The following is a 55,767-nucleotide window of genomic DNA, read 5'->3' as shown; positions in this document are numbered from 1 at the left end:
CATCGTGGCACTCGTCTCGCCGGGCTTAGGGCGATCGGTCAGTTGGAAACGGTCGATCGACGCGACGGTATCTCCATCGACACGGACCAGAAACGCCGCGCTTAGGCGGTCACGGTAGAGCCGATGCAGGGAGTTCGCATTATCCTTGAACAACTGCCCGATCCCGAAGATCACCAGCCCCGCGCCGATATAAGCCGCCGCCCACCAGCCGGGTGGGTGGATCGACGCGCAGTTCCACACCGGGCAGACCGGCGGCAGCGCCCACGCCGCCAGCAGCACCACCGCCAGCCACAGCAGCAGCGGCAGGATCGCGGCTCCCAGCCACAGCACCGCGATGCCGGTGAAACGCGCGAGTAGCGCGCTCACCCCCGGTCGGCCCGCCAGCTTCTCGACCAGCGCGACCATGCGCGGGGCGAGAAAGGCGAACAGTGTGGCGAATGGGGCCAGCGCCGTGGTGAAGACCGCAAGATCCCAGCCGGCGGAGCGGCTGTGCGCCGCAAGCTCCGCGACCCATGCGCTGAACGCCACGACAGCGATGGCGCCGCCCCCCATTAAGGCGACGCTGAATACGCCCAGCAGCCTGCCGCCGATCTCGTTCGGCGAGCCGCGCAGCGAGCGCTGGATGCCCCATAGGATCAACGCCAGAACCAGCAGCGCGGCGAGCCATACCAGAAGATTCGAGCCGGCTAAGCGCGCATACAGGACCACCAATGCGGCAGCGCCCAGCAGCGGCGGCAGCGTGAGGAACAGGTTGACCGCCAGGCCGCGCAGATAGATCGCGATCGACGCGACAACCGCGCCGGGCGACGAAAACAGATAATTGGAATGGTCGCGAAGATGGCGCACTGCCGGCGGCTCGGCGGTCTCGAAGGTGCTGCGGAAAGGAAAGGGCAGCGGCTCCGCTCCCGTTTGCCCGGCCGTCATCGCGGCGGCGAGGCTGCAGCCGAGATAGCCGCCGCCGGAAACCGTAGAAAGATAATCGAAGCGATCGAAGACCGACAGGCTGACCTCGTCGGCCCCGCGCGGCGCGTTGGCGAGCAGGAGCGGGTCTTCACGCGGCTTGCCGAGCGGCGAGAGCGTGAGCTGGCGCAGCGAATCGAGGGCCTGCACCACACCAAGGCACACCGCCGCCGAACGTATGCCCCCGCCGGAGAGCGCGAGGCCAAGAAGATCGACATTGTCGTCGCTGGCGGCCGGGAGATCGGCCGGATCGCGCAAGCGCCGCCGCCGCATGATTTCCTTCAGTTCGACCTGCACCACGCGCGCATAGGTGAAGGTGAAGGTCGGATGCTCGGGATCGTCCGGCAGCGCCGGGGGCGGCTCGCCCCGCCACAGACCCGACACCTCATGCCAGAAACGCCGCACCCATCCCGCCATCGCCGCCTCCCGATCCGCGACGATGGTAGTATATGGACACGATCCTGCAATCTGAGATTGCTAAATCCCGCCGACCCGGCAGCCGGCAGGATGTGGCCTAGCACAAAAGGAACGGGCGCGCGCCCGTCACTCCTCCATCGCCTCAAGCTCGGCGATCATGCGCTCGATCAGGTTGAGGCCGGTCTGCCAGAACACCGGGTCGCGGGCATCGAGGCCGAACGGCTTCAGCAACTCCGAGTGGTGCTTGGTGCCGCCGGCCGCCAGCATGGCGAGGTAGCGCTCGGCGAAGCCGTCCGAGGCGTTCTCGTAGACGGCATAGAGCGAGTTCACGAGGCAGTCGCCGAAGGCATAGGCATAGACATAGAACGGCGAATGGATGAAGTGGCCGATATAGACCCAGTAGGCCTCATATCCCGGCCCGAGATGGATGCTGTCGCCCAGACTCTGCGACTGCACGTCCATCCAGATTTCGCAAATCTTCTCCGCGGTCAGCTCGCCATTCTTGCGCTCGGTGTGGATGCGGCGCTCGAAAGTGTAGAAGGCGATCTGGCGCACCACGGTGTTGATCATGTCCTCGACCTTCGAGGCCAGCATCGCCTTTCTCGCGCGCGCATCCGGCGCGGCGGCGAGCAGGCGCTGGAAGGTCAGCATCTCGCCGAACACCGAGGCGGTCTCGGCGAGCGTCAGCGGCGTCGGCGCCATCAGCGCGCCGTTCGGCGCCGCCAACACCTGATGCACACCGTGGCCCAGCTCATGGGCGAGCGTCATCACATCGCGCGGCTTGCCCATGTAGTTGAGCAGCACATAGGGGTGGGCCGAGGGCACGGTGGGGTGCGCGAAGGCGCCGGTCGCCTTGCCCGGCCGCACGCCGGCATCGATCCAGCTCTTGTCGAAGAAGTTGCGGGCGATGTCGGCCATACGCGGGGAAAAGCTGGAATAGGCGCCGAGCACGGTATCGCGCGCCTCGTCCCAGCCGATGGTGCGGGTCTCGACCTTGGGCAGCGGGGCATTGCGGTCCCAATATTCCAGCTTGTCCTTGCCGAACCACTTGGCCTTGAGCTTGTAATAGCGATGGGCGAGGCGCGGATAGGCGGCGTGCACCGAGGACACCAGCGCATCGACCACCTCGCGCTCGACGCGATTGGCGAGATGGCGGCTATCCGCAATGTCCTGGAAGCCGCGCCAGCGGTCGGAAATATCCTTGTCCTTGGCCAGCGTGTTGGTGATCAGCGTGAACAGACGCAGATTATCGCCGAACACCTTGGCGAGCGCGTCGGCGCCGGCCTTGCGCTTTTCCGCGTCCGCCTCCGCCAGATAGTTGAGGGTCTGCTCCATCGGCAGGCTCTGCCCCTCGACCTCGAAACGCAGGCCGGCAATGGTCTCGTCGAACAGCCGGTTCCACGCGCTGCGGCTGGTCACGCCCTTCTCGAGGAAAAGCTGCTCGATGCGGTCGTCGAGCTGATAGGGCTTTTCCGCCCGCACATCCTCGATCCAGGGGCGATACTTGCCGAAGGCCGGGTCGGCGAGCGCGGCTTCCATCTTGGCGTCGTCGAGCCGGTTGAGTTCGAGCGTGAAGAACAGCAGCCGGGTCGAGGCCTCGGTGAGCTTTTCCTGCACGTCGCCATAGAACTTGGCGCGAACCGGGTCGGTGGTATCGCCCGAATAGACGAGGCCGGCATAGGAATAGAGCCGGCCCAGCAGGTCCTCGATCTTCTCGTAGCGCGACACCACCACCGCCATCTGGCCGCCGGCGTCCGGGCCGTCGAGCATCTCGGCGAAGCGGCCCTTATAGGCCTCCTCGAAGGCCGCGCATTCGGCGGCGGCATTCTGCAGATCCGCCGTAAGCTCCGGCGAGTCGAGGCCCGGATACAGGTCCGACAGGTCCCATTGCGGCAGGGAGCCGAGGCCCGAGGCGGGCGCGGCGGCGTGGGCCGCGGGCGAACGGGGCACGAGGCGGAACGGGTCGAGGCTGCGGGACATGGTCACTCCGGCGGGAAAGGATCTTCAGCGACTGATATCGTGTCGAGGGCTACGGTATCAATGCGCCCGGACCGAGTTCGTTCATCGCGCCCGCCGCCGGCTCCTTGCCGTCGCCGGCCGGGCGAGACATTCTGGGCGGTATCTCAGGGGGCGCGGGGGCGTGTATGTTCGGGGTGCTGCGTATCGGAATTACGGCTCTCGCCTTGGCTATGCTGGGGCTGGGAGTGGCGCAGGCCGCGCCCAAGCGCATCATCATCGTACGCCATGGCGAGAAGGGTGGCCCGCTGCATCTGTGCAGCATAGGCAAGGAGCGCGCGCAGGCGCTTGCGGCGCAATATCTCAGCCCGACCGCCGCGATGAGCCTGATCCGGAACGATCCGCCCGCCGCTTTTCTCGCGATGACGCTGCACACGGTGGAAACCGCGCGGCCGATCGTGAAGGCGTGGGACATGAAGCTGGTCGCGCCGGCGATCGGCTATGTGCCGATCCGCAACACCCGCTATTTCAACGCCAAGCTCAATAAGGTGAACCAACGCGTCGCCCGCGACCTGCTGGAGAATCCGCGCTGGCACGGCAAGACGGTGGTGATGGTGTGGGAGCATTTCCACATCGCCAGCGAGGCGCTGGAGAAAGAGTTCGCCGGCGAGCCGGCAACGCTGCGGCAATTGCTGCGCCTCGACGAAATCAAGGGCGCGAAGGTGCCGAAGACCTGGCCGGATTCGAATTTCAATTTCTTCTGGATACTCGATTACGACAGCCCGACGGCGCAGGTGCCCACGCGGTTCTCGACCGTGCGGCAGTTCTTCGCCCCGCCCTTCGCCAACCTGCCCTCGAACGACTGGGGCGCGCCGGAGCCGCTGCCAGCCGGTTCCGGCTGCAACTGATCCGGCGCGCCCCGATCGGCGTGCGCGTCAGTCGACCGCGCGCTTCAGCGTGGGGATGGGCGCGTTCTTGCCCCGATAGAACGGGTGGAAGAACGGCTCATACATCGGCGTGCCGGCATTCTGGCGGATCTGCTGGCGACGCACGCGGTCACGCTCCCAGACGTCGCGCTTCTCGACACTGCCGAGACGCTGCTGCTGCTCGCCCGGCACCGAGGCGGCATCAGCGGAAATCGAGGGAAGAGCAACCGAAAGCAACACACCCACGACAAGCGCAGGGACACCTGTTTTGGTCGAGATCATTTCTGCCTCCCGTGAACATTCATCTGGCAGAACAACGACGCACGCGTGATTTGGTTTCCTGAGCCGCAATTTTCATAACGCCCGATTTCCAAAACGTCTCAATTTTCGAACAGACCCCGGCCGGCGACGCGAGCCGCAACCGCGAACGGAATCATGAAACCATTTGGAACCTTGCGGAATTCGTAGGCCGGGCGCGCGTCTGGATCGACGCGACATCAACCGGCTCGCGCGCAAGAGCGCCAACGCCGGGGGAGCCCCAGCGGCGGTTGATCATCACTATCGGTAAGGGTGGAATGGTGGGCGCGACAGGGATTGAACCTGTGACCCCCTCGATGTCAACGAGGTGCTCTCCCGCTGAGCTACGCGCCCATTCCGCAGATAAGTCGTCGAGCGGGGCTTCCCTATATCGAACCGTCCGCCGCTGCGCAAGCACCTCCGAACAGGCGATGCACGGCCTGTGGAAAGGCCGGAGAAAAAGTCACGCAGCCAGCATCTTGCCGACCTCGTTGACGAGATCGCGCAGGTGGAACGGCTTGGAAAGCACCTTGGCGTCCTTGGGCGCCTGGTTGTCGGCATTCAGCGCGACCGCTGCAAAGCCGGTGATGAACATCACCTTGATATCGGGATCGAGCGCGGTCGCCTTGCGGGCCAGCTCGATGCCGTCCATTTCCGGCATCACGATATCGGTCAGCAGCAGCTCGAACGGCTCCTCGCGCAGCCGGTCATAGGCGGAGCGGCCATTGTCGAAGGAAACGACGTCATAGCCCGCATTCTGGAGCGCCTTGACGAGGAAACGACGCATGTCGTTGTCATCTTCGGCCAGCAGGATCTTCAGCATCCCATGCACCCTGATCTCAAACTCCGGGATGAAAACCGCTACTCCGGAGACAGTCCCCGATTAGCGGTTCCACCCCTTGCTTGGCTATCGCCTAACCCATTTGCTGTTAGCACATGGTGAATGCCGGGGCGGTTTGGCGCAGGATGCACGAACATGTGGCTTTCGCGCCGCGCTTATGCGTTCCGTGCCCGCCGGGCTCATGATAGAGATGTGACAACAGGCGGGTAAGCGCGCAAGCGGGTTCAGCGGTAGGAATGATGGCCGTCATAGCGGAGACGATCGAGCCGGCGTTCGAGGTGGTCGAGCCGGCTGAATTGAAGGCGCCGTTCCTGTTCAATTCGCCCCATAGCGGGATCGTCTATCCGCGCGCCTTCGTGGAGCAGGCCCGCCTGGAACTGCCGGCGCTGCGCCGATCGGAGGACAGTCTCGTCGACGAATTGTTCGGCGACGTCACAGGGCTCGGCATGGCGTTCATGCGCGCGCATTTCCCGCGCTGCTATCTCGACGTGAACCGCGAGCCTTACGAGCTTGACCCGCGTATGTTCGAGGGCCGCCTCCCGGCTTATGCGAATACGCGCTCCATGCGGGTGTCGGGCGGCCTCGGTACCGTCGCGCGCATCGTCGGCGACGCGCAGGAAATCTATGGCCGGCGTATCCCGGTCGACGAGGCCATCACCCGGATCGAAACCTATTACAAGCCCTATCACCGGACCCTGCGGCGCCTGATGGTGCAGATGCAGCGCTCTTTCGGCATCGGAGTACTGGTGGATTGCCATTCCATGCCGTCCAGCGGCCAGCGCGACCCGCGCTCGCGTATCGACATGGTGATCGGCGACCGCTACGGCACGAGCTGCGCGCCGGTGATCCCGGACGTGCTGGAGGTCGAGCTGCGTCGGCGCGGCTATTCGGTCACCCGCAACAAGCCCTATGCCGGCGGCTTCATCACCGAGCATTACGGCAATCCGGCCTCCGGAATCCATGCCATCCAGATCGAGATCAACCGCGCGCTTTATATGAACGAGCAGACCTATCTGGCCTCGGACCACTTCGCGACATTGCGTGTCGACCTGCTGGACGTGGCCGCCGCGCTGGCCAAAATCCCGCATCTGGAGCTGGCGCCCGCACGGGCGGCCGCCGAATAATATTTATTTATCAATACGTTAGTTGGTTTCTTACAAAAATTTGATCGATTGATGCAATTCGTCGCATAACAGCCTTGCATTTTAGGAATGAGAGATATACCAATTCTGCACGCTCGGTTCCGGGCGCTCCTCCCCCACCTTCAGCCGGGGCTAAAGCCGCGATGCAAGCGGAGGGGAGCTGCGACCTGGAAATCGAGCCGCCCTCTTGGGTGCCAGCACATGTGACGGACGCCGTCAGCAAAAAGCGGTTGCAACCGCGGCGACAGGCGAGCCGGCTAAAACAGGCGGCACAAAAGAAAGAGGCCGCCCACCGTAAGGGGAGCGGCCCAAGTCTAGGGAGGAAACGCCCAAGGAGGGCTGTACGGAGCGACGCCAATCGCTGCCGTACCGTTACAAGATGTGAGTGCATTGCGGAATAATCAAGGCACCCACCGGCATTTTCTGGCATACCAGATACAACAGATACGGGACTGTGGCTTTAATGTCGCTTAACGCTACTCTGATACCCGCGCAATAACCGCACTGGGTGCGTAGCGCGACCATCGGGCTCGGCGCTACGCCTTCCCTCTCAGCACATACCGACTCCCAGCTCCCGTCGCGCGGGACCAGGCGGGGTCGAACCTCCAGCGGATGCCCAAAAGAAAAAAGGCCGCACCATAAAAATGGGCGGCCCAAGTCTAGGGAGGAAACGCCCAAGGAGGGCAGCGGCAACGCGACGCCAATCACGTTGCCGCACCGCAATAATATGCCCGTGCATCGCACAAGCCGCAAGAGCCAAAACGAAAGAAACGAAACTTACCCACGCCTCGCAACGCGCGAATATGCGCAAACGCGCCTCTGACGCGCCTTGGACCAACCCCGACCGACCCGGGCGATGAGGGACGGATCGCAAGACCGACCGCAGCGAACGCTCAACGGCGAACACGCCCGCGACCAACAGGGTGCTGGGGAAAATCCGTTGAGAATGAAGGGGTTATAAAAAGAAAGAGGCCGCTCACGTTGCCGGAGCGGCCCAAGTCTAGGGAGGAAACGCCCAAGAAGGGCGGCGGTAGAGCGACGCCAATCGCCTTACCGCGCTGCAATAATATGGCAGCTTCGCTTCCAGATAGCAAGCTGAAGTGCTGCCTAATGTGTGACCTTGCCGGAATAGCAGCCATGCGCCTGATGCGGGGCAGCAGAATCCGAGAGGCGCACCTCAGACGCGGCTTTCGGGTGCCGGCGCCGCTGACGCCAGCGCCCCACGCCATCGTCCCGGTTCCGCGATTGCCGTTCCCGACGGCTATGTCTATTGAGGGCGTAGAATGCACCTGAGGGCAGGAGCCAGCGGGCGGCCAACGGAGCGGGACATGAGCGCGGTCGATTTCGAAGGTTTCGTGCAGGAACTCGCGACTGTCTCCGGCCAGGCGATCCTGCCGTTTTTCCGCACGGCGCTGGGGGTGGAGGACAAGAGCCGGGGCATCGCCTTCGACCCGGTCACCGCCGCCGACCGCGCCGCCGAGCAGGCGATGCGTGCCCTGATCCAGCGCGCCTTTCCCACCCACGGCATTCGCGGCGAGGAATTCGCCGACGAACGGCTCGATTCCGAATATGTCTGGGTGCTCGATCCGATCGACGGCACCAAATCCTTCATCGCCGGCCTGCCCGCCTGGGGCACGCTGATCGGGTTGTGCCGCAATGGCGAGCCGGCCTATGGCATGATGCACCAGCCCTTCATCGGCGAGCGCTTCTATGGCGACGGCGCCACCGCCCGTTATCGCGGCCCGGCCGGCGAGCGGCGGCTCGGCGTGCGCGACTGCACCGGCCTCGATGCGGCGCTGATGCTCACCACCAGCCCGCGCCTGATGAACCTTGAGGACCGCGCGCTTTATGGTGTGGTCGAGGAGAAGGTCCAGCTCGCCCGCTATGGCGGCGATTGCTACGCCTATTGCATGCTCGCCGCCGGTCATGTCGATCTGGTGATCGAGACCAATCTCAAGGACCACGACATCGTGCCGCTGATCCCGATCATCGAGGGCGCGGGCGGCATCGTTACCGACTGGGAAGGCGGCCCGGCCCGGCATGGCGGACGCGTGGTGGCTTCAGGAGACCGGCGCGTCCACGAGCAGGCGCTGGAGACGCTCGCGCGCGGCGCCTGAGCCGCGCCGGCCTACCGTACCGCGCTGCCGGGAATGAAGGCGTCGAACGCCGCCAGCAGCGGCTCGCGAAACAGGTCCCGCTCCTGAAGGATCTCGTGCCGTGCGCCGGGAATCACCAGATGCGCGCCGGCGATCAGCCGGGAGCCGAGATGCTCGATCGCGGGCGTCGAGACGATCGCGTCCGCCCCGCCCGCCACCATCAGCAGCGGCTGGCGGATCACCTGCGCGGTGGCCGGGTCGGTGAGCCGGTCCATCAGGTCGAAGGCCGCCTTGATCCAGCCGATGGTCGGCGGGCCGACATCGAGCTGGGGGTGCTCCATGGTGATGGTGAGGTTGCGCGCGAAGCGCTTGGGATCGGAGGTCAGGCGATTGCCGTCGAAATGGATCTCGCTGGTGCGGATTCGCTTGCCGCGCGGCACGTAGAAATCCGAAAGCCCGATCCCGCTCAGCGCACGGGCGGTGCGGCGGGCGGCGACATCGTGCTTGAGCAGCGAGAGGTCCAGCATCGGCGCCACAAGGAACATGCGGTCGAACCAGCGATGGCCCTCGCGCGCCGCGTCGAGCAGGATCGCCGCGCCCATGGAATGGGCGAGCCCGAAATAGGGCGGCGGGCAGTCCGGCATCACCACTTCCCGCACGAAACTCTGCAGGTCGAGCTGGTAGTCGGCGAAGTCACGCACATGCCCCTTCATGGGGTTCTTCAGCAGGCGCTGCGAACCGCCCTGCCCCCGCCAGTCCAGCACCGCGACGGCAAAGCCGCGCCGGCGCAGGTCCTCGACCGTCTCGAAATATTTCTCGATTTTCTCGGTGCGGCCGGGAAACACGCAGACCGTGCCCCGGCACGCGCCGGCCGGCCGCCAGCGCGCGAAACGCAGGAGCACCCCGTCCGGCGCGTGGAACCCGCCGCACACCGCGCCCTCGGGCACCGGATTGTCTTTCGTACTGAACAGCAGCATGGCGAGCGCGAGCAATCCGGCGGATCGGGAGGACGGACGAGAAGGACGGCAGGTCCGCGTGAGTACAACGGAGCCGGACCGCACCACAAGAGAGCACGCGGCGACGCAAGGTCTCGCCGGGCGGCGAGTTCGGGCAGCGGGCGGGCTTTAATAGCGCTTGTCGCCGAAGCCGATCACCTTCATGCCGCTGATCGCTCCCGAAGCGCTGTCGACCACGACCTGAACCCGCTCGCCACGCGGGCCGTTGGCTTCCAGCAGGATGGTGGCGCCGCGCTGGCGCAGCACCTTGATATTGGAAAAGCCGCGCGCGCGCAGCATTTGCGCCGCCGCATCGCCGTCCATTCGGTCACCGCCGCGCCGGGCGGGTGGCTGCTCATAGGGGGCGTAGGGACCGGGCGCGGGTGCGCCGGCCGGCCCGCTCCACACCCCGCCCGCCGGGCCAATCGACTGGGCGTAAACCGGCGCGCCGCCGGAAACCAGCAGCGGCGGAAGCATCAACGCCAACGCCAAGGCACGCAGCAACACCGTCCGTTCCCTTTCCCGGGCGACCTAGAACCGGCTACCCCCGTGATCGCGCAAGTGTGGGGGACTGGCGCTGAATGCGCTTTGAGTCCGCCGTTCATCTCCCGTTCATGTTTGCGGCGCCCGTCACCCCCTTGCGGCGGCAAGGAGCCTTCCTATCTCAATCCTGTACCGGCCAGATGGCGGTACGCAAATCAGGGCGCGGCTCATGTGAGAGCGCCCGCCAGTCGCATGTCGCTTCACAGGAGGATATGTTATGCGCACCTTCGATCTTTCGCCGCTTTATCGTTCCACCGTCGGTTTCGACCGCATGTTCTCGCTGCTCGACCAGGCCGGCGGCGTGGACACCGGCACCACTTATCCGCCCTACAACATCGAGCGGACCGGTGAGAACGCCTACCGAATCACCGTGGCCGTGGCCGGCTTCACTGATCAGGACCTCGACATCGAGGTGAAGGAGAACACGCTCTCCATCCGCGGTGAACGCAAGGTCGATGCGTCGGCCAAGCCCGCCGATGTGCTCTATCAGGGCATCGCCGCGCGCGCCTTCGAGCGCCGCTTCCAGCTCGCCGACCACGTCGAGGTACGCGGTGCCCGCCTTGAGAATGGCCTGCTCCATGTCGAGCTGCACCGTGAAATCCCCGAGGTGCTGAAGCCCCGGTCGATTCCGATCGCGGTGGGTTCGTCCAGCGGCAAGGTCATTGAGGCCAAGGCCGCCTGAGCATATGGGGCACACCCCCACGCCTCGCCGGGAATGGCATGAGGCCAGATAGAAGGCGCCCCTTCCGGGGCGCCTTTTTTCGTGTCGGGCAGCTCGCGTCCCGAGGATCAATCCGTCGCCGGAATGGTCGGGGTAGCTGTGCCGGCGGTCGAGGGAACCGACGCCGTGCCCGCCGAGGTCGCGTCATTGCCGCTTCCCGCTGTGCTTTCCCCGGCAGGAGGCGCGGGTACCGCCGGGTCTGGCTTGGCGGCCGCATTGGTGGGGGCGGTCCCGGGCGGCACCGCCACGCCGGGAATCACGCGCACCGCGCCCGTCACGGGTGCAGCCACGGCGGGCTGCGCGGCTTTGGACGTTGCGGCATCCGGGGTCGCCTTCTGTCCGGAGACGCCGCTCGGAGCCGGGGAAGCTGCGGCCGGGAGCGCGGCAGCTTGGGGCGTGGCAGTTTGGGGCGTGGCAGCTTGAGGCTCGGACGAGGGAACCGGGCCCGACTCGGGTGGGACGGCCGCCTGCTCCTCGCCGGGCGGCGGCGGCTTTACCGGCGGCAGCACGGGCGGGGGCAAGGGATTTTGCCGCCCGACCTTTGGCGCCGGAGCGAGCGGGCGCATGGCGACGATGCGGCCGCTGAAGCGCTCGATCCGTACCCGCTGGCGAATGCCGGCGGGGTCGGTGGCCTCCACCACGTAATAATTGCCGTCCACACGAGCGCGTCCCACCGCTGTCATGCCCATGGATTGCAGCATGGGCCGCACATCCTCGCGCGGCATGGACGGCGCGCCCCGATAAACGGGCGGGGGTGGATAATAGGCGCCGGGAGGCGGGCCGTAATAGCGCTCCACATAGCGCGGCGGTCCGTCATAATAGGGGCCGTCATAATATTGCGCCTGCGCCGGCTCCGCCCCGGCCCATCCCAGCACCACCGCGAGGGGCGCGAGCAGCCGTATCGTGCCGCGCGCCTGAGCCGGCGATCCCGGCCTCTGCGATCTGGACATATGGACGCCTCCCCTAGGGAACCCTTTTCCACTCGCTACTCCACCGTGGGAATACGGCGCGGGCGAGACCGCCGGGGACCTCGCGACACGCCGTTGCCGAGGCGGATGGCGGGAGGTCATCGGGCAATGGCGTTGCGCCGATGTGTCGGGCGGAATACATTTCCTTTCGCGCAAGACCCCTTCCCTCGCAACAAGCGCGAAAAACAGCGACGCCATGCCCTGCATGCGGCGCTTGTACGCAGACGCCAATTCTGGCATCTTCGCGGTTGATAGGGAAGCCTTGCTGTCCTATATCACATATGCCGGCGCCGGCATTGGCATGGTCGATGCTAGCGTCTGCGGTAAGGGCGTGCATGTTCTGCGGAAGGGAGCTTCCGCGGAGCCGACAAGGCTCCGGCATGCGCGGACGAAGCGACTTTAAGGGAGAGACGGGGATGAGTGAGGAATTTGGCGGCCACGCCGCGCGTGAACTCGACGGGAGTGCGACCTTCGCTGCCGCGACGGACCGCGCCGCCGGCAAAGCCCCCACCGTCATCGACCCGGGCCTGCCGGGTGCCGTCGGCCTGTACGACCCGCGCAACGAGAAGGATTCGTGCGGTGTCGGCTTCGTCGCGGACATCAAGGGCCGCAAGTCGCACAAGATCGTGCAGGACGGCCTGCAGATCCTGCTGAATCTCGAACATCGTGGCGCGGTGGGCGCGGACCCGCGCGCCGGCGACGGCGCTGGTATGCTGGTGCAGATCCCGCACCGCTTCTTCGCCAAGGAAGCCGCCAAGCTCGGCTTCGCCCTGCCGGAGCCCGGCCACTACGCGGTCGGCCATTTCTTCATGCCGCGCAGCGAGGAGGGCCAGCAGCTCATCCGCGAGACCGTCGAGCGCGTGGTCGCCGAGGAGGGCCAGGTGATCCTCGGCTGGCGCGACGTGCCGACCGACAACTCGCATCTCGGCCACACCGTGCTGCCGACTGAGCCGCATCATGCCCAGATTTTCATCGGGCGCGGCGAAGCCACGCCGGACGAGGACGCTTTCGAGCGCCGGCTGTTCATCCTGCGCAAGGTCATCTCCAACATCATCTACGGCGCCAAGGACCCGCGCACCGCCGGTTATTACCCGGTGTCGCTGTCCTGCCGCACCCTCGTCTACAAGGGCATGTTCAACGCCGATCAGCTCGGCACCTATTATGCCGACTTCCACGATGAGGATTTCGAGAGCGCGATCGCGCTGGTTCACCAGCGCTTCTCGACCAACACCTTCCCGGCCTGGTCGCTCGCCCATCCCTACCGGATGGTCGCGCATAACGGCGAAATCAACACGCTGCGTGGCAATGTGAACTGGATGGCGGCCCGCCAGGCTTCCGTCGACAGCGAGCTGTTCGGCAACGACATCTCCAAGCTCTGGCCGATCTCCTATGAGGGCCAGTCCGACACGGCGTGCTTCGACAACGCGCTCGAATTCCTGATCCAGGGCGGCTACGAGCTGCCTCATGCCGCAATGATGCTGGTGCCCGAAGCCTGGGCCGGCAACCCGCTGATGGACGAGGAGCGCCGCGCCTTCTACGAATACCACGCCGCGATGATGGAGCCGTGGGACGGCCCCGCCGCCATCGTCGCCACCGATGGCCGCCAGATCGTCGCCATGCTGGACCGCAACGGCCTGCGGCCGGCGCGTTATCTCGTCACCACCGACGATCGCATCGTGCTCGCCTCGGAAATGGGCGTGCTCACCTTCCCCGAAGAGCAGATCGTCACCAAGTGGCGCCTGCAGCCGGGCCGCATGCTGGTGGTCGACATGGTTGAGGGCCGCCTCGTCCCGGACGAGGAGGTGAAGACCACGCTTGCCCGCGCGCATCCCTATAAGGAATGGCTGAAGCGCACCCAGCTCGTGCTGGAGGAGCTGCGCTCCGTGGAGGCGCGGGAGGTGCGCACCGACGTGTCGCTGCTCGATCGTCAGCAGGCCTTCGGCTACACCCAGGAAGACGTCAAGCTGCTGATGGCGCCGATGGCGACCACCGGGCAGGAGGCGGTCGGCTCCATGGGCACCGACACGCCGATCTCGCCGCTGTCGAAGAAGTCGAAGTCGCTGTTCACCTATTTCAAGCAGAACTTCGCGCAGGTCACCAACCCGCCGATCGACCCGATCCGCGAGGAACTGGTGATGAGCCTCGTCTCGTTCATCGGGCCGCGGCCGAACATCTTCGACCTCGAAGGCAATGCCCGCCGCAAGCGTCTTGAGGTGCGCCAGCCGATCCTGACCAATGCCGACCTGGAGAAGATCCGCTCCATCGGCTTCATGGAAGAGCGCTTCGACACCCGCACGCTCGACATGACCTATCCGTCCGACAAGGGCGCGGCGGGCATGGAGGATGCCGTCGAGCGGCTGTGCGAGCGCGCCGAGGCGGCGGTGCATGGCGGCTACAACATCATCATCCTGTCCGATCGTCTGGTCGGGCCGGACCGCATCGCCATTCCCTCGCTGCTCGCGACCGCGGCCGTGCACCATCACCTGATCCGCAAGGGCCTGCGCACCGCCGCCGGTCTCGTCGTGGAAACCGGTGAGGCGCGCGAGGTGCATCATTTCGCGTGTCTGGCCGGCTATGGCGCCGAGGCGATCAACCCCTATCTCGCCTTCGACACCATGATCGACATGCGCGTCGACATCCCGGAGGAGGTCGACGAGTACGAGATCGTCAAGCGCTTCATCAAGTCGATCGACAAGGGCCTGCTCAAGGTCATGTCCAAGATGGGCATCTCGACCTACCAGTCCTATTGCGGTGCGCAGATCTTCGACGCGGTCGGCCTGTCGACCGAGGTGGTAGAGAAGTACTTCTCCGGCACTGCCTCGACCATTGGCGGCATCGGCCTCGCCGAAGTCGCCGAGGAAACGGTGATGCGCCATCGCGACGCGTTCGGCGACGCGCCGGTGTACCGCACCGCGCTGGATGTCGGCGGCGAGTACGCCTACCGGCTGCGCGGCGAGGAGCATGCCTGGGATCCGGAAACGGTCGCAGTGCTGCAGCATGCCGTGCGCGGCAACGCGCAGGACAAGTACCGGCATTTCGCCAAGCTGGTGAACGAGACCGGCTCGAAGACGCTCAATATCCGCTCGCTGTTCCGTATCAAGGGCGCGGAAGAGGAAGGCCGTGCGGCGATCCCGCTCGATCAGGTCGAGCCGGCGGCGAACATCGTGAAGCGTTTCGTCACGGGCGCCATGTCGTTCGGCTCGATCTCGCGCGAGGCGCACACCACGCTCGCCATCGCGATGAACCGGATCGGCGGCAAGTCGAACACCGGCGAAGGCGGCGAGGAGGCCTCGCGTTTCAAGCCGCTGCCGAATGGCGACAGCATGCGCTCGGCGATCAAGCAGGTCGCCTCGGGCCGTTTCGGCGTGACGGCGGACTATCTCGTCAATGCCGACATGATCCAGCTGAAGATGGCGCAGGGTGCCAAGCCCGGCGAAGGCGGCCAGTTGCCCGGCCACAAGGTGGATGCCGTCATCGCCAAGGTGCGCCATTCCACGCCGGGCGTCGGCCTCATCTCGCCGCCGCCGCATCATGACATCTACTCGATCGAGGATCTGGCGCAGCTGATCTACGACGTGAAGAACGTCAACCCGGAAGCCGATGTCTCGGTGAAGCTGGTCTCGGAAGTCGGCGTCGGCACCGTTGCCGCCGGCGTCGCCAAGGCACGCGCCGACCACATCACCATTTCCGGCTTTGAGGGCGGCACCGGCGCATCCCCGCTCACCGCGCTCAAGCATGCCGGCTCCCCCTGGGAGATCGGCCTCGCGGAAGCGCACCAGACGCTGGTGCTGAACAATCTGCGCGGGCGCATCGCCCTTCAGGTCGACGGCGGCCTGCGCACCGGACGTGACGTGGTGATCGGCGCGCTGCTGGGGGCGGACGACTTCGCCTTCTCCACCGCACCGCTGATCGCGGCCGGCTGCATCATGATGCGCAAGTGCCACCTCAACACCTGCCCGGTGGGCGTGGCGACGCAGGATCCCGTGCTGCGCAAGCGCTTCAAGGGCACGCCGGAGCATGTGATCAACTACTTCTTCTTCGTCGCGGAGGAAGTGCGCGAGATCATGGCCTCGATGGGCATCGCCAACTTCATCGACCTGATCGGACAGTCGCAGTGGCTCGACAAGCGCGAAGCCCTGGAGCACTGGAAGGCCAAGGGGCTCGACTTCTCGCGCATCTTCGCCAAGCCGGAGCTGGGGCCGGACGTGGCGGTGCGTCATGTCGAGCGCCAGAACCACCCGATCCACAAGGTGCTGGACCGCAAGCTGATCGCCGAGGCGCAGGACGCGCTGATCGCCGGCGAAAAGGTGGTGATCCACACCCCGATCAAGAGCATCGATCGCTCCGCGGGCGCCATGCTCTCGGGCGAGGTCGCCAAGCGTTATGGCGAGACCGGCCTGCCGGACGACACGATCGACATCCACCTCACCGGCACCGCCGGTCAGGCCTTCGGCGCGTTCCTGGCCGCCGGCATTTCGATGACCCTGGTGGGCGAGGCCAATGACTATGTGGGCAAGGGGCTCTCGGGCGGGCGCATTGTCGTCCGGCCGCCGGACAACGCGCTCATCGTGCCGGAGAATTCGATCATCGTCGGCAACACCGTGCTTTACGGCGCCACCGCCGGCGAGTGCTACTTCCACGGCGTCGCCGGCGAGCGCTTCGCGGTGCGTAACTCGGGCGCCATCGCGGTGGTCGAGGGCACCGGTGATCATGGCTGCGAGTACATGACCGGCGGTGTGGTGGTCGTCATCGGCCAGACCGGGCGCAACTTCGCGGCCGGCATGTCCGGCGGCGTCGCCTATGTGCTGGACGAAGACCGCTCGTTCAAGAACCGGTGCAACCTTTCCATGGTCGATCTCGAGCCGGTGGAAGAGGAAGAGGACCTGCTGGAGCGCCTTCATCACCATGGCGGCGACCTGGAGTTCAAGGGCCGCATCGACATCATGGCCGATATGGGCCATGGCGACGAGGAGCGCCTGCACCAGCTCATCGCCAAGCACCTGCACTATACCGGCTCGAAGCGCGCCCAGATGATCCTCGACAACTGGGCCGATTATCGCAGCAAGTTCGTGAAGGTGATGCCCGTCGAATATCAGCGGGCGCTGCGCGAGATGGAAAAGGCCCGCGGGCTCCAGGCCGCCGAATAGGCGGGCCGAGCGTGCCTCGCACCCCGCCTTCCGCCGTTATTACGGTCGGAAAGCGGGGCCGGGGCGCCTGGGTCACTCCCGACCACCGGGCGATCCCGCTAGCGGCCTCGCGCCGTCCGGGATGACGACCGACACCGCCGGATCGGCGCGGCCCTGTGCCGCGCCGTCATTTCCCAACTGGCATGATTGATGTATCTGACACCGGAGGTGGAACGCCTCCAAGGTGGCGGTGCTCCGCGAAAGAGGGCGCAATGGGTAAGGTTACGGGTTTTCTCGAAATCGATCGGCGTGAGGCCAAGTATCAGCCGGCATCCGATCGGATTCGTCACTTCCGCGAATTCACCCTGCCGCTGCCGGATTCGGAGGTCGCCAACCAGGCCTCGCGCTGCATGGATTGCGGCATTCCGTTCTGCCACGGCCCCAATGGCTGCCCGATCCACAACCAGATCCCGGACTGGAACGACCTCGTCTATAACGGGAACTGGGAGGAGGCGACGCGCAACCTCCACTCCACCAATAATTTCCCCGAGTTCACCGGCCGCGTCTGCCCCGCGCCCTGCGAGGAAGCCTGCACGCTGAATCTCGAGGACATGCCGGTCACCATCAAGACCGTCGAGCAGTCCATCGCCGACAAGGCGTGGAAGATGGGCTGGATCAAGCCCGAGCCCGCCGCCCACAAGACCGGCAAGAAGGTGGCCGTCGTCGGCTCCGGCCCTGCCGGCATGGCGGCCGCCCAGCAACTCGCCCGTGCCGGCCATGACGTGCATGTCTATGAGCGCGAGCCTAAGGCCGGCGGCCTGCTGCGCTACGGCATTCCCGACTTCAAGATGGAAAAGCACTATATCGACCGTCGCGTCGTCCAGATGGAAGGCGAAGGCGTTACCTTCCATTACGGCGTGAACGTGGGCGTCACCAAGCCGGTCGACGAATTGCTGGCCGCCTATGACGCCGTGCTGATGTGTGGCGGCTCGGAGTCTCCGCGCGACCCCAAGCTCCCGGGCCAGGAACTGGACGGCGTGCATTACGCCATGCCCTATCTGGTGCAGCAGAACCGACGGCTCGGCCGCGAGGATGTCGGCCATGAGCAGCCCATTCTCGCCAGTGGCAAGCATGTCGTGGTGATCGGCGGCGGCGACACGGCGTCCGACTGCGTGGGCACGGCCTTCCGCCAGGGTGCGTTGTCCGTGCACCAGCTCGATATCCGCCCGGTGCCCCCGATCAAGGAGGACAAGCTGGCGGTGTGGCCCTATTGGCCGACCAAGTTCCGCACCTCCTCCTCGCAGGCCGAAGGCGCCGAGCGCGAATTCGCCGCCGCCACGCTCGGCATCGAGGGCAAGAAGGGCCGCGTGATCGGCGTGAACTGCGCCCGTGTGGACGCCAAGCGCCAGCCAATCGCCGGCACCGAGTTCATGCTGAAGGCCGATCTGGTGTTCATCGCGCTCGGCTTCGTGCACCCGGTGCATCAGGGCATGCTGGAGCAGTCCGGCATCGTGCTCGACAAGCGCGGCAATGTGCAGGCGCCCGATACCGATTACGCCACCTCGGTGCCGAATCTGTTCGCCGCCGGCGACATGCGGCGGGGCCAGTCGCTGGTGGTGTGGGCGATCCGCGAGGGCCGGCAGGCCGCGCAGTCGATCGACACCTATCTGATGGGCGCGTCGGTCCTGCCGCGCTGACGTCGATACGCTGAGCCGTTTGACCGACACTAAAAAACCCCGGATCGGCGGCCTGCCGATCCGGGGTTTTTTAGTGTCGGGGTCCCAAACGCGCGCACAGTGCCGGCGAAAGGGCCTAGCGGCGGTAAAGCGAGCGGCCTCAGGGCGTCCGCGTTCCGACGCCTGTGGTTGGCATCGGCGCCATGAAGAACGGCTCAGCGGGCTCAGGACGAGCGTCAGCTGAGGCGGGAGCACCGCCGGCGGCAGGGGTGTTACCGGAAGCCGTACCGGCGGCCGGAGCCGATGCCGGCACCGCCGCAGGCGCGGCCCCCTCGGTGAGGCTTGCGGGTTCGGGCATCAGCGCGGTCGGCTGGCCGGCCGGCCAGCGAAAATCGTCGACGCGACCGAGCACGGCCGGCAGCGGCTCGCCGCTGGTCAGCACTTTCGCCGGATCAGGCGCCGCGCCGTCCGGCGCTGTCGGCTCGGCCGGCTCGGGCGTGACAACCACCGGCACGGGTCCGCCCGCGAGAGAGCGCGCACCTGCCGCCGCTCCGCCCGAGAGCACGACGATCGACGGACGCTCCGGCACGGTCATGCCCGGCAGCGCCACCTCTCGGCTCAGCAGGTCATCGAGCTGCTTGTCGACGAAGAAGGCCAGCTTCTTGCCGCCCGCGCGGGTGAAGCCTATGCCGTCGGGCGAGCGCAGCCGGCGGCGCTGGCCGTCCACATCGGGGCCGGACATCAGGAACTTGCCATTCTCGTCGACGAACCCGTCCCACACCTCGACGAACACGAAGCCTGCCCGCTCCACGCGCTCTTTGAGCAGCATATTGAATTGCGCATGGCGCTCGGCGGCGGCCGTGTCGTCCACCGGCGGCAGGCCGACAATCACCGCCGGCCGGCCGCGCAGCTTCACCCCGAGCAGGAAATCATCAATGCGCCGGCCATAGATCTCGCGCCAGCGTTCATCGAACAATTCGGCGCGTCCAGAGGGGTCGTCGATCGGCGCAAGGTCGTTGGCGCCGGCCAGCAGCACCACGACGCTCGCGTCCTGGCTCTGCGCCAGTTCGCTGCCGCCGCGCACCCAGTCGAATTTACTGCCAGGCGCCAACCCCGATCCGGGTTCGCTGCGACCGACCACGGCGACCTTCTTTCGGTCGCTGGCGAAAATATCGGCGAGCCCCTGGGCGAGCGCGGCGGAGTTCTCGTCGCCAATCACCAGCACGATGCTCTCGATCGGCTCCTCGGCCGCCTCGCGCGCGGCGGCGGCGGTCTCGTAGACCGCTCCCCGCACCTCGGCCGGCGCGGCGATGACCGGCGGGCGGGCGACCTGGGTGGGCTCGCTCGGCACGCGCGAGGGCGAGTCGGCGCGACGCGGGGGTGGGTCCGGGTTGAACAGGTCGAGCAGCGGCTGGAACGGGGTCCAGACCCTCTTGGGCTCGGGCTGTCGCGGCCGCGCCTGCTGGCGAACGGCTTGCTGGCGCTGCGGGCGGGCCTGCTGCGGTTGTGGGCGCGCCTGCTGGCGCTGGATCCGCGAAGGCTGCGCGTTGCGCGCGCCCGACTGGCCGATATCGACCGGGGGCCGGAACCAATCGTTCTGCGCGGAGGCCGGAGCGGCGAAGGGGAGGCCCATGGTCAGCACGAGGCCGAGCACGGCCACACGCCGTACCAGTCCCCTTTCCAGCCCGATGCCGGACCGTGCGCCACCGCTTCGTGCCACGTCTCAATGCCTTTGTGCTGCGAGAGCCGACGTAGCGGTGAACCAATATCGCGGCTGATTCAAGACCCCCGGCGGGAAAGCCGGGAGCGCATCAGTTGCGCAGGCTGTCCAGCACCTCGCCGGTGGCCATTCCATCGGGCAGCATGCCAACACTCACCTGATATTCGCGCACCGCGACCCGCGTCTTCTGGCCCAGCGCGCCGTCGGCCGGGCCGGGATCATAGCCGCGCGCGGAAAGCCGCTGCTGCAGTTCCGAGCGCTCGGCCCGCGACAGGGCGCGCATGTCCTCGGGCCAGGGCTGGACGAACGGACCTCCGCCGCGGATCCGGTCGGCAAGATGGCCGATGGCGAGCGCATAGGCATCGGCCGGATTATAGGAGAGGATCGCCTTGAAGTTCCCGGTCATCAGGAAGGCCGGTCCTTTGGCGCCAGCGGGCAGCAGCAGATAGGCGGTCTCGTCGCCGCGCGGCATCTGCCGCCCCTCCGGCCGGCGCACGCCCAGCGCCGCCCATTGCGCCATGGTCTTCTGCGCGTGCTTGTCGGCGAGCAGGTAGTTGAAGCCGCGCGGCAGCACCACCTCATAGCCCCAGCTGCGCCCAGCGACCCAGCCGCCGCGCTTCAGCTTGTTGGCGGTGGAGCCCATGGCGTCGGCCACGCTGTCCACCACGTTGCGATGGCCGTCGCCGTCGAAGTCCACCGCGTCGCGCTGGAAGGCGGTCGGCATGAACTGGGTGAGGCCGAAGGCGCCGGCCCAGGAGCCCTTGAGGTGGCTCTCTGGAATATCGCCCCGGTCGAGAATGCGCAGCGCGGCCACGAACTCGTCGCGGAAATAGGCCTGTCGCCGGCCGACGCAGGCCAGCGTGCCGGTCGCCTGCAGCACCTGATAGGAGCCGCGCGCGCTGCCGTAATTGGTCTCGATGCCCCAGATCGCGGCGACGACATATTTGTCGACGCCATAGGTGCGCTCCACCGCCTCGAACACGGCGGCGTTCTGCGCCATGGCCTGACGACCCTTCTGGATGCGGGTCTCGGAGACCAGCATGTTCACGTAGTCGCCGGCGGTGCGGGAGAATTCGGGCTGTGTCTGCAGCTTCTCCATGATGGTCATGTCGGGCGTCAGGCCGGCGGTGTAGCGCCGGAATCCGGCAGCCGAGACGCCGGCAGCGCGTGCTTTCGGCTCCAGCCCGGCGATGCAGCGGCTGAAATTTGCCTCGGCGCGGGCGAGAGCGGTGGGATGCATGTCGGGGTGGCTTGAGCCGGTGGCGGCACGCGGAGCGGGCGCCGGGGCGGCCGCGCGGGCCGGCACTGCCGGACGCGGCGCGGCGGCGGGTGTCGCCAGTGCGCCGGTGATGTCGTCGGATGACGCGCATCCGCCAAGGCACAGCCCGGCCAGCGCGACGATCGCGAAGCCGCCGGAGAAGCGGCGGCGAGAGCCCGTCCGATTACTCATGACACAAACCCTAACTCGGACATTTGACCGGATTAGGGGCACGACATGGTTGCGAGGAGCTTAACGCTGGGTCAGATTCCGCGAAATCGGTACCGGAACCGGGAGACCGCCAACAGGTTTGTCATCTTCGTGAGGGAGACGTTAAGCTGCATGCGTTAGCAGTCTTCCGTTCCGCAGCTCGTTTAAATCCAAGGTGGCGACGTTTTCCAATGGCGAGTCATATCCGCAAAGCTATTCTTCCGGTGGCCGGCCTCGGCACACGTTTTCTTCCCGCGACCAAAGCCGTTCCCAAGGAAATGCTGACGGTGGTCGACCGCCCCGTCGTGCAGCACGTTGTCGATGAGGCGCGCGCCGCCGGCATCGAGCACATCGTCTTCGTCACCGGCCGCAACAAGGGCGTGATCGAGGATCATTTCGACCGCCAGTACGAACTGGAGGCGACGCTCTCCGAGCGCGGCAAGTACCAGCTCCTCGATACGCTGCGTGCCGAGACCATGGGTCCGGGCAAGACCAGCTTCACCCGCCAGCAGCTTCCGCTCGGCCTCGGCCATGCGGTGTGGTGCGCCCGCGACATCATCGGCAACGAGCCCTTCGCGCTGCTGCTGCCGGACATGCTGCACAAGCCGCGCGGGGGCAAGGGCTGCCTCGCCCAGATGGTCGAGGCTTATGGCAAGACCGGCGGCGGCAACCACCTCGCGGTCTATGAAGTGCCGATGGACCAGACCGACCAGTACGGCATTGTCGGGCTCGGCGACTCCGTGGCCGACGGCGTCCACAAGATCGGCAAGATGGTCGAGAAGCCGAAGAAGGAGGTTGCTCCGTCCAACCTCGCCATTTCCGGGCGCTACATCCTGCAGCCGGAAATCTTCGACCTGCTGGAAAGCCAGGAACGCGGCGCCGGCAACGAAATCCAGCTCACCGATTCCATGCTGAAGCTGGCGCAGAAGCAGGATTTCTACAGCGTGACCTTTGACGGATCGATCTATGACTGCGGCTCGAAGCTCGGCTTCCTGATGGCCAATGTCGCCTACGCCCTCTCGCGCCCCGATATCGCCGATACCTTCCGCCCGGAGCTCGACGCGCTGCTGGCGAAGGGGTGAGGCCGCCAGCCCCACGATGACCGCGGATAAAGCAAAGGGCGCCGTTTGCACGGCGCCCTTTTTGTTGGTCGGCGGACAGGCCACGATCAGGCAGCCTGCCCGGCCTCCTCGGTCGTGCCGGGGCGCGTGTCGAACAGGAGCTCGCCCGCCCCGCGCTCGACGCGGACGACATCGCCATCCTTCACCGTGCCGGCGAGGATGCGGCCGGCCAGCGGGTCCTGCAGCAGCTTCTGCATCACCCGCTTCAGCGGACGCGCGCCATAGGCCGGGTCGTAGCCCTTCTCGGCGAGGAAATCGCGCGCCTCGGGGGTCAGCTCCAGAACGATCTTGCGATCCTCCAGCAGCTTCATCAGCCGCTTGGCCTGGATGTCGACGATGGCGCCCATCTGCGACTTCTGCAGGCGGTGGAACAGCACGATCTCGTCGATGCGATTGAGGAACTCGGGACGGAAATGCGCACGCACCACCGTCATGACCTCCTCGCGCACCGCATCGGTATCCTGCCCTTCCGGCTGGTTCACCAGATACTCCGAACCGAGGTTCGAGGTCATGATGATCAGCGTGTTGCGGAAGTCGACCGTGCGGCCCTGCCCGTCGGTCAGGCGCCCGTCGTCGAGCACCTGCAACAGGACGTTGAACACGTCCGGGTGCGCCTTCTCCACCTCGTCGAACAGCACGACCTGATAGGGCCGGCGCCGCACGGCTTCGGTGAGCGAGCCGCCTTCCTCATAGCCGACATAGCCGGGAGGCGCGCCGATCAGCCGGGCCACGGAGTGCTTCTCCATGTATTCCGACATGTCGAGGCGCACGAGAGCCGTGTCGTCGTCGAACAGGAACGAGGCCAGCGCCTTGGTCAGCTCGGTCTTGCCGACACCGGTCGGGCCGAGGAACATGAAGGAGCCGATCGGCCGGTTGGGGTCCTGCAACCCGGCGCGGGCGCGCCGGACCGCGGTCGAGACGGCTTCCACCGCCTCCTTCTGGCCGATGACGCGGGTGGAGAGAACGTCCTCCATCCGCAGCAGCTTCTCCTTCTCACCTTCCAGCATCTTGTCGACCGGCACGCCGGTCCAGCGCGAGACGACGCCGGCGATGTGGTCGGGCGTCACCGCCTCCTCCATCATCGAGCCCGTCTTCACCTCGGCAGCCAGATCCTGCGTCTCCAGCTCCGCGAGCTTCTTCTCCAGCGCCGGAATGGTGCCGTAGGCCAGCTCGCCCGCCTTCTGGTACTCGCCGGAACGCTGGGCGATGGCGAGGTCGGCGCGCGCTTTCTCCAGGTCGCTCTTGACCTTCTGGGCGTCGCCGAGCTTCTCCTTCTCCGCCTTCCACCGCGAGGTCAGAGCGTTGGATTCCTCCTCCAGCTCCGCCAGCTCCTTTTCCAGCTTCTTCAGCCGGTCCTTGGAGCCGGTGTCGCTCTCCTTCTTGAGCGCTTCCTGCTCGATGCGCAGGCGCACGATCTCGCGGTCGATGGAATCCAGCTCTTCAGGCTTGGAATCCACCTGCATGCGCAGCCGCGAGGCGGCTTCGTCCACCAGGTCGATCGCCTTGTCGGGAAGGAAACGGTCGGTGATGTAGCGGTTGGAGAGCGTGGCCGCCGCCACCAGCGCGCTGTCGGTGATGCGCACGCCGTGATGCAGTTCGTACTTCTCCTTGATGCCGCGCAGGATGGACACCGTGTCCTCCACCGTCGGCTCCGAGACAAAGACCGGCTGGAAGCGGCGGGCGAGCGCGGCGTCCTTCTCGACATGCTTGCGGTACTCGTCGAGCGTGGTGGCGCCGACGCAGTGCAACTCGCCGCGCGCCAACGCGGGCTTGAGCAGGTTGGACGCGTCCATCGCGCCGTCGGTCTTGCCGGCCCCGACGAGGGTGTGCATCTCGTCGATGAACAGGATGATGCCGCCCTCCGCCGCCTCGACCTCGGAGAGCACGCTCTTGAGCCGCTCCTCGAACTCGCCGCGATATTTGGCACCGGCGATCAGCGAACCCATGTCGAGCGCCAGAAGGCTCTTGTCCTTCAGGCTCTCGGGCACGTCGCCGTCGACGATACGCAGGGCGAGGCCCTCGACGATCGCGGTCTTGCCGACGCCCGGCTCGCCGATCAGCACCGGGTTGTTCTTGGTTCGGCGCGCCAGCACCTGGATGGTGCGGCGAATCTCCTCGTCCCGGCCGATCACCGGATCAAGCTTGCCGTCGCGGGCCGCCTGCGTCAGGTCACGCGAATATTTCTTGAGCGCGTCATAGGCGTTTTCGGCGGTCGCACTGTCGGCGGTGCGGCCCTTGCGCAGAGCCTCGATGGCGGCGTTGATCTTCTGCGGGCTCGCGCCCGACTTGTTGAGGATCTTCCCGGCGTCGCTGTCCTTCTCCAGCGCGAGCGCCAGCAACAGCCGCTCGACAGTGACGTAACCGTCGCCGGCCTTCTTCGCCGCCTGCTCGGCCGCGTCGAACACGCGGGCAGTGCCGGGCGCGAGGTAGACCTGGCCCGCGCCGGAACCAGCTACCTTGGGCAGCTTCTTGAGCGCGGCTTCGGTCTCCGCGAGCACGAGGCGTGCATCGCCGCCGGCGCGCTGGATCAGCCCGGCGCACAGCCCCTCAGGGTCGTCGAGCAGCACTTTGAGCAGGTGCTCGGGCGTGAACTGCTGATGCCCTTCGCGCAGCGCCAGCGACTGTGCCGACTGCACAAAACCGCGCGCGCGCTCGGTGTAGATCTCGAAATTCATGTCGTACCCTCCAGACCCTCCCATCCGCCCTCTCCTGAGGCACGAACGGTCATGCGGGATGACGGCGCCCGTATCCCGGCCGCCGCGGCGGACCCCGATACGGCGATCCGCTGGTTCTCATGTAGTGTGACCGATCGGCAACGGAAGGGCTTTGCGGCGGATCAAGCCGCGATTTTTCCGGTGGCGAGGTCGCCGGCAGCATCGCCCTCCCGCGCGCCAGCGGGCCCGCCGCCCGGCGCGCCTCCGATGAGATAGGTAGCGGCCGCCACCAGCGCCGCGCCGCCGAGCACCAGAAACGCAGCGGCATAGCCGGCATATTGGGCGACGAAGCCCGCCAGCGTCGTGGACAGCGCCGCCCCGATGCCCTGGGCGGTCATCACCAGCCCCAGCCCGACATTGAAACGTCCTGTGCCCTGGAGGATGCGCGCGACGATTCCCGGCGTGGCGACGCCCAAGAGGCCGGCACCGACGCCGTCGAGGATCTGCACGGGATAGAGCCCGAAGCCGAGGTCCCACTCCGTCGCTGCCGCCGCGATCAGGCCGCGCAGCGGCAGCGCCGCAAGCGCGATGATGAGCACCAGCCGGTAGCCCTGGGTCTGGGCAAGGCGCGCGGCCAGCAGCGCCATCGGGATCATGGTCGCCTGCGCCACCACCACGGTGAGCGCGGTCAGGGCGGAGGGGTCCCCGGCTCCGCGCGCGACCATGCCCTGTCCGAACAGCGGAAGCATCGCGCCATTGCCGAGATGGAACAGAGCGAGGGTGAGAGCCAGCACCAGCAGCCGCCGATCCGCCAGCAGCCGCCGCCAGCCTTCCGCGTGGCCACCGTCGCCCTGCCTCCCCGGCGCCATGCCGCGCGCCGCCTCGTGATCGATATCGCCCGCCCGGATCGCCAGAACCGAGAGCACCGAGCCCACCGCCATCGCCGCCATCAGCGCGAACACCGCGGGAAGGCCGAGCCACCAGCCCAGCACGCCCGCGAGCACCGCCGCGAGAATATTGCCGGCGTGATTGAACGCCTCGTTGCGGCCGAGCTGCCGGTCGAAGCCCGCCGGCCCCACCAATCCCAGCGTGATGCCGGCCACGGCGGGGCCGAGCGCGGCAGCGGCGATGCCGTTCACGCCCTGCGCCAGCGCGACCACGCCGAAGCTCGGCGCCAGCAGGATCGCTATCGAGGCGGCGATCACGACCGCCGATCCGATCACCACGATCGCCCGTTTGGCGCGGCTCGAATCCACCAGCGCTCCCATCGGCACGGTGGCGACCATGCCCGCGAGACCGCCGAGCGTCATCACCAGCCCGATCTCGCCGGGGCTCCAGTGCTTCTGCTGAAGGAAGACGCCGAGAAAGGGTCCAAGCCCGTCACGCACATCCGACAGAAACAGGTTGAGCGAGGCGAGCGCGACGAGGGAGGAAACGGCAGCCATGGACGGCACCCCGGTTGAGACTGCCCAACAAGCTCCAAGAACGATCGCAGTTCCCGATTACCTTCAGGAAACTGCCGGATTTTTGCGTCGGGGTCCGCTACGCGGGCCGCCCGGCCAGCATCATGTAATTCACCGAGACGTCGGGCGCGCGACGCCACTCGTCAGCGAGCGGGTTGAACACCACGCCCTCGCGTTCCAGCACGCTAAGGCCGGAGGCCTCAAGAGCCGAGGCCAGTTCGTCCGGGGTGACGAAGCGGTTCCAGTCATGGGTGCCGCGCGGCAGCCAGCCCAGCACATATTCCGCGCCGACGATGGCGAGGGCGAAGGAACGCTTGGTGCGATTCAGCGTCGCCGCCGCCATCAGCCCGCCCGGCTTCACCATCTCGCCGGCGCGCGCGAGGAACAGGCCGATATCGGCGACATGCTCGACCACTTCCATCGCCAGCACCACGTCGAAGCGCTCGCCGGCATCGGCCAGCGCCTCGGCGGTGGTGGCGCGATAGTCGACCTCCACCCCGCTCTCGCGGGCATGGAGGCTGGCAATCGCGATGTTGCGCTCCGCCGGATCGATGGCGACGACGCTCGCCCCCATCCGCGCCAGCGGCTCGGCGATCAGCCCGCCGCCGCAGCCGATATCGAGCAGGCGCAGCCCGGCGAGCGGGCGCAGGCTCCGCGGATCGCGGCCGAAATGCGCCACCAGCTTCTCGCGCAGCCAGGCAAGGCGGACCGGGTTGAACTTGTGCAGCACCCGCATCTTGCCGCGCGGATTCCACCATTCGGCGGCCAGTGCGGCGAAACGCTCGACCTCGCGGGGATCGACGGTGGAGGTGGCGGCGTCGGTCATCGGGCGTTCCTTCCGGCGTTCCCGTGAAGAATTCCAAGCTTGCGCGAAGCGCAACGGCTCCCGTTGCGGTGTCGGCGCGACGCCGATATGTATACGCGCCTTTTCGATCGGGGGATCCCTGTTGCCCCGGTCCCGACAAAAGAACAAGTGATACGGTTTTCAATCCCATGGCACGTCTGGTGATGAAGTTCGGCGGCACGTCCGTCGCGAACGTGGAGCGCATTCGCAACGTGGCGCGGCACGTCAAACGCGAGGTCGAAGCCGGCCATCAGGTCGCGGTGGTAGTGTCGGCGATGTCCGGCAAGACCAACGAACTGGTCGCCTGGTGCCGCGAGACCGCCGTGCTGCACGATGCGCGCGAATATGACGCGATCGTTGCCTCGGGCGAGCAGGTGACGTCCGGCCTCCTGGCCATCGCGCTGCAGGACATGGGGATCTCCGCCCGCTCCTGGCAGGGCTGGCAACTGCCGATCTCGACCGACGACGCCCATGGGGCCGCGCGCATCCTCGACGTGAATGGCGAGGAGATCATCAAGCGCTTCGAGGATGGCGAAGTGGCCGTGATCGCCGGCTTCCAGGGCATGCACCTGCCGAGCGGGCGCCTCACCACGCTGGGGCGCGGCGGTTCGGACACCAGCGCGGTGGCGGTCGCCGCCGGCATCAAGGCCGACCGCTGCGACATCTACACCGATGTGGATGGCGTCTACACAACCGATCCGCGCATCGTGCCCAAGGCCAAGCGCATGGATAAGATCGCGTTCGAGGAAATGCTGGAAATGGCATCGCTCGGCGCCAAGGTGCTCCAGGTGCGTTCGGTGGAGCTTGCGATGGTGCACAAGGTGCGCACCTTCGTGCGCTCCAGCTTCACCGACCCGGACGCCCCGGAACTCAAGACTGCCGGCGACCCGCCGGGAACCCTGATTTGCGACGAGGAGGAAATCGTGGAGAGTGAAGTCGTCACCGGCATCGCCTTCGCGCGAGACGAGGCACAGGTCAGCATTCGTCGCGTGCCGGACAAGCCGGGCATCGCCGCCCGCGTGTTCGTGCCGCTGGCGGAAGCCAACATCAATGTCGACATGATCGTGCAGAACATTTCGGCAGAAGGCTTCACCGACATCACCTTCACCGTGCCCACCACCGATTTCGAGCGCGCGAAGGTCGCGCTTGCCGATGTGCACGACGACATCGGCTATGAGAGCATCGAAGGCGCCACTGACGTGGTGAAAATCTCGGTCATCGGCATCGGCATGCGCTCGCATGCCGGCGTTGCGGCCCGGGCGTTCCAGGCGCTTTCCGAGCGCGGCATCAATATCCGCGCCATCTCGACCTCCGAGATCAAGATCTCGGTGCTGATCGATGCGGCTTACACCGAACTTGCCGTGCGAACGCTGCATTCGGTATACGGGCTGGACGCCGCCTGAGGTGGAATCGGCGGCGCGGCCTTCGGGCCGCGCTTGCCAGTGATTGACGGAACCGGGATGCGCCCCGGAATTTGAGGACGGCCGATGCGAGGCGCGCTCGGCGGTCCCCGCGTGCTGCTGAGACGGCTCCGCGAAGTCATGGCGGAACCGGTCAGCGCGCAGGACCGCCTCGACAAGATCGTGGTGCTGATCGCGGCCAACATGGTGGCCGAGGTGTGCTCGGTCTATGTCCTGCGTGTCGACGGCACGCTGGAACTTTATGCCACCGAGGGCCTGAACCGCACCGCGGTCCATCTCACGGTGATGCGCATCGACGAGGGCCTCGTCGGCACTGTCGCCCGCGAGGCCGAGCCGATCAGCCTGTCCAACGCGCAGGCGCACCCCGCCTTCTCCTATCGGCCGGAGACGGGCGAGGAAATCTACCACTCGTTCCTCGGCGTGCCGATCCTGCGCGCGGGCAACACGCTCGGCGTGCTGGTGGTGCAGAACCGCGCCCATCGCTCCTATACCGAAGAGGAAATCGAGGCGCTCCAGACCACGGCGATGGTGCTGGCGGAAATCATTGCCTCCGGCGAACTGACTGCGCTCGCCCCGCCCGGCGCCGAGCCCGCCGCCCGCCGCCCGCTTCACCTCAAGGGCCTCGCCTTGTCCGACGGCATCGGCCTCGGCCATGTCGTGCTGCACGAACCGCGCATCGAGGTAACCAAGGTCATCGCCGACGACGTACCGGGCGAGTTGAAGCGGCTGGATGGCGCGGTAGAGACGCTGCGCACTTCGATCGACATCATGCTGGAGGACGAGGGAGTCGCCCGCGTCGGCGAGCATCGCGACATTCTCGAAACCTACCGCATGTTCGCCCATGACCGCGGCTGGATCACCCGCATGCGCGAGGCGATCATGACAGGGTTGACGGCGGAAGGCGCGGTGGAACGCGTCCAGTCCGACACCCGCGCCCGCATGCTGCGCATGACCGATCCTTACCTGCGCGAGCGGATGCACGATCTCGACGATCTGGCCAACCGCCTGCTGCGCCAGCTCACCGGCCGCGCCGGCGGCCCCGAGCAGGTGAAGCTGCCGGACAACGCGATCATCATCGCCCGCAACATGAGCCCGGCCGCGCTGCTGGACTATGACCGCACGCGCATACGCGGCCTGGTGCTGGAGGAAGGCGCGGCGACCAGTCACCTCACCATCGTCGCCCGCGCGCTCAACATCGCGGCGGTCGGCCATGTCGAGAACATTGTCGGGCTCGTCGATCCCGGCGATTCGATCATCGTCGACGGCGTGTCGGGCGAGGCGCATGTGCGCCCGCCCGCCGATGTCGAGGAAGCCTATGTCGAAAAGGTGCGATTCCGCGCCAAGCGGCTGGAACAGTATGCGGCGCTGCGCGACCGCCCGACCGTCACCCGCGACGGTGTGACCATCGACCTCAATCTGAATGCCGGCCTTCTGGTCGACCTGCCGCATATCGCGGAGACGGGCGCCTCGGGCATCGGTCTGTTCCGCACCGAATTGCAGTTCATGATCGCCTCGGCCTTCCCGCGCACCAATGAGCAACTCAAGCTCTATCGCGCGGTGCTGGACGCGGCCGGCGAGCGGCCGGTGGTCTTTCGCACCCTCGATATCGGCGGCGACAAGGTGCTGCCCTATATGCGCGCCATCGAGGAGGAGAACCCGGCGCTTGGCTGGCGTGCCATCCGCCTCGGGCTGGACCGGCCGGGCCTGCTGCGCAGCCAGATACGGGCCCTGCTCAAGGCCGCGATCGGCCGCGAATTGCGACTGATCTTCCCGATGGTTTCCGCGGTGGAGGAATTCGACCGCGCCCGCCACATCGTCGAGCGTGAGCTCACCCATCTGCGCCGCCACGGCCACGGCCTGCCCGAGCGCGTGCTGGTCGGCGTGATGCTGGAAGTGCCGGCACTGCTGTTCCAGCTCGACGAATTGTTCGAGCGCGTCGACTTCGCCTCTGTCGGGTCCAACGACCTGGTGCAGTTCCTGTTCGCGGCCGATCGCGGCAATGCCCGCGTGGCCGACCGCTTCGATGCGCTGTCCCCGTCCGCGCTGCGGGCGCTCAAATTGATCGCCGACAAGGCGGAGGCCCGCGGCAAGGCGGTGACGCTTTGCGGCGAACTTGCCTCGCGCCCGCTGGAGGCGCTGGCGCTGGCCGCCATCGGCTATCGCAAGCTGTCGCTGTCGCCGGCCTCGTTCGGCCCGGTGAAGGCGATGTTCCTCGACCTCGACCTCTCCGCCGCCACCGCGCTGGTGGAGACGCTGTTGTCCGGCTCGACCGAACTCGCCACCATCCGTCCGCAGCTCAAGATGTTCGCGGAAAAGAACGGCCTGCCGCTGTGACCTCCCCGCTGCCTGACGCCCGGCTCGATCAACTGCTCGCCCGCCATGCCGAAATCGAGCATGCGCTTTCCGCGAGTCCTGATGCCGACACCTATGTGCGGCTGTCGCGCGAGTTCTCCGACCTTTCCCCGCTTATCGCCAGCGTGAAGGCCTTGCGCAGCGCCGAGCGCGAGCTGGTGGATGCGCGGGCGCTGGCCGATGAGGCCGGAGGCGACCGCGATATGGCTGCCATGGCCGAGGAAGAGGCGGCGGAGCTTGAGGAGAAAGTCGAGACGCTGACCCGCGAAGTCCGGCTCGCCTTGCTGCCCAAGGACGCGATGGACGAGCGCGGCGTCATTCTCGAAGTACGCGCCGGCACCGGCGGCGACGAGGCGGCGCTGTTCGCCGGCGACCTGTTCCGCATGTATGAGCGCTTCGCCGGGCTGAATGGCTGGACGGTCGAGGTATTGTCGCTCAGCGAGGGCGCGGCGGGCGGCTACAAGGAAATCGTCGCGGCGCTGCACGGGCGCGGCGCCTATGCCCGGCTGAAATTCGAATCGGGCGCGCACCGCGTTCAGCGCGTGCCGGACACCGAAGCATCCGGGCGTATCCATACCTCCGCCGCCACCGTCGCGGTGCTGCCCGAGGTCGAGGAGGTCGACATCGCCATCGACGAGGGCGATCTGCGCATCGATGTGTTCCGGGCGTCCGGCGCCGGCGGCCAGCACGTCAACAAGACCGAGAGCGCGGTGCGCATCACCCATATCCCCACCGGCACCGTGGTCGCGGTGCAGGATGAGCGCTCGCAGCACAAGAACAAGGCGCGCGCCATGGCGATGCTGCGCGCGCGCATCTATGAGGCCGAGCGCGAGAAGCGCGATTCGGCCCGCGCCAGCGAGCGCAAGGTGCAGGTCGGCTCCGGCGACCGTTCAGAGCGTATCCGCACCTATAATTTTCCGCAGGGGCGTGTGACCGATCACCGCATCGGCCTCACCCTGCACAAGCTGCCGGAAATCCTCGCCGGCGACGGGCTGGGGGAACTGGTCGACGCGCTCACCACCGAATATCAGGCCGCGCTGCTGGCGGAGGCCGAGACCGGCGGCTGGGGTCCGGGCGGATGACCTCGCCCGGCACGGCATCGGCGACCACCCGCGCCGCGCTGCTTGCCGCCGTGACGCGCAATTTCGAGCGGAGTGGCCTCGATGAGCCCGCCCGCGAGGCGCGGCTGCTGCTGAAGGCCGCGCTCGGCCTTACCGATCTCGACCTGATCGCGCGCGCCGACCATCCGGTGGCGCCGGAAGACGCGAGCCGCCTGACCGGGCTCGCCGCGCGGCGGGCCTCCGGCGAGCCGCTGGCACGGCTCACCGGCCGGCGCGAATTCTGGAGCCTCGATTTCGCGCTCTCGCCCGACACGCTGGTGCCGCGCCCGGACACCGAGACGATGGTGGAAGCCGCGCTCAAAGCCTTCCCCCATGCCGACGCGCCGCTGCGCGTGCTGGATCTCGGCACCGGCAGCGGGGCGATCCTGGCCGCCATCCTGTCCGAGCGGCCGAACGCCTTCGGCCTCGGCATCGACCTCGCGGAGGGAGCGGCGCGGCAGGCGCGGGACAATCTGGCGCGGTTCGGCCTCACCTCCCGCGCCTGCGTGATGGTCGGCGAATGGTCGCAGGCGCTCGACTTTCCCTCCCCGACCCGCCGTTTCGATCTCGTGGTCTCCAATCCGCCCTATATTGCCCGTAGCGATATTGCCGGCCTCGATGTCGAGGTGCGCGCACATGATCCGATGCTGGCGCTGGACGGCGGCGAGGACGGCCTTGACGCCTATCGCGCCATCGCCCTCGCCCTTCCCGACCTGCTGGCGCCGGGGGGTGTCGCGGTTCTCGAACTTGGCATCGGTCAGGAGGCTGATGTCGCCCGGCTGCTGGCCGCGCAGGGTCTGCCCGTCGATGGCCCGGCCCGGCGAGACCTTGCCGGCGTGGCACGCGCAATAGTGACGCATCCTGTTTCTTCCTGAGCGCAACTTACAAAAAAGGGCTTGGAACACCGTTTGGAACCGACTAGTGTCCATTGCAGGAATCGACCTGCTTCATCATCTGACACATGAACGCTTGATCTCGGGAGCTTGGGCTGAGCTTTCCTGGTCGCCATGGACAGAAGCGCTCCGGAAGGCGCGACGATGGATCGGCAGGAACGAGAGCTTCACAGGTTTGTCGTGTGCGGCGTTGAAGTTGCACGATGAAACATGGGGTTGGCTGGCGCATGGCGATGTGCGCGGGCCGGATCAGCGACCAGCTTGGACACCGCCGGAATTGGCACCGTCCGACAGGCTGGCCGGATAGCATCATTGCGATGCGCTCCCATGGTAGTGGTCCGATGGTCGGCAGCGATCGGCGGAACGTGCCGGGCCTTTTTCAGGGCTCCGAGCGGCGTTGCGTGCTGTGAACTGAGGACAAGATTTCCCCTGACGCGCCATTCATGACGGCTGACGGCTGAAGTGAGCGGAACGGCAATCATAGAGGCGACTGGCTCGCCCTTCACCGGATCGACCGGAGCCCGTGCGATTTCAGCGGGTTCGGGCCGAGCGCGTATCGGCACTAGAGAAAACTCGATGCGAAATAACAACCAGCAGAAGCGTATGCGTAGCCGGAATAACAACAATAATAATAACCGGCGCAGTCAGAACCCGCTCACCCGGGTTTATGAATCGAACGGCCCGGATGTGAAGGTGCGCGGCACCGCGCAGACTATCGCCGAGAAATACATGCAGCTTGCGCGTGATGCGCAGGCGTCGAGCGATCCGGTTGCCGCGGAGAACTATCTCCAGCACGCCGAGCATTATTACCGCATCATCGCCGCCGCGCAGGCGCAGTTCGGCGTTCAAGGCCAGCCGTTCCAGCGGCCGGACGAGGACGAAGAGGAGTTCGATTTCGAGGAGACCGGCTCCGAAGGTCAGGCTCCGCAGCCGCAGATGCAGCGCGAGAGCAATGGCCCGCGCGAGAATAGCGGTCAGCGGGACGGCGGCCAGCGCGATTTCTACCGCGAGGGCAACGGCCAGCAGCGCCGCGACAACCGCGACCGGAATTTCGACCGCAACGATCGCCACCAGGAACGCGGCCAGCGCGATGACCGCGGCAACCGTGATGACCGCGGCCCGCGAGAAGATCGTGGCCCCCGCGAGGATCGGTTCCCCCGCGAGGATCGTGCGGCGCGTGATGATCGCGGCCCCCGCGAGGATCGCGGTCCGCGTGACGACCGTGGCCCGCGCGAGGATCGCGCGCCCCGTGATGGCGACCAGCCGCGCGAAGGGCGCTGGCAGCGCAATGAGGGGCGCTCCCCCTATCGCGAGCCGCGCGAGAACCGCGAATTTCGCGAAAACCGCGACACTGACTATCGCGATCCCGCGCAGCAGCCCCAGCCCTCGCTCGGTCCGCATGTCGAGGCCGAGATCGGCCTTCCCGCCTTCATCACCCAGAGCAGCGCCCTGCCCGTGGCCGCCCAGGCTCCGGCGCCGGTGAGCGAGCCCCCGGCCCAGGCCCAGGCCCAGGCGCCCGCCGAAGCCGCGCCGCGAGCCGAGAAGCCCGCGCCGCGCCGTCCCCGCGTCGCCAAGGCGGCCGCGCCGGAGGCTGCCGCGCCGGAGCCCGTCGCAGCAGAACCCGCCTCCGTACCGGAAGCCGCTGCCGAGGATGGGGAAGCCCGCGCCGCGCCGCGCACCCGGCGTCGCCGCTATCGCCGCGCCGACGAGGAAGGCGCGCCGACCGAGCCGGTGGAAGTCGGAGAGTGATCCCTGCGCGCTTCGCGCAACGCTGAATCGAAAACAGCCCGGTCATTGACCGGGCTGTTTGCATTTTGGAACGACGGACACGGCAGACCGCGCGTCACAGCACGATGCGGACCTCGTCCCCTTCGCCGATCAGGCCGCCACGCTCCACCTCTGCGAAGATGCCGCAATCGGTGTGGCCGAAGCTGCGCATCAGCGTGGCGGGGATTTCCAGGTCGCGCTTGGCGGTCACCGGGTCCACATTGGTGGCGGCGCAGCGGAAGATGCGCTGGGTCACCCGCAGTCGCACCTCGGTGCCGATTTCAATGGTGTGGCCGACCAGATCGAACTCCTCCCACGGCTCCATGCCGTCGAGATAGAGATTGGCCCGGAACCGCAGCGGGTCGACCTCCTGGCCGATGATCTCGCCGAGCGCCCGGCAACTCGCCAGATTGATCAGCGAGATATACCCCTCGGTGGTGTCCACGAAGCGGAAGCCCGATGGCGCCTCCAGAACGCGCGGCGCGCCGCGCAACTCGTAGCGGGCGTAACGCTGGAAGAAACCCTCGATCGCCTCGCGGCCGGCTTCCGTGGTCAATTTGCCACGCACGACCTCTTCGGCATCCTGCTCGATGATCAATTCGCCGGTGGCATCGTCATAGCGGGCATCAAGCGCCGCGAGGCGCTCATTGCGCATCAGCATCAGGAACTTGATCTTGGGCTGGAAGGCCGGTGCTTCGGGCACGAAGCCAGAGGGCCCGTTCTCGATGGCGAACAGCCGGTCGCCGGGGAAATACTGCCCGGTCTCCAGTTCCACCAGTTCCAGCCGTTCCGGCGTCAGCCCCTTCACCGGGTAGCGGTACATCGAGGCGACGCTGGCAAATGTGATTGGCCCGGACAGCTCAGCCGGAACCACAGCGTCCTCCACCACGTCCACATCCGAGGGCGGAGGCGCGAGCACGGCCTCGTCCCCACCGGGCGCTTCCGGGGCGGAAGCAGCGGTGGACGGGTCAATGGCGGGCGGGTCGTTATCGTCAATCGATTCGGTCATCGTGGAGTATCCTACAGGCTTCGGGCAGCGCCGTCAGCTTGGCGAGAGCAGCCGGCCGGCGCGCCACCACCCGGCCATGCTTGTGTTTTAGGCATGTCGCATTTTCCGCTTTTCCTGACGCGGCGAATCCGTATCAATTCGTTCTGTTTCCATCGAGGAAACACGGGAGGCTGGCCATGCCGCGGCTCTTCACCGCCCTCGAAATTCCCACAGGCGTTGCGAGCGCACTGTCCATGCTGCGTGGCGGCCTGCCGGGCGCTCGCTGGATCGACCCGGAATTCTATCACGTCACGCTGCGCTTCATCGGCGATGTCGACCACGCGGTCGCCCGTGACGCCGCCGCCGCGCTCGACGAGATCGACCGCTTCGGCTTCGACCTCACGCTCGACGGGGTGGACCAGTTCGGCAACCACAAGCCCCGCGCCATCTTCGCCGCCGTGAAGGCTTCCAGCGCGCTCAACGACCTGCAGGCCGAACATGAGCGGGCGATGAAGCGCATCGGCCTGCCTCCCGAGGGGCGCAATTTCAAGCCGCATGTGACGCTGGCCCGGCTGCGCGACGCCGCCCCGCGGCAGGTGGCGGACTATCTCGCCCTGCGCGGCTATTTCCGCAGCCCCAGCTTCGAGGTCTCGCGCTTCGTGCTGTTCTCCTCGCGCGATTCGGTCGGCGGCGGGCCCTACCGGGTCGAGGCGGCCTATCCGCTCCTGTAAACCATTGCGCCGGCCGCCTGCAGCGACCATCTCATGTGAGTAACAGGAGAACCGCGAGGTGGCCGTGACCAGCGACCCGTCTTTCAGCCCCGACATCGATGACGATCCGGCGGATTTTGCACGGAGCGGTGAAGATGAACGCCGGGTACGCACCGGCTTCTGGGCCAAAATGAAGGCCGGCGCCGCGCGTATCCCCTTCGCCGAGGATGCCGCCTCCGCCTATTATTGCGCGCTCGACCGCGGCACTCCGATGCGCGTGCGCATGATGCTGTTCGGCGCGCTCGCCTATTTCCTGTTGCCGGCCGATACCGTGCCCGATTTCATGCCGGTACTCGGCTTCACCGACGATGCCGCCGTACTCGCCACCGCGCTGAACCTGCTGGCGGCCCATATCAGCCCCGCCCACCGGGCCGCCGCACATGCGGCGCTGGACCGCATCCGCGCGGGCAACCGGGCCTGAGCGTGAGAGCGGCGCGCCCCTTGTGGACATCTCGCCGTCGCGTTCAGCTTTCGTTTACCACAGTCCCAAATTCGTATGCCTCTACGGGCATTTGATCGGCAAAGCGACCGCATTGGAGTTCCAAGGGTTCACAGCCGCCGACCGGGCGGATATCCCTGTACGGCTTACAGGGAGAATCGTTCGTATCCGCATGGCGGCAGACACTGAAACACGGGAGAGATCGACGATGGCACGACGCGTTCTGCGTGCGGCATTCGCCGGCCTGGCACTGGCTTTCATCGGCGCGACGGGCGCGAGCGCCCAGGCGGCGCCCCAGGCAGTCGGGCAGTTCGGCGACTGGGGGGTCTACAAGGACGGCACGGGAAATTCCCGCATCTGCTATGCGCTGTCCCAGCCGAAGACCCGCGCACCGGCCGGGCTGACACGCGATCCCGCCTTCTTCTTCATCAGCACCCGCAACGCGGAAAACGTGAAGAACGAGGTCAGCGTCGTGATGGGCTTCCCGCTGAAGGAAGGCTCGGATGCCACCCTCACCATCGGCCCGACCTCGTTCGACCTCTACACGCGCGGCTCCGGCGCCTGGGTGCGCAATGTCGCCGAGGAGGCTCGCCTGGTCGACGCGCTGCGCAAGGGCCGCGACGTGGTGGTCAAGAGCACGTCGGCCCGGGGTAACGTAACCACCGACACCTATTCGCTGAGCGGCATTTCGGCGGCCATCGACCGCGCCGCGCAGGAATGCCGCTGAGCCGCTTAAGCTCGCTCCCGCGCGCCGGGGAAGGCCAACACCCGAGGAACGCTCATGTCCGTCGAGTTACGTCTCATTCCCTGCCTCGCAGATAATTACGCGGTCCTGCTGCGCGATACCGTGACCGAGGCCACCGCCGTCGTCGACGCGCCGGAGGTGGCCCCGATCCTTGCCGCGCTGGAGCGCGAGAACTGGACTCTCACCCATATCCTGGTCACGCATCACCACACCGACCATATTGATGGCGTGGTGGCGCTCAAGGAGCGCTATGGGGCGACCGTGATCGGCCCGCGCGCCGAGCGCGACACGATTCCCGGGCTGGATTTCGCCGTGGTGGACGGCGATCCGGTGGCGGTCGGCAGCCTGGTCGGCCGGGTGCTCGAAACCCCCGGCCACACCAAGGGGCACATCGTGTTCCTGTTCGAGGGGGAGCGGCTGCTGTTCTCGGGCGACACGCTCTTCGTCATGGGCTGCGGGCGCCCGTTCGAATGCGACCCGCCGGTGCTGTGGGAATCGCTCACGCGCCTGCGCGCCCTGCCCGACGACATCTCGGTCTATTGCGGACACGAATACACACTGGCCAATGCCCGCTTTGCGCTCAGCGTCGAACCCGACAACGCGGAACTGCAGGTTCGCGCCAAAGAGGTCGAGGCATTGCGCGCGGCGGGCAAGCCGACGCTGCCCACCACGATCGGCGCGGAGAAGGCGACCAATCCGTTCCTGCATGCTGACGACCCGGAGCTTGCCGCCTCCCTTGGCCTGCCCGGCGCCGAGCCCGGAGCGGTATTCACCGAGTTGCGTGCGCTGAAGAACCGCTTCAAGGGCTGAGCCATGGAGCCGTCTCCCTCCGCCGCCGACATCATCGCCCGGCTGGGGCTGAAGCCGCACCCGGAAGGCGGCTATTTCCGCGAGACCTTCCGCGACGAGCACCGGTTGGAAGATGGGCGCTCCGCCTCCACCGCGATCTATTTCCTGCTGCCGGCCGGTGAGCGCTCGCACTGGCATCGGGTCGACGCCGTGGAGATCTGGCACTGGCATGCCGGCGCGCCGCTGGAACTATCCATTGCCGTCAACGATGCCGGCCCCGTGCACCGCTTCGTGCTGGGCCCGGATGTGATCGCGGGCGAAGAGCCTCAGGGTGTCGTGCCGCGCGGAGCCTGGCAGGCGGCGCAGAGCCTCGGCGACTGGACGCTGGTCGGCTGCACCGTGGCGCCGGGGTTCGAATTTGCCGGCTTCGAGCTGGCCGCGCAGGACTGGACGCCGGGCTAGCTCCCGAAACGGTCAGCGCCGCGCCAGCAGCGTCGCCACCACCGCCCCACCGACGATCAGCGCGCACGCGATGCCAAGCGACCAGGTGGCCTGCGCAAAGCCCGCCGCGACCAGCAACAGGGTCGACAGCACCGGCGCGGCATAGGAGGCGACGCCGAGCAGGCGGATGTCGCCACGCTTCATGCCGATGTCCCAGGTGTAGAAGGCGATGCCCACCGGCCCGATGCCAAGCGCCACCACCGCCATCCACTCCCGCGCCCCCGACGGCCAGACCGACGGCTCGAACAGCACATGGCACAGCGCGGAAAGCGCGGCGGTGGCGAGGCAGAAGCCGGCCACCACATCGGTCGGCACCGCCTGGAAGCGTCGCGAGGCGACCGAGTAGACCGCCCACACCACCGCGCACACCGCAGCCGCCGCATAGCCGGGCACATAGGCCGGGGAGAAGCCGAAGCCGCCGGCCTTGGCGCCCAGCAGCACGACGGTTCCCGCCAGTCCCATCAGCGCGCCGGCGATATGGGCGGGCCGCAGGCGCTCTCCCGGCAGGAAGGCCGAGAGCAGCACGATCAGCAACGGCCACAGATAGGCGATCAGCCCGGCCTCCGCGGGCGGGGCCAGCTTCAGTGCCGAGAAGTAGAAGAAGTGGTAGCCGAACAGCCCGCCGACGCCGTGCAGCCACACCGGCCAGGGCTGGCGCAGCACGGACAGCCCGACACCGCGCGCCACGGCGGCGACCAGCCCGACCATGCCGCCGATGAAGAAAGTCAACGCGGTGAGCAGGAACGGCGGCACCGCCCCGGTGGCAGAGGTCGCGAGCGCGAGGCTCGCCCAGAGCAGGATGGCGGTGAAGCCGATCAGCGTGGCGGAGAGACGGGACATGGCGAGGCTACCGGAAGGCGGGAAGCCCCGCTTAACCCAATTCGCCGCCCCGCGCATCCGGGGATTGCCCCGGCGCGCCCGCCGGGCGCCGGGGTGTGCCAGGCGGGCCGGCATGGCGGGCGCCGGGACCCGTGCCCGCCGCCCGCAACGCGTCAGGCCATGTACTGCCCGCCATTGGCGGTGAGCGTCGAGCCGGTGATGAAGGCTGCTTCGTCCGCCACGAGAAACACCACGCAGCGCGCGATTTCCTCGGGTTCGCCGAGGCGGCCGACGGGGATCAGCGGCAGCACATGCTTGTCGAGCACGTCCTGCGGCATGGCGCGCACCATCTCGGTGCCGATATAGCCGGGGCAGATCGCGTTGACGGTGATGCCCTTGCGGGCGTTTTCCTGCGCCAGCGCCTTGGTGAAGCCGATCTCGCCGGCCTTGGCGGCGGAATAATTGGTCTGGCCCATCTGGCCCTTCTGGCCGTTGATGGAGGAGATGGTGACGATGCGGCCGAAATTGCGGTCGCGCATGCCCTCGATCACCTGCCGGCACATATTGAACACCGAGTTGAGGTTGGTGTTGATCACCGCATACCACTGCTCGGGCGACATCTTGTGCAGCATGCCGTCGCGGGTGATGCCGGCATTGTTCACCAGCACGTCGACAGGACCGAGCTTGGCGGCCACTTCGGCGACGCCGGCCTTGCAGGCGTTGAAATCGGACACGTCCCATTTGAAGGTCGCGATGCCGGTTTCCCTCGTGAAGGCGGCAGCGGCTTCGTCATTGCCGGCATAATTCGCGGCGACGGTGTATCCGGCATCCTTCAGCGCCCGGCACACCGCCGCGCCAATGCCGCGAGTGCCGCCCGTTACCAACGCTACACGACTCATCTGACTTCCCCTCTTGGTTTCCATCCCGGAACCGACGACGGCTTGTACGTCGTTTTTGTCGATCAGCAATGCGACGGGAACGCATACCCACTGCCCCCTTTCGTAAGGGCAGCTACCTGAAAGATCCAGTATGCGTCCGGCCGACATGTGGCGGGCGGCGTCTGGCGTTGCCGCCGACCGCGAGGTGGGCGCGGCGCGCGAGTGGCGCGCCGCGAAAGCGGATCCAGCCTGTGCGGGGCCGGATCAGTCGCGCTCGATACACATGGCGATGCCCATGCCGCCGCCGATGCACAGCGTGGCGAGGCCCTTCTTGGCGTCGCGCTTCTGCATTTCATACAGCAGCGTGGTGAGCACGCGCGCGCCCGAGGCCCCGATCGGGTGGCCGATGGCGATGGCGCCGCCATTGACGTTCACCTTCGAGGTATCCCAGCCCAGCCCCTTGTTCACCGCGCAGGCCTGCGCGGCGAAGGCCTCATTGGCCTCGATCAGGTCGAGATCGGCGGGCGACCAGCCGGCCTTCTCAAGCGCGAGCTTGGAGGCGGGGATCGGTCCGGTGCCCATGACCGAGGGGTCGACGCCGGCCTGCGCCCAGGAGACGATGCGGCCGAGCGGCTTCTTGCCCAGGCTCTCGGCCTTGGCGGCGCTCATCAGCACCACGGCGGCGGCACCGTCATTGATGCCCGACGCGTTGCCGGCGGTCACCGAGCCGTCCTTGGCAAAAGCCGGGCGCAGCTTGGCCATGCCCTCGACGGTCGCCCCATGGCGGGGATATTCGTCGTCGGCCACCACGATGTCGCCCTTGCGGGTCGAGATGGTGACCGGAACAATCTCGTCCTTGAAGCGGCCGGCCTTTTGCGCGGCCTCCGCCTTGTTCTGCGACGCGGCGGCGAAGACGTCCTGCTCCTCGCGGGTGATCTGGTATTCCTTGGCCACGTTCTCGGCCGTGTTGCCCATGTGATAGCCGTTGAAGGCGTCCCAGAGGCCGTCCTTGATCATGGAATCGACCATCTCAAGGTTGCCCATTTTGGTGCCGTTGCGCAGATGCGCGACATGCGGCGCCTGGCTCATCGATTCCTGGCCGCCCGCAACCACGATCTCGCTGTCGCCATTGACGATAGCCTGATAGCCGAGCGCGACCGCGCGCAGCCCGGAGCCGCACAGCATGTTCACGCCCCAGGCCGGGCTGGCAACCGGAATGCCGGCGGCGATCGAGGCCTGGCGCGCCGGGTTCTGCCCCGCGCCGGCGGTGAGGATCTGCCCCATGATCGTCTCGCTCACATCCCCGGGCGCGACGCCGGCGCGTTCGAGTGCCGCGGCGATGGCGACCTTGCCCAGTTCGTGGGCCGGCAGGGAAGAAAGAGCCCCGTTGAAGGCTCCCACTGCCGTGCGCGCCGCTCCGACGATGACGATTCCGTCTTTCATGTTTGACGTCCTCCGCTAGCTACTGTCCCGGGCGACGACCGGAGCCGGGCATCTGTTCCGTTCAGGCATCAGATGTAAGGCAATGGTGTTAGGTGCAAGTGACCTGTGTCAACAACACCGCGAATTTGACGATGTCACGAGGCCGTCAGGCCGAATGAGGTACCATATTGCTTCATATCCACTTCACAATCCTGTAGCCGTCGCCCTGGAAACGTCCTAGAGTTTTTCATGGGGAAACAATCAAGGTAGCCGGAACACATGGCAAAATCCACGGAACCCGTCACCATCAAGAAGTACGCCAACCGGCGTCTCTACAACACGGGCACGAGCACGTACGTTACGCTCGAGGACCTTGCGTTGATGGTGAAGAATGGCGAGGACTTCGTCGTCTATGACGCGAAGACGTCCGACGACATTACGCATTCCGTGCTTACCCAGATCATCTTCGAGCAGGAAGGCAAGGGCCAGAACCTTCTGCCGATCAATTTTCTACGCCAGATCATCCGATTTTACGGCGACAGCATGCAGATGCTGGTTCCGCGCTATCTCGACATGTCGATCGAGAATTTCAGCAAGGAACAGGGCAATATGCGAGAGCAGCTCACCAAGACCTTCGGCGCCGGTGGCTTTGGCGGCTTCGGTGTGATGGAAGAGCAGGTGCGCCGGAACATGGAAATCTTCGACCGCACCTTCAAGATGTTCCTGCCCAACGGGCGGGGCGAGGAAGTTTCTGCCGAAACGCCGGCCAAGACGGATGATTTTGACGAGTTGAAGCGGCAGGTGGCCGAGATGCAGAAGCGGCTCGACAAGCTCGGCGACGGCAGCAAGACGGACTGACGTCGCCCGGAGCCAGCGGTAGCCGGCGGGGGAACGATGCGCCACAACGGCGCGCCGACGGCGCCTCAGGCGGCGGGATGCGGCGGGGCGCAGCCGGCGAGCCCGATGAGCTGCCCCTGCAGATAGGTGCAGCCCCATTCCGTGAGCAGCTCCCCGGTCGCCTCGTCGAGCACCCACTCGGCCACGGTCTCGATGCCGAGATTGCGCGCCAGGTCGAGCAGCGCCCGCACAAAATGGCGGTCGTCGGTCGACTGCATGAGCGAGCAGATGAAGCTGCCATCGATCTTCAACATGTCGACGCCGAGCCGGCGCAGGTTGCGGAACGACGTATAGCCGACGCCGAAATCGTCCATCGCGACCTTGCAGCCGAGATCGTGCAGCCAGTTCACCGTCCGCCGCACCGATTCCAGGTCGGGGATGGTTGCCGATTCGGTCAACTCCACGATCAACCGCTCGCCGAAACCCTGGCGCGCCCGCTCCTCCAGCAGGGCAAGCCAGGCGCCATCGTGGATCGAGCCCGGCGAGACGTTCACGGACAACCGCAGCGTCGGATCGGCCTCCAGAGCGGAGAAGGCCAGCTCCAGACTGCGCAGATCGATCAGCCGGGTCAGGCCGAAGCGTTCGGCGGTGGGAATGATCGCCGAGCCGTCGAAGACATGGCCGCTATGGCTCTCGATCCGCACCAGGCATTCATGGAACGCCACCTGCCGCGTCGCGCCGAAGGCGATCGGCTGGAACGCCAGCTTCACCCGCCCCTCGCTGAGCGCGGACACGATGTCGTCGGCAAAGCGCAGATTGGCGCGGCGCTCGGCCTCGCGATCGAAGCTCGGCGAATAGCCGAGAAACGTACCGCGGGCGGAGGCGCGCACGTTCTGCAGCGTGTCCTGTGCCCGCGCGAAAATCTCGCCGACATTGCGGCCCTGCCGCGGCGCGACCAGCCCGCCGGCGGAGATCGCCACCGCCACCGCCCCCGCCGCCGTGCGCGCGGCCGTGCCGTTTACAGCGGTGAGAAAACGGTGAGCGGCGCCCGGCAGGCTCTCTCCCGGCGTATCGCGCAGCAGCAGCGCGAACTTGCTGCCCGAGAACCGCGCCATTTCCTCGCCCTCGCGCAGCTGCGCGGCAAGGCGCAGCGCCACGATGTCGATCACCTCGTCGGTGACGCGATAGCCATAGGCCTCGTTGAGCTGGCTGAGCTGGTCGATCGACACCAGCATGAAGCCGAACTCGCCGCCATCGGCGTAGCTGGCGGCAAGGCGCTCGTCGAGCATGGCCGCGAGGCGCTGGCGGTCGGCCTGCATGCCCGGCGGCTTGGCGTAGCGCACCGGCCGCCCGACGGCATAGCGCCGGATCATCCCGTCGACCCGAACCAGCCGGCCATTGGCGTCGAAGCACCCGATGCCGCGATCCTCGATCCACAGCCGCCGCTGGCTGTATTCGGGCGGCAGGGACAGGCAATAGACGGTTTCGAAAGGCCGGGCGCGGCCAAGATCGGGGGGAGATAGCGCCTGCAGACCCGGGAACAGGCCCCCGCTGTGAAGGGGGCTGGCCTGCGCTGCCTCCGCGCGGCACAGGCCGGAACCCGCTTCGATCAGCGCACCATAATCCTTGCCGGTGTGCGCCCGCTGCCAGCGGTGCGGGCCGAGCAGGTCGCGGGCATTGTCGCTCCAGCTCAGCTCATCGCTATCGATGGACCATGAATAGACGGCGACGCCGAGATCGCAGACCACCTGCTGCATCGCCTCGGGAGTGAGGGGCAGTTCGGAATCCGGTCGGGCGAGCCTAACTCCGTCAACCATGGAGTCTCACCGCGAAGGTCTCAGCGCATGACGGCACGGTACCTGCCTTTCAGTCCTATGCCGTGGTCCGCACAGTAAATCGTGGAACCGGGATGCCGTCCACTTCAACCGATGGCACCGTCGGCGTTTGGCCCTGAAACCGCCGCCGGCGGCACGATGCCCCATAGCCCACGGGGTGCGGAACGCAAAAAGACGCCGCGCCAGACCGGCTGACGCGACGCTTTCGACGAATTTCGCAGCGAATCAGCCGTGACGTGGCGGCGGGCGGGAGCGACCTGCCGACGGCAGACCAACTATTTCCCGCGGCGCCGTCGCGTCGTGCGGCCGAAAAGGCTCAGGCCTCGGCCTTCACCTTGAGGACCTGACGGCCCTTGTACATGCCGGTCTTCATGTCGAGGTGGTGCGGACGGCGCAGCTCGCCGGAATCCTTGTCCTCGATATAGGTCGGCTTGGCGAGCGCGTCGGCGGAGCGGCGCATGCCACGACGCGACGGGCTGGTCTTCTTCTTCGGAACGGCCATAGTCTCAACTCCTGTACCGACGTGCCCCAAGACCCTGGAAAGGGAGCCGGCGCCGGGTCGTGCGTATCTGGAGCGCGGCTTATACAGACTCATGCGCGCGAGCGAAAGGGGCTGTAGCCAACCGTTTTCGACAAAGCGCGCCGTTTCCCTGCCCTCTCCTTTTGCCCGGGCCGGCGGCTTTCTCAAGGCGCGCTCAGCCGAGCGGGCCGAGACAGGCGGTGAGCTCGGCGCCCTCGCGCGGCAGCCGGGCCTGCAAGCGCCCGGCAAGACGGGAGACGCCGGGACCGGGCTTGGCCGCGCTGCGCCGGTGCGGATTGGGCAGGACCACCGCCATCAGAGCGGCCTGCCGCCCGGTCAGCTCGCGTGCCGGGCGGCCAAAGGCGCGCTGCGCGCCGGCCTCGGCGCCGAATTCGCCGTCCGGCCCCCATTCGGCGATGTTGAGATAGATCTCGATCACGCGCCGCTTGGGCATCACCGCGTCGAGATAGAGCGCGAGTGGAAGTTCGAGGCCCTTGCGAATGAAGCTGCGCCCGTTCCACAGGAACAGGTTCTTGGCCACCTGCATGGTGATGGTCGAGGCCCCGCGCGAGGGCTCGCCGTCCCCGGCATCGTCCATCACATTCCGCAATTCCACCAGGTCGACGCCGCGATGGCTGCAGAAGCGCGCATCCTCGGAGGCGAGCACGCTGCGCACCAGCGCGGGGGCGATGTCGTCGAGCGGCACCCAGTCGCGCGTTACCGGCTGGAGCGTGGCCCAGCGCCAGAGCATGAGGGTCGAGGCGGGCGGCACGACGTTATAGGCGAGGCCGAGCAGCAGCGGGATCGCCACCACGATCAGCACCGCCCAAAACGCCCGCTTCAGCCATCTGCCCATGCTCGCTCCCCGCGCCCTCCCCATACGTAGCCTCCGCGCGCGCCGCGACCAACCCTTGATGCTCACATCGCGGTGAGGCCGCGCTTGACCGCGCCTTATCGCTGGGGCACGGAACGACGCTCCACCAGCCGGGCCCGCCGCGATGACCTCACAGACGCCCCCCCGCCCGGACGCGGCCGATGCCGCACCTGGCGATGCCGCCCTCGCCGCCGCCGCCCTCGCCGCCGCCCTTGCGCGCGCGGCTGATGAGGTCGGCCATTCCATTGACCGGGCCATCGCCGGCGCCGGCATCCCCAGCGCGCGGCTCGCCGCCGCGATGCGCCACGGCGCGCTGAACGGGGGCAAGCGGCTGCGGCCCTTCCTCGTCCTCCAATGCGCCGCGCTGTTCGGCGTGGGCCGGGCGCAGGCGCTGCCGGCCGCGACCGCGCTGGAATGCGTGCATTGCTATTCGCTGGTGCATGACGACCTGCCGGCCATGGACGATGACGATTTGCGCCGCGGCCAGCCGACCGTCCACCGCGCCTATGACGAGGCGACCGCGATTCTCGCGGGCGATGCCCTGCTCACCCTCGCCTTCGAGATACTGGCCGGCGAGGCGACGCATCCCGACCCGGCGGTGCGTATGGCGCTGGTGGCGAGCCTTGCCCGCGCGGCCGGCGGCGGCGGCATGGTGGGCGGGCAGATGCTCGACCTCGCCGCCGAGGGCCGGTTCGAGGGCGAAGGCCGCCCCCGGCTCGATGCCGACGCCATCATGCACCTTCAGGCGCTGAAGACCGGCGCGCTGCTGCGCCATGCCTGCGAGGCGGGCGCCCTTCTTGGCGGTGCGTCACCTGCGGAGAAAGCCGCGCTCGACCTTTACGCGCGCGCCATCGGCCGCGCCTTCCAGATCGCCGACGACCTCCTGGACGTCGAGGGCGACGCCGCGACCCTCGGCAAGGCGGTGGGCAAGGACGCGCAGGCCGGCAAGGCCACGCTGGTGGAACGGCTTGGTGTCGAAGGTGCCCGGGCCGAGCTGGCGCGGCTGGTCGGGGAGGCCACCGACGCGCTCGCAGGCTTCGGCAACAAAGCCACACTGCTGGTGGAAGCGGCGCGTTTCATCGCCGAACGGCGCAATTAGTAATCCACCCCACTCGACGGAACCTTCCCTTGCCTCCATGTTTATCGTGACGTAAGCCTCGGTCTGCCAAACTGGTTTTTCGATGTTTGGGCAGGCGCGTTGGTTGCGTCGCTGGGAGGTTCACATGCGTCTGGTTCCGTTCGCTCTTGCCGTGCTGATGTCCGGCGCCGTCGTGCTCGCCGTGGCGCCTGTGCAGGCGCAGGATTCGCCCACGCGCCTGACCATCCGCAAGCCGGCCCCGAAGTCCTATCTCGATCCCGGCACCGTGGTGAAGCCCGGCACCGGCCGCTATCTGAACTATGTCGACGTGGTGCACTCGCGCTATCCGCAGTATGGCGACAACAGCACCATTACGGGCACGCGCTACCCGCTGCCCGACCAGTACTACCTGCCGAAGTACTGAGCGCCCGAGACGGCGAGACTTTCCGGCCCGGCATGCCCCGCATGCCGGGCTTTTTGATTCGCGGCCTCGATCCCGCGCTCGGCCCCGCGCCTTAAAAGAAAACGGCGCGCAACCCGTGGGCGCGCGCCGTCCTTGTCCGGAAAACGGGTGAGCCCGGAGCCTCAGGCCGCCTTGTCGAGTTCGGCCAGCAGCGCGTCGCCCATGCCTTCGGTGCCGACGCGGGTCATGCCCTCAGTGTAGATGTCGCCGGTGCGATAGCCCGCCGCCAGCACGCCGGCGATCGCCGCCTCGATACGGTCGGCGACCTCGCCGAGCCCGAAGGAATAGCGCAGCGCCATGGCTAGCGACCCGACCATGGCGATCGGGTTGGCCACGCCCTTGCCGGCAATATCCGGCGCGGCGCCGTGCACGGGCTCGTAAAGCGCGCGGCGCTTGCCGGAAATCTCCTCCACGCCGCCGAGCGAGGCGGAGGGCAGCATGCCGAGCGAGCCGGTCAGCATCGCCGCCACGTCAGAGAGCACGTCACCGAACAGGTTGTCGGTCACCAGCACGTCGAACTGCTTGGGCGCGCGCACGAGTTGCATGGCGCAGGAATCGGCAAGCTGATGCTCCAGCTGCACGTCGTTGTAATCGGAGCCGTGGACCTCGCTCACCACCTGCTTCCACAACAGGCCGGACTTCATCACATTGTGCTTCTCGGCCGAGACCACCTTGTTGCGGCGGGTCCGGGCCAGTTCGAAGGCCACGCGGGCGATGCGCTCGATCTCGTAGGATTCATAGACCTGGGTGTCGATGGCGCGCTTCTGGCCGTCCGCGAGGTCGGTGATGGTCTTGGGTTCGCCGAAATACACGCCGCCGGTGAGTTCGCGCACGATGAGGATATCGAGCCCCTCGACCAGATCGCGCTTGAGGCTGGAGGCGTCGGCGAGCGCGGGATAGCACAGTGCCGGGCGCAGATTGGCGAACAGCTGCAGGTCCTTGCGCAGGCGCAGCAGGCCGGCTTCCGGGCGCAGCTCGTAAGGCACATAGGCCCATTTCGTCCCGCCCACCGCGCCGAGCAGAATGGCATCGGCGGCGAAGGCGCGCTTCATCGCTTCCTCGGAAATCGGGGCGCCGCAGGAATCATAGGCCGCGCCGCCGACAAGATCCTCCTCGATGGCGAACGACGCGAGGCCGCGCGCCTCGAGCCAGCCGAGCACACGCTTCACCTGCGCCATGACTTCAGGGCCGATGCCGTCGCCGGGGAGAAGGAGGAGCTTGTGGGTGGCCATGGGATTGTCTCGCTTTTCGCGTCGGAACGAAATTATTGGGCGTGCGGAGTGCTAATCGCTGGCGCGCGCACTGGCAAGCACGGCGCCGGGATCGCCGGCCTTCAGCGGTAGCGCCCGGCCCTCTGCAGAACCTCGATCTTGTAGCCGTCAGGATCGGTGACGAAGAAGAAGGTCGCCAGCAGCACGCCCTGGTGGAAGAACTCCTTGACCGGCGTCGGCGCCAGCCCCGCGCTTGTGAACCGCGCATGCTCGGCGCGAAGGTCTTCCACCGCGAAGGCGATGTGGCCATAGCCGTCGCCGGGGGCATAAGGCTCCGTGCGGCCCTGATTGATGGTCAGCTCGACCTCGAAATCAGCGTCCGGGCTGCGCAGATAGACCAGCGTGAAGCCATCGAAGGCGTAGCGGTCGGCGATGTCGAGCCCGAAGGCGCGCTTGTAGAAATCGACCGAGCGCGCCTCGTCGAGCACGCGGATCATCGAGTGAATGGCCTTGGCCATGGCGGCACCTTGCGGGAAACGGGGAAGGGTCAGCGACGGCGGGCCGTCACCTCGATCTCGATCTTCATCTCCGGCTTGAGCAGCCCGGCGACGATCAGCGTGCCGGCGGGACGGATCTCGCCGAAATAGTGTCCGAAGATCGGAAACACGGCATCGGCATAGGCCGCGTCGGTGATGATATAGCGCACGCGCACGACATCGCTCAGGCTCGATCCCGCCTCGGCGAGCACGGCGGCGATGGTGCGGAAGCAGGCATGGGCCTGCTCCTCCACGCTCTCCGGCATCACCATGGTCGCGTAGTCATAGCCGGTGGTGCCGGCGACGAAGATGAAGTCGCCGTCGACCACCGCGCGCGAATAGCCCGAGGCCTTCTCGAAGGGCGAGCCGGAGGAGATGAGGCGGCGTTCGGTCATGATCGGTCTCGTCACATGGGAGGGCATCGGCCGGCACGCGCGGGGCGCGAGCCCTTCGCCTCACGCCCAGGGGCGCTCGCCGGCGAGGCGGGTCTCGTAATCGTGGATCTGGTCGGCCTTCACCTTGGTCAGGCCGATATCATCGAGACCGTTGAGCAGGCAGTGCTTGCGGAACGGGTCGATCTCGAAGCTGATGGAGCCGCCATCGGGGCCGGTGATGGTCTGGCTCTCCAGGTCCACCGTCACGATCGCGTTGGCGCCGCGCGAGGCGTCGTCAAACAGCGCGTCGAGCTGCTCCTGGGTGACGGCAATCGGCAGAATGCCGTTCTTGAAGCAGTTATTGTAGAAGATGTCGGCGAAGGACGTGGAGATCACGCAGCGAATGCCGTGGTCCAGCAGCGCCCAGGGCGCATGTTCGCGCGAGGAGCCGCAGCCGAAATTGTCGCCCGCGACCAGAATGCTGGCATTGCGATAGGCCGGCTTGTTCAGCACGAAATCCGGATTGTCGGAGCCGTCATCATTGTAGCGCAGCTCCGAGAACAGGCCCTTGCCGAGCCCGGTGCGCTTGATGGTCTTGAGATACTGCTTGGGGATGATCATGTCGGTGTCGACATTGACCAGCGGCAGCGGCGCGGCGACGCCGGTCAGGGTGGTGAACTTATCCAACGCATCCTCCATCGATCCGAAGGCCGGGCGCCTTGCGCGCCGCCCGCCGGAAACATCCCGCCTTCCATAACAAGCCGCGCCGCCGGTGCCCAGCCGCGCTCCATCAGGACCGAGGCAGCATGCGGCGCAGAACGTCATCCTTCAGCACGACATGATGCGCCAGCGCGGCGAGCGCATGGACAAGAGCCAGCAGCACCAGCGCATTGGCCAGCCACTCATGCACCTCCTGCACCGGCCGGGCCGCCTCCCGGTCCACCGCCATTGGCGAGGGGATCGTGAACAGGCCGAAGAACGTCACCTCGTTGCCGCGCAGGAAGGCGAGATAGATGCCGACCAACGGGGTGACCACCAGCAGCAGATACAGCAGCAGATGAGCCGCGGTCGCGGCCAGATGAACCGGCCGGGACAGGGCCGCCGACGGCGGCGGCACAGGCCCGACGGCGCGGCACGCAAAGCGCAGCGCAACCAGGCCGAGAATGGTGAGGCCCACCGAAATGTGGGTCCACCAGATGAGGGCCCGCGCGGGCGTGCCGCGCTCGAACAGGCCTTCCAGATAGGTCACGCCATACACCAGGAGGATCGCGATCACCGTCAGCCAGTGCAGCGCCCTCATGGGCCAGGTATAGGTCGCGACGGTCGGCACACCGGAAGCAAGCTTGGTCATGGTCGCTCTCCACTTAGATTAGATATTTTCTAATCTGGTATCGAGCTGTTTCCCATGCGGAGGCCTACGTAGAGCCGCCCTCCTCCTCGATCCGCTCCATGTCCTCGTCCGACAGGCCGAAATGGTGGCCGATTTCGTGGATGAGCACATGGGTGACGACCGCGCCGAGCGTCTCGTCGTTCTCGGCCCAGTAATCGAGGATCGGCCGGCGGTAGAGGTGGATCATGTTGGGCAGCACGCCGCCCGCCGCGTCGAAGCCCTGCGCCAGCCCGATGCCCTGAAACAGGCCGAGCAGGTCGAACGGGGTTTCCGCCTCCATCTCCTCCAGCACCTCGTCGCTGGGAAAATCGTCGACCTGCACCACCATGTTGCCGCACATGGCGCGGAAGTGGTCGGGCAGGCGCTCATAGGCCGCCTGCGCCATCACTTCCATCTGCGCCAGCGAGGGCGCCTTCACCGGGGCCCAGGCTTCGGGTTCAGCGTCCAGCCGATTGGCCGCCTCGTTCATCGTGCCTCACCTGAGATAGGTCGAGAACAGGTAATAGACGAGCACCAGCGCCGCGATCACCGCGAGCGAACGCCCGATCCGGCGGCCCCACACTTCCATGGGGTCGTCGGGCGGGGGTTCCCAGAACGGATCGCCGCGCATCGTTCCGCCGTCAGCTCGCGCGCGGCCATTGCCGCACGTCGACGAAGCGCCCCGCGATCGCCGCCGCGGCCGCCATGGCGGGCGAGACCAGATGGGTGCGCCCCTTATGGCCCTGCCGGCCCTCGAAATTGCGGTTCGAGGTCGAGGCGCAGCGCTCCTCGGGGCCGAGCTTGTCGGCGTTCATGGCGAGGCACATCGAGCAGCCCGGCTCGCGCCAGTCGAAGCCGGCGGCCTTGAAGATCGCGTCCAGCCCCTCGGCCTCGGCCTGCAGCTTCACCAGGCCCGAGCCCGGCACGATCATGCCGGAGACGCCCTCGCGCACCTTGTGGCCGCGCACGATGGCGGCGGCGGCGCGCAGGTCCTCGATGCGGGCATTGGTGCAGGAGCCGATGAACACCTTGTCGATGGCGATGTCGGTGATCTTGGTGCCGGCGGTCAGCCCCATATAATGGAGCGCGCGCTTCTTGGCGTCGCGCTTGCCTTCATCCGCGATCAGATCGGGATCCGGCACGAGGCCCTCGACCGAGATCACGTCCTCAGGGCTGGTGCCCCAGGAGACGATCGGCGGCAGCGAGGCGCCGTCGAGCCGCACCTCATGGTCGAAGAACGCGCCCTCGTCGGTGCGCAGCGTGTCCCAGTAGCGGCGGGCCGCGTCCCAGTCCGCGCCCTTGGGCGCGCGCGGGCGGTCCTTCACATAGGCATAGGTGGTCTCGTCGGGCGCGACCATCCCTGCGCGCGCGCCGCCCTCGATCGACATGTTGCAGACCGTCATCCGGCCTTCCATCGACAGGTTGCGGAACACCTCGCCGGCATATTCGATGACATAGCCGGTGCCGCCGGCGGTGCCGGTGGTGCCGATGATGGCCAGCGTCACGTCCTTGGCGGTCACGCCGTCGGGCAGCTTCCCGTCGACGGTGACGCGCATGTTCTTGCTCTTCTTCTGGATCAGCGTCTGGGTGGCGAGCACATGCTCCACCTCCGAGGTGCCGATGCCATGGGCGAGCGCGCCGAAGGCGCCATGGGTCGAGGTATGGCTGTCACCGCACACGATGGTGGTGCCCGGCAGGGTGAAGCCCTGCTCCGGGCCGATGACGTGAACGATGCCCTGGCGCTTGTCGAGCTCGTTGAAATACTCGATGCCGAAGTCGCGGGCGTTCTCGGCCAGCGTCTCGACCTGCATCCGGCTCTCGGGATCCTCGATGCCGAAGCGCCGGTCCGTGGTCTGGACGTTGTGATCGACCACGGCGAGCGTGCGGCTCGGCGAGTGCACCTTGCGGCCGGCGACGCGCAGCCCCTCGAAGGCCTGCGGCGAGGTCACCTCATGCACGAGGTGGCGGTCGATAAAGAGCAGGCAGGTGCCATCCTCCTGCCGGTCGATCACGTGATCGTCGAAAATCTTGTCATACAGGGTACGCGGAGCGGACGTGCTCATCTCGGCATCTCGGCTTTTATCTAGGGATGTGGCGGGGCTGAAGGCAGCGCGGCCGGGAGCTGGCCATGGCGGAGCATGGCCGGAATCGGCTCCGGGCGGCGCTCAGCTAAGGCCCGCCACCGCGCAGGCGGTGAAACGACCAAAGAACCGGGCCGGCAAGCGAACATGATCGGGAACAGCGGCGAAGCCGATCGTGGTCGGCAGCCGGCGGCGGGCTTCCGGACGCGCGACGTCGGCAGGGCCGGCGGCCGAAGCCACGCCCGTGCAGACAGTCTCGCCATGTGCCCTGCGCTCGATCATGGAATGCTTCTAGCAAGTCCGGGGACGCCAAACAAGGAATGTCATGTGGGGAGCGCGCTTGCCGGCGCAAGTCCCGGATCAGCGGGGCCGTCTACTGTCTGGAATAATGTATTATAAAGTATTCCAAAAACTCTCCAAAGCGAATGACGGGCATGACCAAACGTCATTCCGATATAGCGCAGAGACCCTAGCTCGTTTACGATCCACGAATGATTTCAGCCGAGCGGTGGCACATGCGCGTTTCCGATTTTGTGTTGGTGGCAGCGGCAGCGGCAGCTTTCCTCATGGCGGAAAGTTCGCACAACCACGCCGAAATCGCGCCGTCGCAGCCCGTGAATGCCGGCCATAAGGAGGCGCAGCTCATCACCTGCCCGCTGCGCAAGCCGGAATTCGCCACGGTCATGCAGGCGGCGCTGCTGGGTGACGGCACCTTGCTGGTGGAGCAGCAGACCCGCACCCGGGTCGCCCATATCAAGGATTGCTGACCGGCCGCGCCGACGCTCAGGGCGCCGCCCGCGCCTTTTCGATTTCCGGCACCAGCCGCGCGCGCAGGCCCTCGGCATCGATCGGGCCGATATATTTGTAGGCGATGCGCCCGTCCTTGCCGATCACGAAGGTCTCGGGCACGCCGTAAACCCCCCAGTCGATCGCGGTGCGGCCATTGGCGTCGACGCCGACCGCCGCATAGGGATTGCCGAAGGTGCCGAGGAAGCGCCGGGCATTGTCCGGGGCGTCCTTGTAGTTGAGGCCGACCAGCCGGAAGCCCGGCATCTTCGACAGCTCCACCAGAAAGGGGTGCTCGTCGCGGCACGGCACGCACCAGGACGCGAAGACGTTCAGCACCGTTACCCCGCCCGTGAGTTCGGCCGAGACAAGGCCGGGCACCGGCGCGCCGTCGCGCGACAGCCCTTCCAGCGGCGGCAGGTTCAGCGCCGGCGCTGGCTGGCCGATCAGCGCGGAGGGGATGCGCGAGGGATCGCCGGAGAACAGCCGGCCATAGAACAGCGCCGCCAGTGCCGCGAAGGCGAGCAGCGGCAGCAGCACGATCAGGCGACGGCGCAGCGGCGTGCCCGATGCCGGGGCTTCCGTCCCGGGAGACGGGCTGTCGGGGGACGGCAGGCTCATGCGACGTTTTCCGGCGTGCTCTCGCGCACGTCCCCGGCGCGGGCGGAACGGCGACGCACACCGCGCGCCTCCATCTGCGCGAGATGGCGACGCAGGCGGCGCCCGTCCAGCACGGTCCACGCGCCCATGGCCCCGAGCACGCCGAGGCTCACGCCATAGCAGGCCAGGATGAAACCGCCGTGCTCGCCCAGCATCGCGTCAATCATGGTGCGCCTCACACATAGGCCGCCTCGGCGGCGGCGCGGGCTTCCAGCGCGCGCAGGCGCCGGCGCAGGATTTCGTTGCGCATGGCGGCGAAGTGCAGCGTGGTCATCAGCAGCGTGAAGCCCACCGCGCACACCAGCAGCGGCCAGAGCAGGCTGGA

Annotated in this window: 52 protein-coding genes and 1 tRNA gene (2 of these 53 only partly in view); 21 read left to right on the top strand and 32 right to left on the bottom strand. The window is 67.0% G+C overall.

Annotation, left to right across the window (positions count from 1 at the left end; all coding sequences use genetic code 11):
- On the bottom strand, positions 1-1,377 hold the 5' portion of the coding sequence (locus tag MKI84_RS18700) for a patatin-like phospholipase family protein (protein WP_241621768.1). It extends 1,095 nt beyond the left edge of the window; 1,377 of the gene's 2,472 nt are visible here — the first part of the coding sequence; it begins with the start codon at positions 1,375-1,377; the stop codon falls past the left edge of the window.
- A 126-nt stretch (positions 1,378-1,503) separates the two neighbouring features.
- Positions 1,504-3,357 (bottom strand): M3 family oligoendopeptidase, encoded by a 1,854-nt coding sequence (locus tag MKI84_RS18695; protein ID WP_241621767.1) that lies wholly within the window; start codon positions 3,355-3,357, stop codon positions 1,504-1,506.
- Between the two features lie 209 nt (positions 3,358-3,566).
- Here MKI84_RS18695 and MKI84_RS18690 point away from each other — a divergent pair, with 209 nt between their 5' ends.
- Positions 3,567-4,241 (top strand): histidine phosphatase family protein, encoded by a 675-nt coding sequence (locus MKI84_RS18690; protein WP_241621783.1) that lies wholly within the window; start codon positions 3,567-3,569, stop codon positions 4,239-4,241.
- Between the two features lie 27 nt (positions 4,242-4,268).
- Here the strand turns inward: MKI84_RS18690 and MKI84_RS18685 are convergent, their stop codons facing one another.
- The 3 genes from MKI84_RS18685 to cpdR all read right to left on the bottom strand — a co-directional run bounded on the left by MKI84_RS18685 (position 4,269) and on the right by cpdR (position 5,379).
- A complete protein-coding gene (locus MKI84_RS18685; protein ID WP_241621766.1) occupies positions 4,269-4,541 on the bottom strand; it encodes a hypothetical protein in 273 nt (90 codons plus the stop codon).
- A 294-nt stretch (positions 4,542-4,835) separates the two neighbouring features.
- Positions 4,836-4,910, bottom strand: a tRNA-Val gene (locus MKI84_RS18680).
- Positions 4,911-5,019: 109 nt separating this feature from the next.
- Positions 5,020-5,379, bottom strand: a complete 360-nt coding sequence (gene cpdR, locus MKI84_RS18675; RefSeq protein WP_241621765.1) for a cell cycle two-component system response regulator CpdR — start codon at positions 5,377-5,379, stop codon at positions 5,020-5,022.
- Positions 5,380-5,633: 254 nt separating this feature from the next.
- Between cpdR and MKI84_RS18670 the strand changes: the two genes are divergently transcribed.
- Together MKI84_RS18670 and hisN are read left to right on the top strand one after the other, a co-directional pair.
- Positions 5,634-6,521, top strand: coding sequence for an N-formylglutamate amidohydrolase (locus MKI84_RS18670; protein ID WP_241621764.1), 888 nt, complete (start codon positions 5,634-5,636; stop codon positions 6,519-6,521).
- A gap of 1,346 nt (positions 6,522-7,867) precedes the next feature.
- Positions 7,868-8,656, top strand: coding sequence for a histidinol-phosphatase (gene hisN / locus MKI84_RS18665; protein ID WP_241621763.1), 789 nt, complete (start codon positions 7,868-7,870; stop codon positions 8,654-8,656).
- An 11-nt stretch (positions 8,657-8,667) separates the two neighbouring features.
- Here the strand turns inward: hisN and MKI84_RS18660 are convergent, their stop codons facing one another.
- Together MKI84_RS18660 and MKI84_RS18655 are read right to left on the bottom strand one after the other, a co-directional pair.
- On the bottom strand, positions 8,668-9,612 hold the full coding sequence (locus MKI84_RS18660; protein ID WP_241621762.1) for an alpha/beta fold hydrolase: 945 nt from the start codon (positions 9,610-9,612) through the stop codon (positions 8,668-8,670).
- A gap of 147 nt (positions 9,613-9,759) precedes the next feature.
- Positions 9,760-10,137, bottom strand: coding sequence for a hypothetical protein (locus tag MKI84_RS18655; protein WP_241621761.1), 378 nt, complete (start codon positions 10,135-10,137; stop codon positions 9,760-9,762).
- 253 nt (positions 10,138-10,390) lie between these two features.
- Between MKI84_RS18655 and MKI84_RS18650 the strand changes: the two genes are divergently transcribed.
- The gene (locus MKI84_RS18650; RefSeq protein WP_241621760.1) at positions 10,391-10,855 is read left to right on the top strand and encodes an Hsp20 family protein; all 465 of its coding nucleotides are present in this window, start codon (positions 10,391-10,393) and stop codon (positions 10,853-10,855) included.
- A gap of 107 nt (positions 10,856-10,962) precedes the next feature.
- On the opposite strand, the gene MKI84_RS18645 is transcribed toward MKI84_RS18650, so the two are convergent.
- The gene (locus MKI84_RS18645; protein ID WP_241621759.1) at positions 10,963-11,844 is read right to left on the bottom strand and encodes a PepSY domain-containing protein; all 882 of its coding nucleotides are present in this window, start codon (positions 11,842-11,844) and stop codon (positions 10,963-10,965) included.
- 434 nt (positions 11,845-12,278) lie between these two features.
- Between MKI84_RS18645 and gltB the strand changes: the two genes are divergently transcribed.
- A complete protein-coding gene (gene gltB, locus MKI84_RS18640) occupies positions 12,279-17,009 on the top strand; it encodes a glutamate synthase large subunit (protein WP_241621758.1) in 4,731 nt (1,576 codons plus the stop codon).
- A 251-nt stretch (positions 17,010-17,260) separates the two neighbouring features.
- Positions 17,261-18,685, top strand: coding sequence for a glutamate synthase subunit beta (locus MKI84_RS18635; RefSeq protein ID WP_241621757.1), 1,425 nt, complete (start codon positions 17,261-17,263; stop codon positions 18,683-18,685).
- Between the two features lie 139 nt (positions 18,686-18,824).
- Here MKI84_RS18635 and MKI84_RS18630 read toward each other — a convergent pair whose 3' ends face one another.
- A complete protein-coding gene (locus MKI84_RS18630; RefSeq protein ID WP_241621756.1) occupies positions 18,825-20,384 on the bottom strand; it encodes an SGNH/GDSL hydrolase family protein in 1,560 nt (519 codons plus the stop codon).
- 91 nt (positions 20,385-20,475) lie between these two features.
- Positions 20,476-21,834, bottom strand: coding sequence for a lytic murein transglycosylase (locus MKI84_RS18625; protein ID WP_241621755.1), 1,359 nt, complete (start codon positions 21,832-21,834; stop codon positions 20,476-20,478).
- 209 nt (positions 21,835-22,043) lie between these two features.
- Here MKI84_RS18625 and MKI84_RS18620 point away from each other — a divergent pair, with 209 nt between their 5' ends.
- On the top strand, positions 22,044-22,934 hold the full coding sequence (locus tag MKI84_RS18620) for a UTP--glucose-1-phosphate uridylyltransferase (RefSeq protein ID WP_241621754.1): 891 nt from the start codon (positions 22,044-22,046) through the stop codon (positions 22,932-22,934).
- Positions 22,935-23,020: 86 nt separating this feature from the next.
- On the opposite strand, the gene clpB is transcribed toward MKI84_RS18620, so the two are convergent.
- The 3 genes from clpB to ubiG form a co-directional block, all read right to left on the bottom strand.
- Entirely contained in the window at positions 23,021-25,648 is a 2,628-nt protein-coding gene (gene clpB / locus MKI84_RS18615) for an ATP-dependent chaperone ClpB (protein ID WP_241621753.1), read from the bottom strand.
- Positions 25,649-25,809: 161 nt separating this feature from the next.
- Positions 25,810-27,072 carry an MFS transporter gene (locus MKI84_RS18610; protein ID WP_241621752.1) on the bottom strand — a complete coding sequence of 421 codons (1,263 nt, stop codon included), beginning with the start codon at positions 27,070-27,072 and terminating at the stop codon, positions 25,810-25,812.
- 97 nt (positions 27,073-27,169) lie between these two features.
- Entirely contained in the window at positions 27,170-27,916 is a 747-nt protein-coding gene (ubiG, locus tag MKI84_RS18605; RefSeq protein ID WP_241621751.1) for a bifunctional 2-polyprenyl-6-hydroxyphenol methylase/3-demethylubiquinol 3-O-methyltransferase UbiG, read from the bottom strand.
- Between the two features lie 167 nt (positions 27,917-28,083).
- Here ubiG and MKI84_RS18600 point away from each other — a divergent pair, with 167 nt between their 5' ends.
- The 5 genes from MKI84_RS18600 to MKI84_RS18580 all read left to right on the top strand — a co-directional run bounded on the left by MKI84_RS18600 (position 28,084) and on the right by MKI84_RS18580 (position 35,449).
- Positions 28,084-29,337 carry an aspartate kinase gene (locus MKI84_RS18600; RefSeq protein WP_241621750.1) on the top strand — a complete coding sequence of 418 codons (1,254 nt, stop codon included), beginning with the start codon at positions 28,084-28,086 and terminating at the stop codon, positions 29,335-29,337.
- An 84-nt stretch (positions 29,338-29,421) separates the two neighbouring features.
- Positions 29,422-31,689: a phosphoenolpyruvate--protein phosphotransferase gene (gene ptsP, locus MKI84_RS18595; RefSeq protein ID WP_241621749.1), complete on the top strand. Its 2,268-nt coding sequence runs from the start codon at positions 29,422-29,424 to the stop codon at positions 31,687-31,689.
- Complete coding sequence (gene prfA, locus MKI84_RS18590) at positions 31,686-32,789, top strand: peptide chain release factor 1 (protein WP_241621748.1); 1,104 nt, start codon at positions 31,686-31,688, stop codon at positions 32,787-32,789. Before ptsP ends, prfA begins: the two co-directional genes overlap by 4 nt.
- Positions 32,786-33,682, top strand: a complete 897-nt coding sequence (prmC, locus tag MKI84_RS18585) for a peptide chain release factor N(5)-glutamine methyltransferase (protein ID WP_241621747.1) — start codon at positions 32,786-32,788, stop codon at positions 33,680-33,682. The genes prfA and prmC overlap by 4 nt, the downstream gene beginning before the upstream one ends.
- 621 nt (positions 33,683-34,303) lie before the next feature.
- Positions 34,304-35,449 carry a DUF4167 domain-containing protein gene (locus tag MKI84_RS18580; RefSeq protein WP_241621746.1) on the top strand — a complete coding sequence of 382 codons (1,146 nt, stop codon included), beginning with the start codon at positions 34,304-34,306 and terminating at the stop codon, positions 35,447-35,449.
- A 94-nt stretch (positions 35,450-35,543) separates the two neighbouring features.
- Here MKI84_RS18580 and MKI84_RS18575 read toward each other — a convergent pair whose 3' ends face one another.
- Positions 35,544-36,476 (bottom strand): MOSC domain-containing protein, encoded by a 933-nt coding sequence (locus MKI84_RS18575; RefSeq protein WP_281063257.1) that lies wholly within the window; start codon positions 36,474-36,476, stop codon positions 35,544-35,546.
- Positions 36,477-36,652: 176 nt separating this feature from the next.
- On the opposite strand from MKI84_RS18575, the gene thpR reads away from it, so the two are divergent.
- The 5 genes from thpR (at position 36,653) to MKI84_RS18550 (ending at position 39,660) form a co-directional block, all read left to right on the top strand.
- Positions 36,653-37,186 carry an RNA 2',3'-cyclic phosphodiesterase gene (gene thpR, locus MKI84_RS18570; protein ID WP_241621745.1) on the top strand — a complete coding sequence of 178 codons (534 nt, stop codon included), beginning with the start codon at positions 36,653-36,655 and terminating at the stop codon, positions 37,184-37,186.
- Between the two features lie 58 nt (positions 37,187-37,244).
- Positions 37,245-37,646, top strand: coding sequence for a YkvA family protein (locus MKI84_RS18565; RefSeq protein ID WP_425353864.1), 402 nt, complete (start codon positions 37,245-37,247; stop codon positions 37,644-37,646).
- A gap of 226 nt (positions 37,647-37,872) precedes the next feature.
- A complete protein-coding gene (locus tag MKI84_RS18560) occupies positions 37,873-38,391 on the top strand; it encodes an invasion associated locus B family protein (protein WP_241621744.1) in 519 nt (172 codons plus the stop codon).
- 54 nt (positions 38,392-38,445) lie between these two features.
- On the top strand, positions 38,446-39,219 hold the full coding sequence (gene gloB / locus MKI84_RS18555) for a hydroxyacylglutathione hydrolase (RefSeq protein WP_241621743.1): 774 nt from the start codon (positions 38,446-38,448) through the stop codon (positions 39,217-39,219).
- A gap of 3 nt (positions 39,220-39,222) precedes the next feature.
- Entirely contained in the window at positions 39,223-39,660 is a 438-nt protein-coding gene (locus MKI84_RS18550; protein WP_241621742.1) for a cupin domain-containing protein, read from the top strand.
- A gap of 12 nt (positions 39,661-39,672) precedes the next feature.
- On the opposite strand, the gene yddG is transcribed toward MKI84_RS18550, so the two are convergent.
- From yddG to MKI84_RS18535, 3 genes are all read right to left on the bottom strand, one after another.
- Entirely contained in the window at positions 39,673-40,539 is an 867-nt protein-coding gene (yddG, locus tag MKI84_RS18545) for an aromatic amino acid exporter YddG (protein ID WP_241621741.1), read from the bottom strand.
- A 152-nt stretch (positions 40,540-40,691) separates the two neighbouring features.
- A complete protein-coding gene (gene phbB, locus MKI84_RS18540; RefSeq protein ID WP_241621740.1) occupies positions 40,692-41,417 on the bottom strand; it encodes a beta-ketoacyl-ACP reductase in 726 nt (241 codons plus the stop codon).
- Positions 41,418-41,660: 243 nt separating this feature from the next.
- Entirely contained in the window at positions 41,661-42,839 is a 1,179-nt protein-coding gene (locus tag MKI84_RS18535) for an acetyl-CoA C-acetyltransferase (protein ID WP_241621739.1), read from the bottom strand.
- A 258-nt stretch (positions 42,840-43,097) separates the two neighbouring features.
- Here MKI84_RS18535 and phaR point away from each other — a divergent pair, with 258 nt between their 5' ends.
- Positions 43,098-43,676, top strand: a complete 579-nt coding sequence (gene phaR / locus MKI84_RS18530; RefSeq protein ID WP_241621738.1) for a polyhydroxyalkanoate synthesis repressor PhaR — start codon at positions 43,098-43,100, stop codon at positions 43,674-43,676.
- A gap of 65 nt (positions 43,677-43,741) precedes the next feature.
- Here phaR and MKI84_RS18525 read toward each other — a convergent pair whose 3' ends face one another.
- From MKI84_RS18525 to MKI84_RS18515, 3 genes are all read right to left on the bottom strand, one after another.
- Positions 43,742-45,472 carry an EAL domain-containing protein gene (locus MKI84_RS18525; RefSeq protein ID WP_241621737.1) on the bottom strand — a complete coding sequence of 577 codons (1,731 nt, stop codon included), beginning with the start codon at positions 45,470-45,472 and terminating at the stop codon, positions 43,742-43,744.
- Between the two features lie 334 nt (positions 45,473-45,806).
- Positions 45,807-45,992, bottom strand: coding sequence for a 50S ribosomal protein L32 (rpmF, locus tag MKI84_RS18520; RefSeq protein ID WP_241621736.1), 186 nt, complete (start codon positions 45,990-45,992; stop codon positions 45,807-45,809).
- 193 nt (positions 45,993-46,185) lie between these two features.
- The gene (locus tag MKI84_RS18515) at positions 46,186-46,866 is read right to left on the bottom strand and encodes a transglycosylase domain-containing protein (RefSeq protein WP_241621735.1); all 681 of its coding nucleotides are present in this window, start codon (positions 46,864-46,866) and stop codon (positions 46,186-46,188) included.
- 142 nt (positions 46,867-47,008) lie between these two features.
- Between MKI84_RS18515 and MKI84_RS18510 the strand changes: the two genes are divergently transcribed.
- Together MKI84_RS18510 and MKI84_RS18505 are read left to right on the top strand one after the other, a co-directional pair.
- Positions 47,009-47,983, top strand: a complete 975-nt coding sequence (locus tag MKI84_RS18510; RefSeq protein ID WP_241621734.1) for a polyprenyl synthetase family protein — start codon at positions 47,009-47,011, stop codon at positions 47,981-47,983.
- 124 nt (positions 47,984-48,107) lie between these two features.
- Entirely contained in the window at positions 48,108-48,386 is a 279-nt protein-coding gene (locus tag MKI84_RS18505) for a hypothetical protein (RefSeq protein WP_241621733.1), read from the top strand.
- A 161-nt stretch (positions 48,387-48,547) separates the two neighbouring features.
- Here MKI84_RS18505 and leuB read toward each other — a convergent pair whose 3' ends face one another.
- From leuB to MKI84_RS18465, 9 genes are all read right to left on the bottom strand, one after another.
- A complete protein-coding gene (gene leuB / locus MKI84_RS18500) occupies positions 48,548-49,657 on the bottom strand; it encodes a 3-isopropylmalate dehydrogenase (protein ID WP_241621732.1) in 1,110 nt (369 codons plus the stop codon).
- 101 nt (positions 49,658-49,758) lie between these two features.
- Positions 49,759-50,154 (bottom strand): VOC family protein, encoded by a 396-nt coding sequence (locus MKI84_RS18495; RefSeq protein ID WP_241621731.1) that lies wholly within the window; start codon positions 50,152-50,154, stop codon positions 49,759-49,761.
- A gap of 29 nt (positions 50,155-50,183) precedes the next feature.
- Positions 50,184-50,567, bottom strand: a complete 384-nt coding sequence (locus MKI84_RS18490; RefSeq protein WP_241621730.1) for a RidA family protein — start codon at positions 50,565-50,567, stop codon at positions 50,184-50,186.
- 60 nt (positions 50,568-50,627) lie between these two features.
- Positions 50,628-51,233: a 3-isopropylmalate dehydratase small subunit gene (gene leuD, locus MKI84_RS18485; protein WP_241621729.1), complete on the bottom strand. Its 606-nt coding sequence runs from the start codon at positions 51,231-51,233 to the stop codon at positions 50,628-50,630.
- 103 nt (positions 51,234-51,336) lie between these two features.
- Complete coding sequence (locus MKI84_RS18480; protein WP_241621728.1) at positions 51,337-51,897, bottom strand: cytochrome b; 561 nt, start codon at positions 51,895-51,897, stop codon at positions 51,337-51,339.
- 64 nt (positions 51,898-51,961) lie between these two features.
- The gene (locus MKI84_RS18475) at positions 51,962-52,405 is read right to left on the bottom strand and encodes a metallopeptidase family protein (protein ID WP_241621727.1); all 444 of its coding nucleotides are present in this window, start codon (positions 52,403-52,405) and stop codon (positions 51,962-51,964) included.
- A 6-nt stretch (positions 52,406-52,411) separates the two neighbouring features.
- The gene (locus tag MKI84_RS20710) at positions 52,412-52,546 is read right to left on the bottom strand and encodes a hypothetical protein (protein ID WP_281063256.1); all 135 of its coding nucleotides are present in this window, start codon (positions 52,544-52,546) and stop codon (positions 52,412-52,414) included.
- Positions 52,547-52,556: 10 nt separating this feature from the next.
- The gene (leuC, locus tag MKI84_RS18470; protein ID WP_241621726.1) at positions 52,557-53,978 is read right to left on the bottom strand and encodes a 3-isopropylmalate dehydratase large subunit; all 1,422 of its coding nucleotides are present in this window, start codon (positions 53,976-53,978) and stop codon (positions 52,557-52,559) included.
- A gap of 102 nt (positions 53,979-54,080) precedes the next feature.
- Positions 54,081-54,278, bottom strand: coding sequence for a hypothetical protein (locus MKI84_RS18465; RefSeq protein WP_241621725.1), 198 nt, complete (start codon positions 54,276-54,278; stop codon positions 54,081-54,083).
- Between the two features lie 209 nt (positions 54,279-54,487).
- Here MKI84_RS18465 and MKI84_RS18460 point away from each other — a divergent pair, with 209 nt between their 5' ends.
- Positions 54,488-54,763 carry a hypothetical protein gene (locus MKI84_RS18460; protein ID WP_241621724.1) on the top strand — a complete coding sequence of 92 codons (276 nt, stop codon included), beginning with the start codon at positions 54,488-54,490 and terminating at the stop codon, positions 54,761-54,763.
- A 16-nt stretch (positions 54,764-54,779) separates the two neighbouring features.
- On the opposite strand, the gene MKI84_RS18455 is transcribed toward MKI84_RS18460, so the two are convergent.
- The 3 genes in view from MKI84_RS18455 to MKI84_RS18445 are tightly spaced (at most 8 nt apart) and all read right to left on the bottom strand, a layout consistent with a single transcriptional unit that may run on beyond the window.
- On the bottom strand, positions 54,780-55,403 hold the full coding sequence (locus MKI84_RS18455) for a DsbE family thiol:disulfide interchange protein (RefSeq protein ID WP_241621723.1): 624 nt from the start codon (positions 55,401-55,403) through the stop codon (positions 54,780-54,782).
- Positions 55,400-55,609 (bottom strand): heme exporter protein CcmD, encoded by a 210-nt coding sequence (ccmD, locus tag MKI84_RS18450; protein ID WP_425353863.1) that lies wholly within the window; start codon positions 55,607-55,609, stop codon positions 55,400-55,402. The genes MKI84_RS18455 and ccmD overlap by 4 nt, the downstream gene beginning before the upstream one ends.
- Positions 55,610-55,617: 8 nt before the next feature.
- Positions 55,618-55,767, bottom strand: partial view of a heme ABC transporter permease gene (locus tag MKI84_RS18445; protein ID WP_241621722.1) — the 3' end only. It continues 585 nt past the right edge of the window; only the last 150 of its 735 coding nucleotides appear in the window; its start codon lies beyond the right edge, outside the window; the stop codon is at positions 55,618-55,620.

Source organism: Ancylobacter gelatini (assembly GCF_022601675.1).
GTDB classification, from domain to species: Bacteria; Pseudomonadota; Alphaproteobacteria; order Rhizobiales; family Xanthobacteraceae; genus Ancylobacter; species Ancylobacter gelatini.
Note: the sequence above shows the minus strand (reverse complement) of the source record. Positions and strands in the feature narration are given on the sequence as shown.

Excerpts from the sequence above, each read along its gene's own strand:
- MKI84_RS18695 (WP_241621767.1), bottom strand. The coding sequence starts at position 3,357 with ATGTCCCGCAGCCTCGACCCGTTCCGCCTCGTGCCCCGTTCGCCCGCG.
- MKI84_RS18690 (WP_241621783.1), top strand. The coding sequence starts at position 3,567 with ATGCTGGGGCTGGGAGTGGCGCAGGCCGCGCCCAAGCGCATCATCATC.
- MKI84_RS18685 (WP_241621766.1), bottom strand. The coding sequence starts at position 4,541 with ATGATCTCGACCAAAACAGGTGTCCCTGCGCTTGTCGTGGGTGTGTTG.
- cpdR (WP_241621765.1), bottom strand. The coding sequence starts at position 5,379 with ATGCTGAAGATCCTGCTGGCCGAAGATGACAACGACATGCGTCGTTTC.
- MKI84_RS18670 (WP_241621764.1), top strand. The coding sequence starts at position 5,634 with ATGATGGCCGTCATAGCGGAGACGATCGAGCCGGCGTTCGAGGTGGTC.
- hisN (WP_241621763.1), top strand. The coding sequence starts at position 7,868 with ATGAGCGCGGTCGATTTCGAAGGTTTCGTGCAGGAACTCGCGACTGTC.
- MKI84_RS18660 (WP_241621762.1), bottom strand. The coding sequence starts at position 9,612 with ATGCTGCTGTTCAGTACGAAAGACAATCCGGTGCCCGAGGGCGCGGTG.
- MKI84_RS18650 (WP_241621760.1), top strand. The coding sequence starts at position 10,391 with ATGCGCACCTTCGATCTTTCGCCGCTTTATCGTTCCACCGTCGGTTTC.
- MKI84_RS18645 (WP_241621759.1), bottom strand. The coding sequence starts at position 11,844 with ATGTCCAGATCGCAGAGGCCGGGATCGCCGGCTCAGGCGCGCGGCACG.
- gltB (WP_241621758.1), top strand. The coding sequence starts at position 12,279 with ATGAGTGAGGAATTTGGCGGCCACGCCGCGCGTGAACTCGACGGGAGT.
- MKI84_RS18635 (WP_241621757.1), top strand. The coding sequence starts at position 17,261 with ATGGGTAAGGTTACGGGTTTTCTCGAAATCGATCGGCGTGAGGCCAAG.
- MKI84_RS18625 (WP_241621755.1), bottom strand. The coding sequence starts at position 21,834 with ATGAGTAATCGGACGGGCTCTCGCCGCCGCTTCTCCGGCGGCTTCGCG.
- MKI84_RS18620 (WP_241621754.1), top strand. The coding sequence starts at position 22,044 with ATGGCGAGTCATATCCGCAAAGCTATTCTTCCGGTGGCCGGCCTCGGC.
- clpB (WP_241621753.1), bottom strand. The coding sequence starts at position 25,648 with ATGAATTTCGAGATCTACACCGAGCGCGCGCGCGGTTTTGTGCAGTCG.
- MKI84_RS18610 (WP_241621752.1), bottom strand. The coding sequence starts at position 27,072 with ATGGCTGCCGTTTCCTCCCTCGTCGCGCTCGCCTCGCTCAACCTGTTT.
- ubiG (WP_241621751.1), bottom strand. The coding sequence starts at position 27,916 with ATGACCGACGCCGCCACCTCCACCGTCGATCCCCGCGAGGTCGAGCGT.
- MKI84_RS18600 (WP_241621750.1), top strand. The coding sequence starts at position 28,084 with ATGGCACGTCTGGTGATGAAGTTCGGCGGCACGTCCGTCGCGAACGTG.
- ptsP (WP_241621749.1), top strand. The coding sequence starts at position 29,422 with ATGCGAGGCGCGCTCGGCGGTCCCCGCGTGCTGCTGAGACGGCTCCGC.
- prmC (WP_241621747.1), top strand. The coding sequence starts at position 32,786 with ATGACCTCGCCCGGCACGGCATCGGCGACCACCCGCGCCGCGCTGCTT.
- MKI84_RS18580 (WP_241621746.1), top strand. The coding sequence starts at position 34,304 with ATGCGTAGCCGGAATAACAACAATAATAATAACCGGCGCAGTCAGAAC.
- MKI84_RS18575 (WP_281063257.1), bottom strand. The coding sequence starts at position 36,476 with ATGACCGAATCGATTGACGATAACGACCCGCCCGCCATTGACCCGTCC.
- thpR (WP_241621745.1), top strand. The coding sequence starts at position 36,653 with ATGCCGCGGCTCTTCACCGCCCTCGAAATTCCCACAGGCGTTGCGAGC.
- MKI84_RS18560 (WP_241621744.1), top strand. The coding sequence starts at position 37,873 with ATGGCACGACGCGTTCTGCGTGCGGCATTCGCCGGCCTGGCACTGGCT.
- gloB (WP_241621743.1), top strand. The coding sequence starts at position 38,446 with ATGTCCGTCGAGTTACGTCTCATTCCCTGCCTCGCAGATAATTACGCG.
- MKI84_RS18550 (WP_241621742.1), top strand. The coding sequence starts at position 39,223 with ATGGAGCCGTCTCCCTCCGCCGCCGACATCATCGCCCGGCTGGGGCTG.
- yddG (WP_241621741.1), bottom strand. The coding sequence starts at position 40,539 with ATGTCCCGTCTCTCCGCCACGCTGATCGGCTTCACCGCCATCCTGCTC.
- phbB (WP_241621740.1), bottom strand. The coding sequence starts at position 41,417 with ATGAGTCGTGTAGCGTTGGTAACGGGCGGCACTCGCGGCATTGGCGCG.
- MKI84_RS18535 (WP_241621739.1), bottom strand. The coding sequence starts at position 42,839 with ATGAAAGACGGAATCGTCATCGTCGGAGCGGCGCGCACGGCAGTGGGA.
- phaR (WP_241621738.1), top strand. The coding sequence starts at position 43,098 with ATGGCAAAATCCACGGAACCCGTCACCATCAAGAAGTACGCCAACCGG.
- MKI84_RS18525 (WP_241621737.1), bottom strand. The coding sequence starts at position 45,472 with ATGGTTGACGGAGTTAGGCTCGCCCGACCGGATTCCGAACTGCCCCTC.
- rpmF (WP_241621736.1), bottom strand. The coding sequence starts at position 45,992 with ATGGCCGTTCCGAAGAAGAAGACCAGCCCGTCGCGTCGTGGCATGCGC.
- MKI84_RS18515 (WP_241621735.1), bottom strand. The coding sequence starts at position 46,866 with ATGGGCAGATGGCTGAAGCGGGCGTTTTGGGCGGTGCTGATCGTGGTG.
- MKI84_RS18510 (WP_241621734.1), top strand. The coding sequence starts at position 47,009 with ATGACCTCACAGACGCCCCCCCGCCCGGACGCGGCCGATGCCGCACCT.
- MKI84_RS18505 (WP_241621733.1), top strand. The coding sequence starts at position 48,108 with ATGCGTCTGGTTCCGTTCGCTCTTGCCGTGCTGATGTCCGGCGCCGTC.
- leuB (WP_241621732.1), bottom strand. The coding sequence starts at position 49,657 with ATGGCCACCCACAAGCTCCTCCTTCTCCCCGGCGACGGCATCGGCCCT.
- MKI84_RS18495 (WP_241621731.1), bottom strand. The coding sequence starts at position 50,154 with ATGGCCAAGGCCATTCACTCGATGATCCGCGTGCTCGACGAGGCGCGC.
- MKI84_RS18490 (WP_241621730.1), bottom strand. The coding sequence starts at position 50,567 with ATGACCGAACGCCGCCTCATCTCCTCCGGCTCGCCCTTCGAGAAGGCC.
- MKI84_RS18480 (WP_241621728.1), bottom strand. The coding sequence starts at position 51,897 with ATGACCAAGCTTGCTTCCGGTGTGCCGACCGTCGCGACCTATACCTGG.
- MKI84_RS18475 (WP_241621727.1), bottom strand. The coding sequence starts at position 52,405 with ATGAACGAGGCGGCCAATCGGCTGGACGCTGAACCCGAAGCCTGGGCC.
- MKI84_RS20710 (WP_281063256.1), bottom strand. The coding sequence starts at position 52,546 with ATGCGCGGCGATCCGTTCTGGGAACCCCCGCCCGACGACCCCATGGAA.
- leuC (WP_241621726.1), bottom strand. The coding sequence starts at position 53,978 with ATGAGCACGTCCGCTCCGCGTACCCTGTATGACAAGATTTTCGACGAT.
- MKI84_RS18465 (WP_241621725.1), bottom strand. The coding sequence starts at position 54,278 with ATGATCGAGCGCAGGGCACATGGCGAGACTGTCTGCACGGGCGTGGCT.
- MKI84_RS18460 (WP_241621724.1), top strand. The coding sequence starts at position 54,488 with ATGATTTCAGCCGAGCGGTGGCACATGCGCGTTTCCGATTTTGTGTTG.
- MKI84_RS18455 (WP_241621723.1), bottom strand. The coding sequence starts at position 55,403 with ATGAGCCTGCCGTCCCCCGACAGCCCGTCTCCCGGGACGGAAGCCCCG.
- ccmD (WP_425353863.1), bottom strand. The coding sequence starts at position 55,609 with ATGATTGACGCGATGCTGGGCGAGCACGGCGGTTTCATCCTGGCCTGC.